Origin of the sequence: Paenibacillus ginsengarvi (assembly GCF_003626695.1) — a bacterium.
GTDB lineage: Bacteria > Bacillota > Bacilli > Paenibacillales > NBRC-103111 > Paenibacillus_AB > Paenibacillus_AB ginsengarvi.
Window position 1 is genome coordinate 173,015 of sequence record NZ_RBAH01000012.1, and the last position, 56,904, is coordinate 229,918.

At 55.6% G+C, this 56,904-nt stretch carries 58 protein-coding genes (2 of these 58 only partly in view); 26 read left to right on the top strand and 32 right to left on the bottom strand.

The features are described from left to right. A protein-coding gene (locus D7M11_RS17820; protein WP_120748587.1) for an ABC-F family ATP-binding cassette domain-containing protein crosses the window boundary here: on the top strand, positions 1-1,436 show its 3' portion. It extends 553 nt beyond the left edge of the window; only the last 1,436 of its 1,989 coding nucleotides appear in the window; its start codon lies off the left edge, out of view; the stop codon is at positions 1,434-1,436. On the opposite strand, the gene D7M11_RS17825 is transcribed toward D7M11_RS17820, so the two are convergent. After that, positions 1,406-3,709, bottom strand: coding sequence for a hypothetical protein (locus D7M11_RS17825; RefSeq protein ID WP_120748588.1), 2,304 nt, complete (start codon positions 3,707-3,709; stop codon positions 1,406-1,408). The genes D7M11_RS17820 and D7M11_RS17825 overlap by 31 nt on opposite strands. A gap of 597 nt (positions 3,710-4,306) precedes the next feature. On the opposite strand from D7M11_RS17825, the gene D7M11_RS17830 reads away from it, so the two are divergent. Beyond that, positions 4,307-4,795 (top strand): GNAT family N-acetyltransferase, encoded by a 489-nt coding sequence (locus D7M11_RS17830; RefSeq protein ID WP_240041178.1) that lies wholly within the window; start codon positions 4,307-4,309, stop codon positions 4,793-4,795. A 143-nt stretch (positions 4,796-4,938) separates the two neighbouring features. On the opposite strand, the gene tsaD is transcribed toward D7M11_RS17830, so the two are convergent. From tsaD to thiL, 5 genes are read right to left on the bottom strand one after another with little or no spacing between them, the layout of a single operon-like run. Then, positions 4,939-6,015, bottom strand: coding sequence for a tRNA (adenosine(37)-N6)-threonylcarbamoyltransferase complex transferase subunit TsaD (tsaD, locus tag D7M11_RS17835; protein ID WP_120748590.1), 1,077 nt, complete (start codon positions 6,013-6,015; stop codon positions 4,939-4,941). Further along, on the bottom strand, positions 6,012-6,470 hold the full coding sequence (gene rimI / locus D7M11_RS17840) for a ribosomal protein S18-alanine N-acetyltransferase (RefSeq protein ID WP_120748661.1): 459 nt from the start codon (positions 6,468-6,470) through the stop codon (positions 6,012-6,014). Before rimI ends, tsaD begins: the two co-directional genes overlap by 4 nt. 34 nt (positions 6,471-6,504) lie before the next feature. Continuing rightward, positions 6,505-7,305, bottom strand: a complete 801-nt coding sequence (gene tsaB / locus D7M11_RS17845; protein WP_120748591.1) for a tRNA (adenosine(37)-N6)-threonylcarbamoyltransferase complex dimerization subunit type 1 TsaB — start codon at positions 7,303-7,305, stop codon at positions 6,505-6,507. Beyond that, complete coding sequence (gene tsaE / locus D7M11_RS17850; protein WP_120748592.1) at positions 7,302-7,850, bottom strand: tRNA (adenosine(37)-N6)-threonylcarbamoyltransferase complex ATPase subunit type 1 TsaE; 549 nt, start codon at positions 7,848-7,850, stop codon at positions 7,302-7,304. Before tsaE ends, tsaB begins: the two co-directional genes overlap by 4 nt. Continuing rightward, complete coding sequence (gene thiL / locus D7M11_RS17855) at positions 7,847-8,905, bottom strand: thiamine-phosphate kinase (RefSeq protein WP_120748662.1); 1,059 nt, start codon at positions 8,903-8,905, stop codon at positions 7,847-7,849. Before thiL ends, tsaE begins: the two co-directional genes overlap by 4 nt. Before the next feature lie 293 nt (positions 8,906-9,198). On the opposite strand from thiL, the gene D7M11_RS17860 reads away from it, so the two are divergent. Then, a complete protein-coding gene (locus D7M11_RS17860; RefSeq protein WP_120748593.1) occupies positions 9,199-9,702 on the top strand; it encodes a hypothetical protein in 504 nt (167 codons plus the stop codon). A 312-nt stretch (positions 9,703-10,014) separates the two neighbouring features. Next, complete coding sequence (locus D7M11_RS17865) at positions 10,015-10,728, top strand: AIM24 family protein (RefSeq protein WP_120748594.1); 714 nt, start codon at positions 10,015-10,017, stop codon at positions 10,726-10,728. 63 nt (positions 10,729-10,791) lie between these two features. Here D7M11_RS17865 and D7M11_RS17870 read toward each other — a convergent pair whose 3' ends face one another. Both D7M11_RS17870 and D7M11_RS36765 read right to left on the bottom strand, forming a co-directional pair. Then, positions 10,792-10,989, bottom strand: a complete 198-nt coding sequence (locus D7M11_RS17870; RefSeq protein WP_120748595.1) for an H-type small acid-soluble spore protein — start codon at positions 10,987-10,989, stop codon at positions 10,792-10,794. 22 nt (positions 10,990-11,011) lie between these two features. Continuing rightward, complete coding sequence (locus tag D7M11_RS36765; protein ID WP_168928313.1) at positions 11,012-11,179, bottom strand: hypothetical protein; 168 nt, start codon at positions 11,177-11,179, stop codon at positions 11,012-11,014. 213 nt (positions 11,180-11,392) lie between these two features. Here D7M11_RS36765 and ku point away from each other — a divergent pair, with 213 nt between their 5' ends. From ku to ligD, 3 genes are read left to right on the top strand one after another with little or no spacing between them, the layout of a single operon-like run. After that, positions 11,393-12,244, top strand: coding sequence for a non-homologous end joining protein Ku (ku, locus tag D7M11_RS17875; RefSeq protein ID WP_120748596.1), 852 nt, complete (start codon positions 11,393-11,395; stop codon positions 12,242-12,244). Between the two features lie 51 nt (positions 12,245-12,295). Then, the gene (locus tag D7M11_RS17880; RefSeq protein ID WP_120748597.1) at positions 12,296-13,255 is read left to right on the top strand and encodes an ATP-dependent DNA ligase; all 960 of its coding nucleotides are present in this window, start codon (positions 12,296-12,298) and stop codon (positions 13,253-13,255) included. A gap of 14 nt (positions 13,256-13,269) precedes the next feature. Continuing rightward, positions 13,270-14,157: a non-homologous end-joining DNA ligase gene (gene ligD, locus D7M11_RS17885; protein ID WP_120748598.1), complete on the top strand. Its 888-nt coding sequence runs from the start codon at positions 13,270-13,272 to the stop codon at positions 14,155-14,157. A gap of 109 nt (positions 14,158-14,266) precedes the next feature. Here the strand turns inward: ligD and D7M11_RS17890 are convergent, their stop codons facing one another. From D7M11_RS17890 to D7M11_RS17900, 3 genes are all read right to left on the bottom strand, one after another. Next, on the bottom strand, positions 14,267-15,277 hold the full coding sequence (locus D7M11_RS17890; protein WP_120748599.1) for a globin-coupled sensor protein: 1,011 nt from the start codon (positions 15,275-15,277) through the stop codon (positions 14,267-14,269). A gap of 140 nt (positions 15,278-15,417) precedes the next feature. Continuing rightward, entirely contained in the window at positions 15,418-16,845 is a 1,428-nt protein-coding gene (cls, locus tag D7M11_RS17895) for a cardiolipin synthase (protein ID WP_120748600.1), read from the bottom strand. 90 nt (positions 16,846-16,935) lie between these two features. After that, positions 16,936-17,853 carry a CPBP family intramembrane glutamic endopeptidase gene (locus tag D7M11_RS17900; RefSeq protein WP_158606686.1) on the bottom strand — a complete coding sequence of 306 codons (918 nt, stop codon included), beginning with the start codon at positions 17,851-17,853 and terminating at the stop codon, positions 16,936-16,938. Between the two features lie 117 nt (positions 17,854-17,970). On the opposite strand from D7M11_RS17900, the gene D7M11_RS17905 reads away from it, so the two are divergent. From D7M11_RS17905 to D7M11_RS17930, 6 genes are all read left to right on the top strand, one after another. Next, on the top strand, positions 17,971-18,750 hold the full coding sequence (locus D7M11_RS17905; RefSeq protein ID WP_120748602.1) for a GNAT family N-acetyltransferase: 780 nt from the start codon (positions 17,971-17,973) through the stop codon (positions 18,748-18,750). 67 nt (positions 18,751-18,817) lie between these two features. After that, on the top strand, positions 18,818-19,780 hold the full coding sequence (locus D7M11_RS17910) for an AAA family ATPase (RefSeq protein WP_120748603.1): 963 nt from the start codon (positions 18,818-18,820) through the stop codon (positions 19,778-19,780). A 6-nt stretch (positions 19,781-19,786) separates the two neighbouring features. After that, a complete protein-coding gene (locus D7M11_RS17915; protein ID WP_120748604.1) occupies positions 19,787-20,974 on the top strand; it encodes a DUF58 domain-containing protein in 1,188 nt (395 codons plus the stop codon). 7 nt (positions 20,975-20,981) lie between these two features. Beyond that, on the top strand, positions 20,982-22,289 hold the full coding sequence (locus D7M11_RS17920; protein ID WP_120748605.1) for a DUF4129 domain-containing protein: 1,308 nt from the start codon (positions 20,982-20,984) through the stop codon (positions 22,287-22,289). A 52-nt stretch (positions 22,290-22,341) separates the two neighbouring features. Then, the gene (gene sigJ / locus D7M11_RS17925; protein WP_120748606.1) at positions 22,342-23,220 is read left to right on the top strand and encodes an RNA polymerase sigma factor SigJ; all 879 of its coding nucleotides are present in this window, start codon (positions 22,342-22,344) and stop codon (positions 23,218-23,220) included. A 97-nt stretch (positions 23,221-23,317) separates the two neighbouring features. Further along, positions 23,318-23,764: a carboxymuconolactone decarboxylase family protein gene (locus tag D7M11_RS17930; protein WP_120748607.1), complete on the top strand. Its 447-nt coding sequence runs from the start codon at positions 23,318-23,320 to the stop codon at positions 23,762-23,764. A gap of 93 nt (positions 23,765-23,857) precedes the next feature. Here D7M11_RS17930 and D7M11_RS17935 read toward each other — a convergent pair whose 3' ends face one another. The 5 genes from D7M11_RS17935 to D7M11_RS17955 all read right to left on the bottom strand — a co-directional run bounded on the left by D7M11_RS17935 (position 23,858) and on the right by D7M11_RS17955 (position 27,630). Beyond that, positions 23,858-24,253, bottom strand: a complete 396-nt coding sequence (locus D7M11_RS17935; protein WP_120748608.1) for a DUF2500 domain-containing protein — start codon at positions 24,251-24,253, stop codon at positions 23,858-23,860. A gap of 124 nt (positions 24,254-24,377) precedes the next feature. Continuing rightward, positions 24,378-24,635, bottom strand: a complete 258-nt coding sequence (locus D7M11_RS17940; RefSeq protein WP_147433454.1) for a hypothetical protein — start codon at positions 24,633-24,635, stop codon at positions 24,378-24,380. 99 nt (positions 24,636-24,734) lie between these two features. Continuing rightward, a complete protein-coding gene (locus tag D7M11_RS17945; RefSeq protein ID WP_120748610.1) occupies positions 24,735-25,937 on the bottom strand; it encodes a class I SAM-dependent methyltransferase in 1,203 nt (400 codons plus the stop codon). 98 nt (positions 25,938-26,035) lie between these two features. Further along, positions 26,036-27,085, bottom strand: a complete 1,050-nt coding sequence (locus D7M11_RS17950; RefSeq protein WP_120748611.1) for a DUF4871 domain-containing protein — start codon at positions 27,083-27,085, stop codon at positions 26,036-26,038. Next, the gene (locus tag D7M11_RS17955) at positions 27,082-27,630 is read right to left on the bottom strand and encodes an RNA polymerase sigma factor (RefSeq protein WP_338042500.1); all 549 of its coding nucleotides are present in this window, start codon (positions 27,628-27,630) and stop codon (positions 27,082-27,084) included. Before D7M11_RS17955 ends, D7M11_RS17950 begins: the two co-directional genes overlap by 4 nt. Before the next feature lie 224 nt (positions 27,631-27,854). On the opposite strand from D7M11_RS17955, the gene D7M11_RS17960 reads away from it, so the two are divergent. Then, entirely contained in the window at positions 27,855-28,781 is a 927-nt protein-coding gene (locus tag D7M11_RS17960) for a S66 peptidase family protein (RefSeq protein WP_120748612.1), read from the top strand. A gap of 103 nt (positions 28,782-28,884) precedes the next feature. Further along, positions 28,885-29,727, top strand: coding sequence for a M23 family metallopeptidase (locus D7M11_RS17965; protein ID WP_158606687.1), 843 nt, complete (start codon positions 28,885-28,887; stop codon positions 29,725-29,727). 121 nt (positions 29,728-29,848) lie between these two features. Here the strand turns inward: D7M11_RS17965 and D7M11_RS17970 are convergent, their stop codons facing one another. Continuing rightward, a complete protein-coding gene (locus D7M11_RS17970; RefSeq protein WP_120748614.1) occupies positions 29,849-30,352 on the bottom strand; it encodes a ferritin in 504 nt (167 codons plus the stop codon). A 207-nt stretch (positions 30,353-30,559) separates the two neighbouring features. On the opposite strand from D7M11_RS17970, the gene D7M11_RS17975 reads away from it, so the two are divergent. The 3 genes from D7M11_RS17975 to D7M11_RS17985 are packed head-to-tail and all read left to right on the top strand — an operon-like array spanning position 30,560 to position 33,224. After that, on the top strand, positions 30,560-31,636 hold the full coding sequence (locus tag D7M11_RS17975; protein ID WP_240041173.1) for an ABC transporter substrate-binding protein: 1,077 nt from the start codon (positions 30,560-30,562) through the stop codon (positions 31,634-31,636). 23 nt (positions 31,637-31,659) lie between these two features. Beyond that, entirely contained in the window at positions 31,660-32,478 is an 819-nt protein-coding gene (locus tag D7M11_RS17980) for an ABC transporter permease (RefSeq protein ID WP_120748615.1), read from the top strand. Further along, on the top strand, positions 32,478-33,224 hold the full coding sequence (locus tag D7M11_RS17985; protein WP_120748616.1) for an ABC transporter ATP-binding protein: 747 nt from the start codon (positions 32,478-32,480) through the stop codon (positions 33,222-33,224). Before D7M11_RS17980 ends, D7M11_RS17985 begins: the two co-directional genes overlap by 1 nt. Positions 33,225-33,319: 95 nt before the next feature. Here the strand turns inward: D7M11_RS17985 and D7M11_RS17990 are convergent, their stop codons facing one another. Beyond that, complete coding sequence (locus D7M11_RS17990) at positions 33,320-34,183, bottom strand: AraC family transcriptional regulator (RefSeq protein ID WP_158606688.1); 864 nt, start codon at positions 34,181-34,183, stop codon at positions 33,320-33,322. Positions 34,184-34,381: 198 nt separating this feature from the next. Between D7M11_RS17990 and D7M11_RS17995 the strand changes: the two genes are divergently transcribed. Further along, the gene (locus tag D7M11_RS17995) at positions 34,382-35,704 is read left to right on the top strand and encodes an ABC transporter substrate-binding protein (RefSeq protein WP_158606689.1); all 1,323 of its coding nucleotides are present in this window, start codon (positions 34,382-34,384) and stop codon (positions 35,702-35,704) included. A gap of 86 nt (positions 35,705-35,790) precedes the next feature. Here the strand turns inward: D7M11_RS17995 and D7M11_RS18000 are convergent, their stop codons facing one another. Next, positions 35,791-36,717, bottom strand: a complete 927-nt coding sequence (locus D7M11_RS18000; protein WP_158606690.1) for an AraC family transcriptional regulator — start codon at positions 36,715-36,717, stop codon at positions 35,791-35,793. A 178-nt stretch (positions 36,718-36,895) separates the two neighbouring features. Here D7M11_RS18000 and D7M11_RS18005 point away from each other — a divergent pair, with 178 nt between their 5' ends. From D7M11_RS18005 to D7M11_RS18015, 3 genes are all read left to right on the top strand, one after another. Further along, positions 36,896-38,212 carry an ABC transporter substrate-binding protein gene (locus tag D7M11_RS18005; RefSeq protein WP_120748620.1) on the top strand — a complete coding sequence of 439 codons (1,317 nt, stop codon included), beginning with the start codon at positions 36,896-36,898 and terminating at the stop codon, positions 38,210-38,212. Between the two features lie 235 nt (positions 38,213-38,447). After that, entirely contained in the window at positions 38,448-39,176 is a 729-nt protein-coding gene (locus tag D7M11_RS18010; protein ID WP_120748621.1) for an EcsC family protein, read from the top strand. 160 nt (positions 39,177-39,336) lie between these two features. Continuing rightward, positions 39,337-39,927: a thymidine kinase gene (locus D7M11_RS18015; RefSeq protein WP_120748622.1), complete on the top strand. Its 591-nt coding sequence runs from the start codon at positions 39,337-39,339 to the stop codon at positions 39,925-39,927. Between the two features lie 63 nt (positions 39,928-39,990). On the opposite strand, the gene D7M11_RS18020 is transcribed toward D7M11_RS18015, so the two are convergent. Beyond that, positions 39,991-41,502, bottom strand: coding sequence for a sulfatase family protein (locus D7M11_RS18020; protein WP_120748623.1), 1,512 nt, complete (start codon positions 41,500-41,502; stop codon positions 39,991-39,993). A gap of 32 nt (positions 41,503-41,534) precedes the next feature. Further along, on the bottom strand, positions 41,535-42,833 hold the full coding sequence (locus tag D7M11_RS18025) for an ABC transporter substrate-binding protein (protein ID WP_120748624.1): 1,299 nt from the start codon (positions 42,831-42,833) through the stop codon (positions 41,535-41,537). Between the two features lie 178 nt (positions 42,834-43,011). On the opposite strand from D7M11_RS18025, the gene D7M11_RS36165 reads away from it, so the two are divergent. The 3 genes from D7M11_RS36165 to D7M11_RS18040 all read left to right on the top strand — a co-directional run bounded on the left by D7M11_RS36165 (position 43,012) and on the right by D7M11_RS18040 (position 45,839). Beyond that, a complete protein-coding gene (locus D7M11_RS36165) occupies positions 43,012-43,362 on the top strand; it encodes an AraC family ligand binding domain-containing protein (RefSeq protein WP_147433455.1) in 351 nt (116 codons plus the stop codon). Further along, entirely contained in the window at positions 43,302-43,847 is a 546-nt protein-coding gene (locus tag D7M11_RS18035) for a helix-turn-helix transcriptional regulator (RefSeq protein ID WP_120748625.1), read from the top strand. The genes D7M11_RS36165 and D7M11_RS18035 overlap by 61 nt, the downstream gene beginning before the upstream one ends. Before the next feature lie 339 nt (positions 43,848-44,186). Continuing rightward, on the top strand, positions 44,187-45,839 hold the full coding sequence (locus D7M11_RS18040) for a stalk domain-containing protein (protein ID WP_120748626.1): 1,653 nt from the start codon (positions 44,187-44,189) through the stop codon (positions 45,837-45,839). A gap of 95 nt (positions 45,840-45,934) precedes the next feature. Here D7M11_RS18040 and D7M11_RS18045 read toward each other — a convergent pair whose 3' ends face one another. The 7 genes from D7M11_RS18045 to D7M11_RS18075 all read right to left on the bottom strand — a co-directional run bounded on the left by D7M11_RS18045 (position 45,935) and on the right by D7M11_RS18075 (position 52,338). After that, positions 45,935-46,504: a GNAT family N-acetyltransferase gene (locus tag D7M11_RS18045; protein WP_120748627.1), complete on the bottom strand. Its 570-nt coding sequence runs from the start codon at positions 46,502-46,504 to the stop codon at positions 45,935-45,937. Between the two features lies 1 nt (position 46,505). Further along, positions 46,506-46,940, bottom strand: coding sequence for a GNAT family N-acetyltransferase (locus tag D7M11_RS18050; RefSeq protein WP_120748628.1), 435 nt, complete (start codon positions 46,938-46,940; stop codon positions 46,506-46,508). A gap of 276 nt (positions 46,941-47,216) precedes the next feature. Then, positions 47,217-48,506 (bottom strand): ABC transporter substrate-binding protein, encoded by a 1,290-nt coding sequence (locus D7M11_RS18055; RefSeq protein WP_158606691.1) that lies wholly within the window; start codon positions 48,504-48,506, stop codon positions 47,217-47,219. An 899-nt stretch (positions 48,507-49,405) separates the two neighbouring features. Beyond that, on the bottom strand, positions 49,406-50,281 hold the full coding sequence (locus D7M11_RS18060) for a phosphotransferase (protein WP_158606692.1): 876 nt from the start codon (positions 50,279-50,281) through the stop codon (positions 49,406-49,408). Between the two features lie 40 nt (positions 50,282-50,321). Further along, positions 50,322-50,768, bottom strand: a complete 447-nt coding sequence (locus D7M11_RS18065) for a GNAT family N-acetyltransferase (protein WP_120748631.1) — start codon at positions 50,766-50,768, stop codon at positions 50,322-50,324. Positions 50,769-50,823: 55 nt separating this feature from the next. Further along, on the bottom strand, positions 50,824-51,381 hold the full coding sequence (locus tag D7M11_RS18070) for a GNAT family N-acetyltransferase (protein ID WP_240041179.1): 558 nt from the start codon (positions 51,379-51,381) through the stop codon (positions 50,824-50,826). A gap of 36 nt (positions 51,382-51,417) precedes the next feature. Next, complete coding sequence (locus D7M11_RS18075) at positions 51,418-52,338, bottom strand: GNAT family N-acetyltransferase (protein WP_120748633.1); 921 nt, start codon at positions 52,336-52,338, stop codon at positions 51,418-51,420. A 70-nt stretch (positions 52,339-52,408) separates the two neighbouring features. On the opposite strand from D7M11_RS18075, the gene D7M11_RS18080 reads away from it, so the two are divergent. Next, the gene (locus D7M11_RS18080; protein ID WP_120748634.1) at positions 52,409-52,591 is read left to right on the top strand and encodes a type 2 periplasmic-binding domain-containing protein; all 183 of its coding nucleotides are present in this window, start codon (positions 52,409-52,411) and stop codon (positions 52,589-52,591) included. Between the two features lie 5 nt (positions 52,592-52,596). Here the strand turns inward: D7M11_RS18080 and D7M11_RS18085 are convergent, their stop codons facing one another. The 4 genes from D7M11_RS18085 to D7M11_RS18100 all read right to left on the bottom strand — a co-directional run. Beyond that, entirely contained in the window at positions 52,597-53,379 is a 783-nt protein-coding gene (locus D7M11_RS18085) for a M55 family metallopeptidase (RefSeq protein WP_240041174.1), read from the bottom strand. A gap of 94 nt (positions 53,380-53,473) precedes the next feature. Then, entirely contained in the window at positions 53,474-54,805 is a 1,332-nt protein-coding gene (locus D7M11_RS18090) for an ABC transporter substrate-binding protein (protein WP_120748635.1), read from the bottom strand. A 185-nt stretch (positions 54,806-54,990) separates the two neighbouring features. Then, entirely contained in the window at positions 54,991-55,890 is a 900-nt protein-coding gene (locus D7M11_RS18095; protein ID WP_120748636.1) for an acetylxylan esterase, read from the bottom strand. A 25-nt stretch (positions 55,891-55,915) separates the two neighbouring features. Beyond that, positions 55,916-56,904, bottom strand: partial view of an ABC transporter substrate-binding protein gene (locus D7M11_RS18100; RefSeq protein ID WP_120748637.1) — the 3' portion only. 334 nt of this gene lie beyond the right edge of the window; the window shows 989 of its 1,323 coding nt (coding positions 335-1,323); the start codon falls outside the window, past its right edge; its stop codon occupies positions 55,916-55,918.

Here is a 56,904-nt window from a genome sequence, read left to right on the forward strand (position 1 = left end):
AGCTTCTTATGCTGGACGAGCCGACCAACTATTTGGATATTCAGACACTAACGTGGCTGGAGGACTATCTTCGCGGCTATGCCGGTGCCGTGCTGGTCGTTTCCCATGACCGTTTCTTCCTCGACGCGATGACGACGGTTATCTACGAAATCGAGCGGACGCGCTGCAAGCGGTATACCGGCAACTACACGAGATATATGGAGCTGAAGACAGCCGAATACGAAATCGAGCTGAAGCATTACGAGAAGCAGCAGGAGGAAATCGCCCGCATGGAAGATTTCGTCCGCCGCAACATCGTGCGCGCCACGACGACGAAACGCGCCCAGAGCCGGCGCAAGGCGCTGGAGAAGATGGATCGGCTCGATAAACCGGCCGGGGAGCTGAAAAAGGCGTCGTTCCGGTTCGAAACGGAACGCCAATCGGGCAAGGAGGTGCTGCGCGCCTACGACCTCGCCGCCTCGTATGACGGAACCCGGCTGCTCTTCAAGCACGCTTCCTTCGAACTGCGGCGCGGCGATATGGCCGCCCTGATCGGCCCGAACGGAATCGGCAAGTCGACGCTGCTGAAAATATTGACCGGTCAAAAAAAGCCGATGGCCGGCACATACGACTGGGGAACGAACGTAACGATCGGCTATTACGATCAGGAGCAGCAGGGGCTGAACCCGGACCATACGGTGCTCGAAGAGCTGTGGAACGAGTACCCGCATATGGAGGAAGTTCGCATCCGCACCGTTCTGGGCAGCTTCCTGTTCAGCGGCGAGGATGTGCTGAAGAAAGTGTATTCGCTAAGCGGCGGAGAAAAAGCGCGCGTCTCGCTCGCCAAGCTGATGCTGAAGCAGGCGAATATGCTCATCCTCGACGAGCCGACGAACCATCTCGATCTGTTCAGCAAGGAAGTGCTGGAGGCGGCTTTGCTCGATTATGAAGGCACGCTGCTGTTCATTTCGCATGACCGTTATTTTTTGAACAAAATGGCCGATCGGATGCTGGAGATGCACGCCGGCGGCATCGACGATTATTTGGGCAACTACGACGACTATGTCGAGAAAAAACGCGATCTCGCCGCCTTCGAAGCCGAGAAGCTGCTTGAGGCTGCCTCGGGTAAAGCAGCCGCGCCGAAGGCCGGAGCAGCGGCGGCAGGCGCTTCGCGGGACAGCGGCGGCGACCAGGACGCCTCCGCTGCGGCGAAGCCGAAAGATTACGAGGCGGAGAAGCAGCAGAAGCGGGAAGAGCGCGGACGCCAGCGGAAAATCGAGCAGCTCGAGGCTCAGATCGGCGTGCTTGAGGATGCCATCGCCGCGCTCGAGGGCGAGCTGCTGAAGCCGGAAGTGTTCAACGATTATGTCGCCGTCCAGCAAGTGAACGGCGATCTGGAAACGAAGAAAACAGAGCTGGAGCGGCTTTATGCCGAGTGGGGAGACTTGTCCTCCTGAAGCCGCATGAGCAGCATCGGCACCGCGGCGTATACGATCATCGTGGCCGCCGCCACGATGCCCGAGTCGTTGAAGGCCAGCGCGGCCACCGAGCCGACGGCGATCGCGATAAAACCGTTCATATAGAACGGGTGCTCGCTTTCCCAGCGGCGGAATGCGCCCCTCGGACGTACGACGGCCACGGCCATGACGATAAGGCCTGCGGCCAGCACCTTCGTCCACACCGATACGCCGATCAAGTGGACGTTCATTTGCAGCTTGCGGACGATCATCGCCGCGATCAGATCGGTCCGTCCGTCGCCGAGCGCCGCCATCGCCCGCCCGATATGGCTTTGCTGCGACGCCTCCGCCGGAATGGCGGCGTTAAGCAGCCATAACGAGGCGAAGCCCGCAGCGACGAGCGCGGCGCAGACAAGCACAAGCGGCAGCAGGCCGAGGCGGCGAGCTGCGCCGCCCGCGAAGCTGCGCAGCCAGGCGAGGCCGAAGGCGACCGCCGCGGTGACGGCGCCGCCTGCGTTCGTGCCGAGCTGCGGGGCGGCGAGGTACAGCAGGGGCACGGCGAGCGCGAGTGCGGCGAGGCCGGCGGCGCGGACGCGAGTGCGGCGGCGGTGCGCGTGCTCGGCCGTGCGCGAGGCCGGCGAAGCAGGCGCGGCGGGCGCAGCCGTGCGCGAGGCCGGCGAAGCAGGCGCGGCGGGCGCAGCCGTGCGGCGACGGCGTTCGAGCATGGCGGCGAATACGAGCGTGACGGCGCCGACGAGCACGCCCATGTACTCGTTGCCCATCCCGTAATAGCGGGCGCCGACCATCGGATCGTAGCCCAGCACCGAGCGCTTCATCCCTTCCGCGCCGAACAGCCCGTCAAGCAGCAGCGCCGCGGCTGTAATTCCGCTCACCGCGACTGCGGCTTGGAGTGCGCCGCTTCTCGCGAGACAGAAAGCTGCGATCAGCGCCGATCCCCCTATGAACAGAGCCGCTTGCCCGTATGCGGGGAGCGGCTTTATGACGTTCAGCCAGCCGGTCATGAGCAGCACGAGCGGAGCGGCCATAATGGCGAGCAGCAGCCATTCCACCCAGCGCACCGCTTTACGCGGCTTCCACCAAATGACGAGTAAAGCCCCGAGCATAACAATAGCTTCCACGGAGACGAACGGAAGCAGCAGCCGGGGCCGCAGCCGATATATATCCTTGATCGTATCCAGTTGTTTGCTCAGGGCGGTCCATGCGCCCGGCCGGGCTATCACTTCCATCGGCTGTCCCACCATATCTTGGGGCGCTTCGATGCCCAGCGATGCGAGTACCGACGGAGCGAAATCCGAAGCCGTCACGATGCCGCTCCGGCGCGTGCTTGGCGAAGTGAGCAGCCCGCCCGCCACTCCCGGCCCGGTGTAGATAACGGGTGCGAGCAGTTCCCTGCTTCTGGATGCTTCTGAGCCTACAAACGGCGAGAGGAGCCAGATGGAATCCCCGTTTCGTTGCGCGGCGAGAAGATCCCCAAGCAAGGAGTCGAGACGGCTGAGCGCCGACAGCTTTTGCCGTTTCGCCTGCGCCCCCTCATATAAGGGCTGCTCACTCTGAAACCGCAGCAGATCGCCCCATTCCAGCACGACGACGGCCGTCCCCTGAACCGACTGCCACGCCTGCAATAGTGCCGCCGCATTCGTCTTCACCCGGGATGGGGCTGCGTCATCCGGGGCTAGAACGCTCTCGTCGATGCGCCCGCAAGGCACGCGTCCCTTCTCGTCCATCAGCAGCAGTGGAGCATATCGCTTCTTGTCCGGCGGCGTATCGCTGTTCCCGATCACACACGCCGGTATGCCGGTCTTCCGCAGCATCTCTCCGAACAGGCCGGGACGCGGCCGCTGTGAGCGGATATCGTTGCGCCGCAGGATCGCCTCTATTTCCGGTAAAACAATCGCCGCTTCCCCCGGCTCCCGCCCCGTCAATCTCCGATACCGCTTCCCCCCTTCCCGAGCATCGTCTTCCCCGCCACGATTAACAGGCCATGCCCCGTACTCCGGGCTGCTGGAGGCAGGCGCCCCCGCTCCCAGCGTCACATATAGATCCTCCAGCCCTTTCTCGGGAATTCGCACATTCATCGCGCCGATAGCCCCCTCCCGAATGAGCAGGCTTATAGTAGGAAGCTGGCTCAGCACGTCCTCGCTCCAGTCAAGGAACGACCATCCGGGAATCGTGACAATCGTTACTTTATGATCCGCCTTATCGGGAACCGGACTGACAGGGACGGCTGCGGAAGCGCCATTGCCCGGCCGCATAGCAGGTCGCGACTCGGCTATGGAAGGAGGCGGATACCCAAACACCATGGCAGCTGCACATAAAACCATAATGACGACCATATTCGCATATCGAACACATGTTCCGAACCGTAAAAAAGCTGAGCTCATCATCAGCACCCCCGCAAGGATTGGGCGTTTCTGGTACGATTGCCAATGTTAGAATGCCCGGTTTTGCAATTTGCGAACCGTTTTTTCCCTTTCTGTCATGTTTCAGCAATCGCTAGACAGTTTCCGTCACAATTTGCCGCACGCATACAATTTCCATCCACATCTTCATATTTTATTAACAAAGTTATCCCCAAGCCAAAAAGCGAAAACAGCCGTTTCTTATGCGGATACACGGTGTCATCCACAAGGTTGTCCACATTATCCACATTTTCGGTTCCATAACTTATCCCGTCCTCAACAATGTTCGACACGTTGTCCCATCTGTGTTTCCATAACTTGTACACATTGTACACAAGGGGTGTGCATAACTTTGTCCACATGTGCAAAAGAGCTGATTTTATTGATTTTCTTCCAATTTTATTGGCAGCCCTCTTTTTCGTGAAAGGAACTGGTACACTGGAAGATGTGATGCAGCTATCAAGCTGGGACAAACAGGGGGAACTAATGATGGGTATGGAGGCGTGCATACGACAAGCACTCCCAAGCGATGTAGTGGCAGTATCGGAGCTATCCGGCCTTTGGGAAGCCGAGCAGATTACTTACGGGCTGGCAGCCAGCGACGAGGGTATGCTCGCAGATAGGCTCGGCGACTATTTTTACGTGTCCGAACTAGATGGTATCCTGATCGGTTATATATTTGGAGTTGTTCATGTAAGCGAAGGGCTCGCGGTCATCGACCAGGGAGAGCGTTATTTGGAGATTGAGGAGGTTTACGTTCATCCGGATCATCGCGGCGGCCGGATCGGGCATCGGCTCGTGGATGAGCTGCTCCGGTCTTCGGAGCATAACGGCGTGACCCGGTCCGTCGTTTATTCCGCCACGAAGCAATGGCAGAAGATGGTCGGCTTTTATGAAAAGTTCGGATTTCAAATGTGGTTTATTCAAATGTATCGATAACCGGACAATCTGCAATGGGCCAGGACCGGACAAGATTCGACGAGGATAACCTGTCTAATGTCTAAGCCGCAACTAAAAAGCAGCCGCAAAGCCGGACACTTCCATTCGCCCGGCATGACGACTGCTTCCGTACTTTTAAGATACTATACCGTTCCGTCGACCGGCTGCTTGACCGACCATTCCTCCAGCGAAAGTACAGGCTCGGCCTTGAGGTCCAGCTCCGACAGCTCGCCCGCTTCCCACTTGAGAAAAGCGGCGGCAGCGATCATCGCCGCATTGTCGGTGCAGAGCGATAGCGGCGGTACGAGCAGCGCCAGCTTCTCCTGCTCGCAGCGCGCGGCCAGCGCTTCGCGCAGCCCTTTGTTGGCGGCTACGCCTCCCGCGAGCAGCAGTTGCTTCGCCCCGTACGCTTTCGAGGCACGGATCGCCTTTTCCACAAGCACATCCACAACCGAATCTTGAAAGCCCTTGGACAAGCTGGCCGGATGAAGCACGTCGCCGCGCATTTTCGCCTGGTTGATCGCGGCCAGCACCGCCGACTTCAGACCGCTGAAGCTGAAGTCGTACGATTCCGGCTCCAGCCACGCCCGCGGCATGGGCACCGCCTCGTCCGCTTCGAGGGCAAGCCGGTCCACATGCGGCCCGCCGGGATACGGCAGCCCCATCGCCCGGGCGACTTTGTCGTACGCTTCGCCCGCCGCGTCGTCCCGGGTTTGCCCGATAATGCGGAATACACCGGGTGCCGGGACATGCACGAGTTCCGTATGCCCGCCCGATACGACTAACGCGACAAGCGGATAGTCAAGACGGTGAACGAGCCGGTTCGCATAAATATGTCCGGCGATATGATGAACGCCGATCAGCGGAATTTGCAGCGCGCAGGCTAGCGTCTTCGCCGCCACTACGCCGACGAGCAGCGCGCCGACGAGACCCGGCCCTTGCGTTACGGCGATGGCCGACAAGTCGCTGAGCCGAATTCCCGCTGCCCGCACCGCTTCCTCCAGCATAAGCGTGACGCTCTCCACATGTTTGCGCGAAGCGATCTCCGGGACGACGCCGCCGTATCGTTTATGCGTATCGATCTGGCTCGACACGACGTTCGCGAGTATCTCCGTTCCGTCCCGGACGACGGCGACCGACGTTTCGTCGCAGCTCGTTTCCACGGCTAGAATGAGCTCTTTTCCAGTAGTCGTTGATTCGTTTCGTTCCGTCTGCGTCATTCGTTTTCCAGCGTCCCTTCTTCGGACATGCGGCGCAAATGCGCCCACATAATGATCGCATCTTCTCCGTTGTCCGTGTAGTACCCTTTGCGCAGGCCGGCCGGAATAAAGCCCATCTTCGCATACAGCCGCTGCGCGATCACATTGGATGTGCGTACCTCCAGCGTAATTCGTTCGGCGCCCAAAAACACCGCCGCCGATTGAAGCTGAATCATCAGCCGCTCGCCGAGCTTTCTCCCCCGGTATGCCGCGCGTATGGCGATGTTGGTAATATGCGCCTCATCCAAAATAAGCCACATGCCGCCGTACCCGATAATGAGGCCGTCCAGTTCCATGATGAGATAATGGGCGAACTGGTTGTTCGTCAGCTCGTTATGAAACGCTGCTTCCGTCCACGGCGTCGTGAACGCCTCCTTTTCGATGTCGCAGATGACCGCTATGTCGTCCACGCGCATCGAACGGAACTGGAGCCCGCCTTCCCCTGCTTCTTCAGTCAGCTCCAAGAGGATCGCCTCCCCGCTTTTCCTTCTGCAGCAGCTTCACTTCCGCTTCCGCCAGCTGCGTATAATTCGGTACAAGCGCATGCATATCGTCCGCTTCGCCGCGACGGATGCGGCGCCAGGCCAGCTCCGCAATCCAGGCCGCTCCGACCTCGCTCTCCCGAATAGCCGAAGAGTGGCCGCTCCAGCCTTGAATCGTTTCGCGGAAACCGGCCGTTTCGCCGCCAAATACGATCTTCTCCGGTACGCTGCCTGTCGCACGGCGATCGTCCAAGAGGGCATCCAGCTCCCCGAGCCAGTCTTCCACAACGCGTATGCCGTCCTGAACGATAGCGGTCCAGCCTGCAGGGCCCGACTCGTAAACCGCGCAATATGCCTGCTTCCGCCGAGCGTCCAACAGAGGAATATACCAGGTTATACCCGCTTTCGAGTCTCCCTCCACTGTGTGCGCGTCTCCAAGCGCCAGCGCTTCCAGTCCAGACACCCCGATGACGGGAATGCCGAGCGACCACGCGAATGTTTTTGCCACCGTGACGCCGATACGCACTCCGGTATAAGAGCCTGGTCCGGTCCCAACCGCCACGGCATCCAGCGCCGAAGGGGATAAGCCTGCCTCCTTCAGCATGCTGTTTATTTCCGGTAGCAGTTTGATCGAGTGATTTCGTTCCGTTTCCGAGCGTCTCTCGGCGAAGATTCGTTCTCCGTCCGCAAGCGCCACGGTCAGAACGCTCGTTGAGGTGTCAATGGCCAGTAAGGTTTTGATCGCTGTTTTCTGATGAAGTGTCGTCATAGTATCGTCCCGTTCTCCTTCAAGCGTTTGCACCAATGTTCGTACAGCTCACCGTGCGGCATCAGTTCGATTGTCCGCTCCGTATCGCCGGTGCGATTCAGGCGGATCGCCAAATAATCGGCGGGAAGCAGACCCGGGATGAGCTCCGCCCATTCGACCAGCGTAACGCCTTCGCCGAAAAAATAGTCGTCCAGACCGAGCTCTCCGGCCTCCAACTCGGAAATGCGATAAACGTCCATATGATAAAAAGGAAGACGGTCTCCCTCGTACTCCTTAATAATCGTAAACGTAGGGCTGTTCACGATACCGGGAACCCCCAGCGCACGCGCAACCGCCTGAGAAAACCGGGTTTTACCCGCTCCCAGGTCGCCATCCAGCGTTACAACGGTTCCGGGCTCCATAAGTCCGGCGAGTTGCTCGGCCAGCCGGGCTGTATCCCGTTCATCGTTCGATAGGAACGTGTATATGCTCGTATCCGTATTCGTTTCCCCCTTCTCTCCCGTAAGCGGCCGGCAAGATGCAGGCGTTCGGGTAAGTGGCGTCATGCAAAATGATTATAGCCGCGTTTGCCGACCGGCGCCGGAACTCCGCCTTCGGAGCGAATAAGCGTCACGCCGATTGCCGGATCCGTGCCGTCTTCTCCGGCGGCCGCGACTTCGCCGACGAACCAGAGCCGAAGTCCCGCCTGCTCGAACATACGCTCCAGCTCCGCCCGATAATCCGGCCGTACCGTCCCGACAAGCTCGTAGTCTTCACCGCCGTACAGCGCAAATTCCAGCGGATCGGCCTGTACGGCGGCGGCGTATTCGCGCAGCTCGTCCATCAGCGGAATCCGCTCTCCGTGCAAAATGAGCGTTACGCCGGACGCCTCCGCAATTTCCCACGCTTCGCTCGCCAAACCGTCGCTGATATCGTTCAGCGCTCCGCACTGGCGCGGCTCCACTGCGGCCAGCAGCTGCCCCGCCTGAATGCGCGGCTCGGGCAGCCGGTGCGCTCTCGCAAGCGGCCGTAGCCGCTCCGGAAGCAGCTCCAGCGGACCGGCCGCTTCCCTGCGCTCCAGCATCGCGCGCAGACCCGCCGCAGACCCGCCGAGCGGCCCGGTCACGAACACGGCGTCGCCCGGCTGCGCCGCGCTGCGAAGCAGCGCCCGCCCTTGCTTCACTTCGCCGATCACAGTCACGGTCACGACCAGCCCGGACGGAGACGACGTCGTGTCACCTCCGACGATAGCTGTAGCGTACTTCTCCGCACAAGCGTAGAGGCCGTCGTACAGTCCCTGCAGCTTATCCGCGGGAAGCGAGCGCGGAGCGGCAAGCGCGACGAGCGCCCATCTCGGGCGGGCTCCCATAGCGGCCAGATCGCTCAGATTCGAAGCCATCGCCTTGTACCCGATATCCGCGAACGTCATCGTCTCCGGCTTGAAATGCACCCCGTCCACCATCGTATCGCACGAGACGACCAGCTCTGTCCCGCTGCCCGGCCGCAGTACCGCCGCATCGTCCCCGATACCGACCGTTACGCCGCTATCGTCCGGCGAGCGCTTACCGCCGCCATGTCCGCGCGGCCCGTTCAGCATCCGGATCAGCGCAAATTCGTCCATATCAGGCACAAGCGGCCCCTCCCGTTTCAACTTGTACCTATTATATCGGTACGGGGAAACGGCCGCAACAGCTTGAGAGGATGAAAGCGCGGATGCGCGGCCCGTTCCCTCTATCCAGTGTATTCTGCATGTTGACATCTGACGACAAAGCCTGCGTCCGTTCGCGCTTTATTTCCGACCTAAGGAACTTCCGCCGAGCGGAGAAACGAATCGACAATTTTTTCGTATACATTGTAATAGATGGGCTCGTATAATAGGACGTTAACAGCCGTTCATCCGAGGTGATCGCTCTTATGCTGCACAACCGTAATTCCGCTTGCCGCAGACGCTCGCCGCTTCGGTGTTCCGCCTGCCGGCCGCTGCTCTTGTCGATTATTGTCGCAGCTTTGGCCGCAGGGCTCTTTCCGTCAGGAGCTGAGGCGGCGTCGATTGCGGATAAAATAAAAGGCTGGTTCGAGCTGCCGTCCCAGGTGGACGAGCTGAAAAGCCAATATGAAGGAACGAAGCAGCAGCTCGAGGATGCGGCGAGACAAATCGACGAGGCCGCCCGCCAGTCCCAGGAATCGCTCGAGCAGTACCGCCAGGCCGAGCAGCGGCTGCGTGAAGATAACGAGCGGCTTGCGAAGCAGAACGAACAGCTTGGCGAAGCGATCAAAGCGCTCCAGGCAGCGGAGCAGCAGCGGGAAAGCCGCTCCCGCCGCACATGGACGGTCGTCTGGACGGCCATCGGCCTGGTTGCACTATACTTTTTGTCCTCGCGGTTATTCCGGGTATTGATTCGAAGCAGACGGTTATAAGAAAAACGTCTATCGACGTACTTCAAGGATGAGCGACCGCGGTTTAGCGGAAGTTTCTCTTGGTAAAGAAAGTCGTATTTCGTTACGCTTTAAAGCTTTACCAAACTTTAAACTTTCTTTAATGATAAGAAAAGCTTCTAATTGAAGCCTTTCGATGATGCACATTCGTGTTTTAGCGGTAGCTTTTCTTGCAACATCAGAATTCTTGAGCTTCGCTCAAAACTTATAAATTCTGATGTTATAAGCCAAATTGCCCTCCGAGAAAGCTCCTCCGAGGGCCGAACGAATATAGGATTCTGAAGGAGAACGTTCATGGAGATCCGTACTGACAGCCTGAACGGGGCCGGGAGAGCGCCTCACCAGTCTTTCGCCGACCTGGCGCTGGAGCCCGGGGAAGCGCTGCATGTGCTGCACCCGCAGCAGATCGTCGCCTTTCGGGGCGAATCGCCGCAGCGCGAGGACAAGCTGATGAATCTGAAGGGCATGTACCGCAAAAAAAAGCTGATCCGCTCCAGGCTGACCGGTCCCGCTTCAATGCTGCTGGCCCTACCCGCCGGGTATACGCTGCAAACGCTGACGCTCCGCGAAAGCGAGGACCTGCTCTTCGAATTTCGCCACCTGCTCTTCTATACGGAAGGGGTCGAGATGAAAAGCGTGATGCTCAGCTTTAAAAATATGATTGCAACGAAGGATGTCATGCGGCTCAAATTTTCCGGGGAAGGCTCGATTGGCATCATGTGTGCCGGACCGCTGCGCGAATGGAAGCTCGACCCCGAGGTCGCTTCCTATATCGATACCCGTTCGCTGATCGCCTATCCGCACAATGCGAAGATCGACCTCAGCGTATACGGCAACCATCTCGCCAGCCAGCATATGCACTATCAGTGGAAAATGACGGGCAGCGGCAGCGCGCTGCTTCAGGCGGGCCGTCCCGACGCGCAGCTCGAGCAGTTTGTCGGCCAGGACAGTTTAATGAAACGGCTGCTGCGGGAAATCGTTCCGTTTGGCGGCGTATGGTTCAAATAAAACCGGGAAAGTCCCGATCGTCGCCAGTGGCGAATATCGGGACTTTCGTGTTCTGCGGACTCCTTACTGCTCGAAGGAAGCCCCATGCTCCTGCAGCTCGGTAATCGGCACTTTTTTGGAGACGCGTTTGTCATTCTCCGGGTGAACGGTAGCCACTCCGCTGTACTTATCCACGCTGTCAATCCAGACGGATTCGCCCTGCCAAGTTACTTCAATTTTGTCGTTAGATAAAATAATATGTTGAGCGCGATCGTAATCCATGCGCCGCCAGCTCCTTTCTGTCCTACAAGTTCTCCTCTTCCTCTACAAACGTGCCGACCGAAGTTTCCTCGATCAGGCCGTTATGCATCGTCACATTGCCCCCGCCAAGGCCCTCGTTAATCATCCGGTCGACGTCCATGTCGTATTGGTCGCGCCCTTCATGGATGGAATCCTCCTGCCGCTCTGTCATGCTGTCCCTCCTTTTTTGCTCCGACATGGCGTTTTTAGATTGTCCATATCGGTTTCGGGGCATACGACAAGCTCTTAGGTCATACGCTAGTAAGCGGGAATACGTGTAGAACGCGCGGTTTTGGTGAACACTGTGAGTTAAAGAAGGTGCAAGCAGAAGCTTTTGAACCGGGGCGCGTTCGCTGGACGCGTCACCGCCAAGGAGGAATCGGTTATGCATACGGTCTGGAAAGGCGCGATCAGCTTCGGTCTGGTCCACGTGCCGGTTAAAATGTTTTCGGCTACTGAAGATAAAGACATCTCCATGAAATACATTCATACCCAGTGCGGCACGCCGCTATCTTATGTCCGGACATGCCACCACTGCGATCAGGCTGTGGAATGGGAGCATATTTCGCGCGGCTACGAATACGAGCCGGGCCGGTTCGTGCTGTTTGAGAAGGATGAGCTGGACAGCTTGTCGGAAGCGAGCAAAGAAATCAAAATATTGGATTTCGTCGATCTGCACGAGATCGATCCGATCTATTTTCAAAAAACGTACTACCTGTCCCCCGGCGATACCGGCTCGAACGCTTACAGCCTGCTGCTCGAGGCCATGCGCCAGTCGGGCAAAATCGGCATCGCCAAAGTATCGATCCGTTCGAAAAGCTCGTTGGCGGCTATTCGCATCATCGGCGACTGCATCGCCATGGAAACGATCTTTTATCCGGACGAAATACGTCCGATCGCACAGGTGCCGAACTTGCCGGAAAATCCGGCCGTTAGCGATAAAGAGCTGACCATGGCGAAAATGCTGATCGAGCAGTTGTCCACGCCGTTCGAGCCGGAAAAGTATAAGGACGATTACCGCGAGAAGCTGCTCGAGGCGATACAAAGCAAAATCGCCGGCGAAGAAGTCAGGGTAGCGCCGGAAGCGCCGAAGACGAATGTGGTCGACCTCATGGCCGCCCTTCAGGCGAGCCTGGAAGCCGTCAAACCGGCCAGCGTACCGACGCAGGCATCCGAATCCACGGCCAAGCCGAAGGCAAAGAGCCGGAAAAAGACGAAGGAAGAAACCGTGTCTTAACGTACGGAGCTTCCGTCTTCGGAAGTCATAACGCAAGCCCGGGAGGACGCTATGGACTTGAAGCCGATCATACCGTTCGAGCCGATCCGTGCCGAACGAGTGCCTGCCGGGCCAGAGTGGGTCTCCCAGATCAAATGGGACGGCGTTCGTATGCTCGTTTATTTCGACGGGCGCGAGACACGCTTGTGGAACCGGAGAAGCAACGACAAGACGTTGCAGTATCCCGAGTTTGCCGATGCCCGCGCTTACTGCCGGGCCGATTCGGTCATCCTGGACGGCGAGATGATCGCGCTGGATCAAGGCAAGCCTTCGTTTCACCAGATCATGAAGCGCGACCGGCTGCGCATCGCCGGCCATATCGAACGGGCCGTGCAGCTTGTACCGGTTACTTACATGATATTCGATGTCGTCTATTGCAACGGAACTTGGGTGCACAACCTTCCCCTTGAGCAGCGGCAGCAGCTTCTGGAGCAAATCGTCGTTCCCGGCGATCGCGTTCAGCTCGTGCGAAACGTCCCGGACGGCGAGGCGCTCCTGCAAGTGATGCAAGCCCATGATATGGAGGGTATCGTCTGCAAAGATATAACAAGCGCTTACGCTTTGGACGGCAAAGACTCCCGATGGCAGAAAATCAAGCTGTTCCGCGATCTGTACGCGGTCGTTGGCGGAGTTACTTACCGCGATAAGATCGTCAACGCGGTGCTGCTGGGCTTGTACAACGAGAATGGCGAGCTTGTCTACATCGGCCATGCAGGGACCGGCAAAGTGACGGGCGCTCAATGGGAGCAGTTGACCCGGCGTACGGAGACGATGCGGCTGGCGGCCAAACCTTTTGCCAATGAGCCGGAGAGAAGCAAGGATGCCTTTTGGATTCGCCCGGAGATCGTCATCAAGGTGCAGTATCTGGAATGGACACCATACGGCATGCTCCGCCATCCGAGCATCCAATCGTTCGTGGAAACGGAAACGCCCATTGAGCTATGTACGATTAGCCAATTGCGGGATAACTGAAGGAGGCGACGGACTTGGCCACGGCGACCAAAGGCACGATCACAGTAGAAGGCCACGACATTACGATCACTAATCCGGAGAAGCTGCTGTGGCCCGAAAAAGGAATTACGAAGCTGCTTTATCTGGAGAAGCTGATCGCCCTCGCCCCTTATTTGCTGCGCTACTGCCGGGACCGGCATTTGACGACGATCCGTTTCCCGAACGGCATTCACGGCAAGTCCTTTTATCAAAAAAACTGCCCGGAGCCGATTCCCGATTTCGTTCGGCTCGCTCCGCTGGACGGCATTCAGTACGTCCATCTCGATTCGCTGCCGACGCTGCTGTGGCTCGGTAATTTGGCCTGTCTGGAATTCCATGCGTCCTTTCACCGGATCGGCTCCGAACTGCCCGCCGAATGGCTGATCGATATCGATCCTTCGCTCGATTACGAGCCGCGCATCATGCAGGCGGTGCATCTGATCGGCGAAGCGCTCGACAAAATGGGCATCCACGCCGTGCCCAAAACGTCGGGCGCTACGGGCGTGCAGCTGTACGTGCCCATCGCAAAACCGTATACGTTCGAGCAGCTCCGCACGATCGGCCACTTTCTCGGCCGCTATTTGACCGAGCAGCACCCGAAGCTGTTTACGATCGAACGGCTCAAAAAAAATCGCGGCGATCGTATTTACGTCGATTATTTGCAGCACTGGTACGGCAAAACGCTATCCAGCCCGTACACGCCGCGGGCGCGCGAAGCCGCCTCCGTGTCGGCGCCGCTCGAATGGAGCGAGGTCGAGGCCGGCGCCGATCCGCGCGACTTCCATCTGCTCAATATCGAAGAGCGGCTGCGTACGAAAGGCGATCTGATCGCGAAGTCGCCTCTGCAATCGCTCGACCGCGTGCTTTCTTTTATCGGACAGTAAGTAGGTCTTTGAATGACAAAAAAGGCTGCCCCCTTGCTTCCTTCAACCGGATTCGGTTTAAGCAGGGAACAGCCTTTTTCGCGTTTTACGGATATTTGAGCGGCTTTCGTCAATCCGCCGTTTTCTTCAAATTCTCCAGATCCGAAGTGACCCGCTCGATCATGCCGACGAACGAGCTGAGCTCCTGCGAACTGCTGGCCTGCGTTCTCGCGTGGGCCGACGTCTGCTCCGACTCCTTCTGGACGCGCTCCAGCATTTTGCCGATTGCCTTCAGCTTGCTCTCGATCTGTACGAGCGCTTCCTTCGAGCGGGATGCCAGCTTGCGCACCTCGTTCGCGACTACTTCGAAGCCCCGCCCGTTCTCACCCGCACGCGCCGCCTCAATCGCCGCATTAAGGCCGAGCAGATGGGTCTGATCCGATATTTCCTTCATCAGCTCGCCCATGTTCTGAATGTGCCCGATCTCGGACGTAAGCTCCTTCACGAGCTCATTCGCGTTGTCTTGGGACTCGGCCGTCCGATGCGCCGTCTCGGCGACAGCCTGGCTGCTCTCCCCGAGCTCCACCATCATCGCCGCAAGCTCCTGAACCGCTGAAGTGACGACTGTGAGCACGTCCCGCTGCTTATCGACCAGACGCTCTACCTTCCGCTTCTCGTCGCGTTCATACGCTTCCAAGACAAGCTGGGAGTCTAGGTTGAACATTTTGCTCAGCGCGAAGACGACCTGATGCCATTCGCCCGGCATCACTTCCTGGAAGTAAGTCGTAGCCAAATTCAAATAGAGCATATAGGTGCCCAAGTACCAGTCCGTTGTCAGGCCGACCCGGGAATGAATTTCACCGATAATAATCCGTCTCGAGATATACTCCTCGTCCACCACACCCGAAGCAATCGACAAAAAGTACCAAACCTGCGTTTGCTTCAGCCTCTCGAGCGTGCTGTGCTTCTGAATAATATCCATCAGCTCGGGCTGTTCCATGATCCGCTTGTACAGCTCGTCCACAAGCCGGTTTACAATTTGTTCGAATTGCGGCTTTTTCGATTCCAACAGCTTCAAATCGGTATCGGTAAGCCCGATGTAGTCAATTTGCTTTTTCCTTGCTGTATTTAGTGCAATCATCACAATACCCCCTGATCGTGGCCTGCTGCCTACCTGTCATGATTCGACATTTTGGAGGCGTTTCCTTCCGCGCTCAGAGGGAATGCGACAATATTTGCGCTATTTCCCATTTCCTTGCCTTCGGACGCTTCTTCCTTTTCTCAAAATAACGGAGCAAGCATGCGTCCTACCGATTCTTTCATACGCTGCCATCTGGAGCGATTCTCGAACTCATTTTGCCGGATTTCCTTGCTGTTCTGCAGATCGGCCTTAAAGTCATGCTCCAGTCGTATAATCGTACTTTTGTCGTATAAAACAGCCATTACCTCGAAATTGCTGAAAAAGCTGCGCATGTCCATATTCGCCGTTCCTACGGTGGCGAGCATACGGTCGATAATAAGCGTTTTGGCGTGGACGAATCCTTTCTGGTACTGGTAAAAACGCACCCCGGCCTGCATCAGCTCCTGTACGTAAGACAAGGACGCCCAGTGTACGATTCTCGCATCCGGTACGCCTGGAAGTATAATTCGCACGTCAACGCCGCTTACGGCCGCCGTCTTGAGCGCCATCGCTATGCTTGGGTCGGGAATGAAATACGGAGTTGTAATATAAATCCGGTTGCGCGCCACGGCCATCGCCCCGAAAAACACTTCCAACACCGTATCCCACGGCGCATCCGGCCCGCTTGCAATAAGCTGTACCGTATCGTTGCCGCTGCAGGTATGCTCAGGAAAATATTTCGGGTCGGCCAGCGACTTACCGCTGGCGAACGCCCAGTCGGTCGCAAACGTATGCTGCATATAGTAGACGCAGTCGCCTTCGATCCGCACATGAGTATCCCGCCAATAACCGAGCTTCGGGTCGGCGCCCAAATATTCGTCCCCGATGTTGATGCCTCCGAGGAAGCCGATTTTGCCGTCGACGACGACGATTTTGCGATGGTTGCGGTAGTTGATCCGTTTGTCGAAAAAGGCGATCCGGGGCGTCAGGAAGCCGTGCACCTCGACCCCGGCCCGCTCCAGCTCGCTTATGTACGTTCCGCTCAGCTTGTAGCTGCCGACGCCGTCGAACAACAGCCGGACGGACACCCCTTCCGCCGCCTTGCGTATCATCATCCGTTTGAATTTCTCGCCTATGCGGTCGTGGCGGACGATATAAAATTGAATATGGATAAACGAACGGGCCTGCTCCATCGCTTTAAACATCGCGGCATACGTGTCTTCCGCGTTATTGTATATATCGACGCAGTTGCCCGGTGAAATAATCGAGCCGGGGATGTTGCTAAGAAGGCCGAGCAGGCGGTGCTCGCGGTAAATATCACAGCGGCGTATCGCATCGCCGGGATCGGCCTTTTTCGCTTTCATCCGCAAGGCGCGCCGAATTTCGTCAACGACCCGCCGGTCCTTCCGCTTCATTTTTTTGCGATGCGTATATTCCTTGGCCAGAAAGTAATACACGATGAAGCCAATAATCGGAAAAATAAACAGGATGGACAGCCAGGCAACCGCCTTCGCCGGATTGCGAAAATCCAAAATCAGTATGGTCGCGATTTGGAATATGAACAGCCCGAGCGCAATACTTAACCACATTACGGATGACACCTCCCCGGACGAAAACTTTCACCGGCGCCGGACTAGCCTGAACAGCGCATGTTCTAGCATGTACCCGCAAGCGTTCCGTTATTCGCCCTGCGGACTGCAAGGCTCCTGTTCCTGCAGGCGTCTCTTCCGTTTGCTCCATATGTACCAGATGGCCGCTAGCATAACGGCGGTTGCGATCAGGCTGCCTTCGGCGCCGAACGAGCCTCCCGACCACAATGGCGAGCCCTCCGCTGTAATTTGCAGCGGAGATACAACCTTCGTGCCGGATACTTCAAAGCCGAACACATTGCCCTGCACATAGTTCCATGTAAAGTGCAAGCCGATCGGAAGCCACAGCGTTCCGGACACTTCCCGGCAAACGGCAAGCAGCACCCCGGCGATAAAAATGTTGAGCAGCGGAACCGGCTGCTCCAGCGCTCCCGGATTGAAGGCGTGCAGCAGCGAGAAAAAAAGCGAGGAGCAGATGATGGCCGCGCCCGTCCCGAAGCGGTAACCGATCAGGCCCTGCACATAGCCGCGACTGAACAGTTCTTCATTCAGCGCCACCAGGGCGAAAAGCAGCAAATAAGCGGCCATGTCGGCCCAGACGGCGGCGTCCGTACGGATCGAATCAATTCGGATCACGCCGGCTGCAAGCATAAGCACGAAGATAGCCGCCATCAAGACGACCCCAATCCCCATCCCCCGCGCCAAATCGGCAAAAGCCGCCCGGTTCATCCGCCAGCCGATCGTCCAGCCTTTCCTGCGCTCGAACAGCCCATACATAATCGGAACCGCGGCCAAAAACCCGGCAGCTTGCGCAATCATGGAGCCGTACGTAAACGTCGGATCGCTGAGCAGCATATCCAGCGTAAAGTCAGTCCCGGCGCCCCCTCCCGACATGATGGCAATCACGATCACGACCGGTATCATCGCCACCAGTGTCAGTATAAAGGCGAATAGAAACGCCAGTATAATTTTGCCGACCGCTATTAGGATTGCTTTGGTTTGATCCACTGCCTCGCCTCCTTTCCTATCTTTTTCCATTGTACATATAAAACGGCAGCGGCAACAATTGAATATTAAATCTATGTATTGTATATTTATTCATATTTGCATATAAAGGAGATTCCTATGTACAAATCGATTGAAGAACTAACATTAAACAGCTGGCCTGCGGAACAAACGCTGCTGCTTCAAGGCTGGCTTGTCCGCTATGCAAGCGGCTTTACGAAACGCTCCAATTCCGTCAGCCCCCTATACGACTACGCCGGCAGAGATACGGAAGCGCTCGTTCGGACTTGTGAGACGTATTATAACGAGCGGGGACTCGATTCGGTTTTCAAATTAACCCCTTATACGAGTCCCGGCAATCTCGATACGATTCTGGAAGAGCGCGGCTACGCCTATGCGGACAAGTCCGGTGTCAGGGGGATCGATCTGGAGCGGGCGGCGCTCCCCCGGCTCACCGCGACGCTTTCGGAGGAATGGAGCGACGACTGGCTTGCCGGGATGGCCGCGTGTAACCGGCTGAGCCCCGGACAGATCGAGACTTGCAGGCGGATTATGAGAAGCCAGACTTTACGGCACGCCTACTTTACGCTGCATGATGGCGGCATCCCGGTAGCTTATGGGTTAGGTGTCATTCAGCATGGCTACATAGGCCTCTATGACATCGTAACCGGCGAGAACTGCCGAAGAAAGGGCTATGGGGAACAGCTCGTACTGAATATACTGCACTGGGGCAAACAAAACGGAGCTACGCACTCGTATTTGCAAGTGGTAGAGAGTAATTCGGCCGCCGTACGACTTTACGACAAAATTGGATACCAGCCTCTTTATTCATACTGGTACCGGGTGAAAAAGTATGATCCGGGGCAGGATGTATCTTTCGTATTTTCACCGGACTCCTAACCGGTGTGGTATGCTAAGAACATAGCTGATCTCGTTTTTTCACTCCCCGTACAAGGAGCGTGTCCGCATGTTATTATCCGATATCCGCCGGCTGGCCGAACAAGTGAAGCAAAATATCGGCAAAGTGATCGTCGGCAAAGAAGAAGTGATCGATCACCTGCTCGTCGCCTTGATCGCATCCGGGCATGTGCTGCTGGAGGACGTCCCGGGCACCGGCAAAACGCTGCTCGCAAAGGCAATGGCCAGATCGCTTTGCGTCCAGTGCAAGCGCATCCAGTTCACGCCGGATCTGCTTCCCTCCGATCTTAGCGGCATTAATTATTACAATCAGAAGGAGGGCGCCTTCCAGTTCCGGCCGGGCCCCGTCTTCACGAACATTTTGCTCGCCGACGAAATTAACCGCGCGACGCCCCGCACGCAGTCGAGCTTGTTGGAATGTATGGAGGAACGGCAGGTAAGCATCGACGGCGAAACCCGCGCGCTGAATCGGCCGTTCATGGTCATCGCCACGCAAAACCCGGTCGAAAATCAAGGAACGTTTCCTTTGCCCGAAGCGCAGCTCGACCGGTTTCTGCTCAAGGTGAGGATGGGCTATCCGTCGCGGGAGCAAGGCGTCGATATATTGAAAAGGTTCAAGCAGGCTAGTCCGCTGGACGAACTGGAAAGCGTTGCGGCGGAAAACGAGCTTATCGCGGCTCAGATGGCTTATTCCCAGGTGGACGTTCACGACGATCTGCTCGGTTATATCGTCCAGCTTGTCGAGAAAACCCGCAGCCATCCGGACGTCGCTCTCGGGGTAAGCCCGCGTGGCAGCCAGGCGCTGCTGAAGGCGGTGCAGGTGTACGCCATCCTGCAAGGACGGGATTACGTCCTGCCCGACGATATCAAAGCGATGGCGAAGCCGGTGCTTGCCCATCGGCTGCTGCTGAAGCACGCGACCCGGTTGAAGGACAACGCCTCGGAAGCGGTCATCGATTATTTGCTGCGGGAGCAGCCGGTTCCGACGGAAACGGTCGCGCAGAACGGTTAAGCCGCCATGAGCGTACATTGGCTGCTAATCGTAACGGCGCTGATCCTATACTTGCAGGGCAAGCTGTATCAGTGGCAAGGGCTGCGCGGTGTCAACTACCGACGCGAATTTGACGTGTCCGCCTGCTTCCAGGGCGAGGAGGTTCAGCTAGTCGAGGTCATATCCAACCGCAAGCTGCTGCCGCTGCCATGGCTGAGACTCGAGTCGCTCATGCAGTCGGGTCTCCATTTTCACAGCCAGTCGAATCTGGATATCTCCAAGGGCGAACTGCTGCAAAACCATCGCAGCTTGTTCAGCCTGATGCCGTATACGCAAATTACGCGCAGGCACCGGGTGCTCTGTCTGAAGCGGGGCTGCTACGACCTGAAATCGGCGACGATGACGTGCGGCGACCCGCTCGGCCTCTACACTACTTTCCGGTTTTTGCAATTCGACCGGCAGACGAGGCTGCTCGTATACCCGGAGCGCATCCCGCTCAGTGATATCCCGCTGCCTTCCCACAGCTGGCAAGGAGATGTGACGGTACGGCGCTGGATCCTGGACGATCCGTTCCGCATCGCAGGCGTACGGCAGTACCAGTACGGGGACACAATGAACATGATCAATTGGAGCGCCACCGCGAGAGCCGGATCGCTTCAGGTGCACCGGCGGGATTTTACGGCCGATCACCGGATCATGATTATGCTCAACTTCGAGATTACGGAAACGATGTGGGGCGCGGTGACGATTCCCGAGCGGATCGAGAAAGGCATCGCCTATGCCGCGGCCATCGCAAGCTCGTGCCTCTCTCAGGGGATCGATACCGGTTTTGCCTGCAACGGCGTTTTGATCGACGACCCGGAGAAGCGGTCGGTGCGCATCCCCCCTTCCGGCGGAGACGCCCATCTGCTTGATCTGTACGAATCGATGGCAATGCTGCAAATCGAGCGTAGCGAAGACTTCTCCGATTTTTTGGAATACGATCTGCTCGAAGGGACGAAAAGCACCGACTTTATCGTCATTACGTCGTATGTGAGCGAGAAAATGGAGCGGCAGTTTGACCTTCTGCGCCATAGCGGCAATGCAGTTCAAATCGTCTCGCTCACGGACGCGCCGCTTCCGTCCTATGGCGAAGGAGACGGCTTCGCTTCGCCGGAAAGCTTCGCCATAGGCCGCGACGGCGATAACGGATCCGCGGAAACGAAAGGAGCGTAGGGCTGCCATGATTCACGTCAAACGTTTCACACTCGCATGGCTCCAAGGCGCGGTCGAAATATTCGTGTATTTCCCGGTATTCGTCGCGCTATACGTCCTTTTCCCGCATATTTATCCGAATTTGGCCGCCAGTCTGGCCGGCTTGTCCGTTTTTTACCTGCTCGGCTATGCGTTTCATTATGTGTTTCCGTCCGTTTGGCGGTGGGTCGGCTTGCTTGCCGCCGTCGCCTTACCCGGAGCCCTTACGTGGCTCCTATCCCAGCACGCTTTTAATGTGAACATCTTCCTTCCCGCTCTGCTCGCCTGGTTTCGCGGCCGCCATAACCGGCTCTCGGGCTGGGACAACTCGTTTCCGGCCGGACTGCTCTGGATCGGACTGCTGCTCTACTTTTTTGCGTCCTTCCTCTATCCACGGATGGCGCAAACCTGGCAGTATGCCCCATGGGTTACAGGCTTCGGCATCGTCACGCTCGCGCTGACGCTGTATCGGACGAACGCCCTGACGCTAAGGTCGGAGCAGACGGGCATGAACGGCGGCGAGCGAACGCAAGTAAGCCGGGAAACGAAATGGCGCAACCGCTCTCTCGTTCTGACGCTGTTTGCCATTATCGTCTTTATCGCCGCCTTTCGCACGATCGCCTCCGCGTTCAAGCAGGCGGGCGAATTTCTGTTCTACGGCGCAATTAATCTGTTCTTGAAGTTTCTGAATTTGCTAGGAGACGGGCAATCGAACCCGCCGCCGAAGCGGCAGTTGGAAGACGATTTGTTAGACCAGGGCGGAGAACCGTCGACCTTCGCGCTGATTATGGAGCAGGTGCTGTACGCAATAGGCATCCTGTTGACGCTCGCCCTGCTCATATGGCTGCTGGTTTTCCTGAGCAAGCACATCAGGCGGTGGATCGCTCAGTTACTCGGCTGGTACGGGGAAAGACTGGACGACCGGAGCGGCGCGGGTTATGTCGACGAAAAGGAGTCGCTGCTGGATGGCCGGGAATGGACGCGGCAGCGCACCAAACAGTGGAAGGAGCGAATCGCCGGCCTGTTCCGCAAGGAGCCGGGCTGGGACGAGCTCGCGGACAATCGCGAACGGGTTCGCCGCGCCTATCTGCTCGTACTGCTCGGGAGAATCGCCGCCGGCTACAAGCATAGCGAGGCGCGAACGCCGCGCGAAACCGGCCGGGAGCTGAACCGCCGAGCCCCTCTGGGGCAGGAGGAGACAGCCGTGCTTTCGCTGTACGAGGAAGCCCGCTACAGCGGCAAACCGATCACCGACGAGGATGCCGCAAAGGTGAAACGTTTGTTCGATCGCAAATAATCGGATACAATACGGTACAGCGAGATTTACACGGAAACGGGAGGACGCAGGCATGGAGCTTGAATCGGCTTACGAAACGTACAAACGGCTGATGTTCTCCATCGCGTATCGAATGCTCGGTTCGGTAGCGGAAGCGGAGGACGTCGTGCAGGACGTATTCGTCACGCTTCATGGACCCGAGCCGGAGGAGATACGCGATATGAAGGCGTTTCTGTGCCGGGCCGTAACGAACCGGTGCTTGAACGTGCTCCAATCGGCCAGACATCGAAAAGAGGTGTATCCGGGGCCCTGGCTTCCCGAACCGCTTTATGACGCCGGCGGCACAGAGCCGTCACGGCGTCTGGAGCTTGCGGAAGAGATCAAGTACGCCTACCTCGTTTTGCTGGAGCGGCTGTCTCCGGTAGAAAGGGCCGTTTACGTACTGAGAGAGGCCTACGCCTTCGAATATGAGGAAATCGCGCGAATGATCGGCAAGTCGCCGGACCATTGCCGTAAAATACTTAGCCGTGCACGCAGCAAATTAAACAAGACGGACGCGGACGGCTCCGGAAAACCTGCCGACTATGACGACAAGCAGCAAACCGCCGCCCTGCGGTTTATCGATGCGCTGCGCCGCGGCAGCATAACGGACGCCGTAAGCCTGCTCTCCGAACAAGTCGTCCTCGTGACGGACGGCGGGGGCAAAGTTCCTTCCGCCTTGCGGCCGCTTGCCGGCATCGGGCGGGTCGGCGCTTTTCTCGGCGGGATCGCCTCCAAAGGCGTGTTCGATCTCGGTGTTCTTGCCGCCTCCGTCAACGGCGAAACGGGCATGCTGCTGCGTCGCGACGGGCTGCCAGACGCCGTTTGGACGTTCGCGGTGGATTCTCATACGGGACAAATCGTCGGCATTTACGCAGTCAATAACCCGGATAAATTGCACGGCAACGAATAACGGAAAATTTCCGCGTCCGTTGTCACAAAATAGTCCTGTACGTTGTCTTATGGGTGAAACACCATTTCAATCCCGGACGGGACAGGAGGAAACGACGATGGAAACCCGTTTTTTGATGAATAAGGCAGCCCCAGGCGGTTACGAAGCGATGCTCGGGCTCGAGAAATTCGTAGAGGGCTCAAGCATCCCGAAATCCTTGCGCGAACTTATTAAAATACGCGCCTCGCAAATCAATTCGTGCGCCTTCTGCATTGACATGCATACGAAGGAAGCCCGCAAGCTGGGAGAGACGGAACAGCGCATTTACGCGCTGAACGCCTGGAGGGAGACCCCGTTCTTCACCGCGGAAGAACGGGCTGTGCTCGCCTTGACCGAAGCGGTTACGCTTGTAGCGGATACGCACGTTCCCGATGACGTGTATGAGGATGTACGCCGCTTCTATGACGAGCGGCAAACGGCGGAAATCGTCATGCAGATCGTTACGATCAACGCCTGGAATCGGATCGGCGTCACGACGAGGCTCATGCCCGCCGAAAGCAAATAAATACGGCGGTAAAGCGCAAAGAGACTTCTTCCCGGCTTATCCGGAAGAAGTCTCTTTGTACTTGGAAAGTGATGGGTCGGGCGGCCGCTCCGGCTATATGGCGCGCTCGAAGGCTACGATCCACTCGCCTTGAACGGCGGCGTATCCTTGATCGCCTTCGACAACGAGACCGAACAAGTTTTTCGTGTCGAGGTACTCTTTGCGCTCGCCGCCATCAAACTCCAGCGTAATGTAGTAGTACGTCCTTGACGAATGAACTGGCTGCATGACGCCATTCGCATTGTGATGATGGGTCGTATGATTGCGAACCTCCATCCGCTTGGCCACGACCCGGGCGAAGACGGACTCGCGCGGAGCGCTCGCATTGTTATAGTACCGTTTGACGTTCCGGATCAGGCCGAAAATGACGATCGCGAACACGAGCAAGAAAATAATAGGAACGGCTGAAAATATGCCGCCGCCATAGCCGAACGGTCCGATATCAAACATGCGACAGCTCCTCTCCGGTATGGGTTGTATTATACTACGTTAAGACGGCGGCTAAGTTCCCACCGGCAAACAACCCGGACCGTATGGGCCCGGGTTCACTGTAAGGAACGCGCATGGATGTGCGCTATCCGTTCGCCTTTGGGGAACGCCGGCTAAGCACCAGCCCGAGCAGCCCCGCCGCAACCGAAAAAATACCGCAATACCAATTGGCTTCCTGCACCGATACGGTTTTCCACCAGACAACTACATGTACAAGCTGCCCCATCGGCGTAAATACGAGCCATAGAAACAAACATGCCGCGATCAGCAGCGGCTGGACAAGACGAGCCGCTATTTTCGCCTTCTTTCGGTTTTCCGTGCCGTTTGTTGATTTCATCTCCACTTCTTGTTCCCCCCGCGTTTTTTTATCTGTACGCGATAATACTTCCATCCGAATCGGCTTATTGTGGCCGTTAGCTCCTCATGGAGCTTTATGGTTTAACTAGCGCAACCGATCGAGCTTGTCCGCCAGCGCCCGCTGCAGGAACGGCGATATCCCGAGTATCTCCGCGAACCGCTCATAGGCCGCTGCCTCGGCGTCCGCCCTTCCGTCCCCGCTTTGCGCTTTTGCCTTTTCGGCGCCTCCCTGTTCCTTGACGGCCCGAATAAGCAAATTTTTCGGCGTATGCTCCATATCGATAAATTCCAATACTTGCGTCTTGTAGCCGAGTTGCTCCAGCAGCTGCGCCCTGGCCGCATCCGTCACGAGCGAAGCGAACCGCTCCTTTAAAATGCCATGCTTCAGCAAAGGCGCCAGCGCCTCGTTGCGAATTTGCCCGAACAGCTCATGCTGGCAGCACGGGACGGACAGGATGACCGACGCGCCCCAGCGCACGGCCTTCTCCAGCGCCGCATCCGTTGCCGTATCGCAGGCGTGCAGCGTCACGACCATGTCGACCTCGTCCGTCTCGTCGTACCGGTTGATGTCGCCTACGAGAAAGCGCAGCCGTTCATAGCGGAGCCTTTCGGCCAGATCGTTGCAATGGCGGATAACGTCTTCCTTGAGATCGAGGCCGACCACTTGCAAGTCAAGTCCGCGAATCTCGTTCAAGTAATGGTACAACGCGAACGTTAAATACGACTTGCCGCAGCCGAAATCGACGATGCGAATGGTCCGGTTTTGCGGTAAATGCGGGACGACATCGTCGATCATCTCAAGGAAACGATTAATCTGCTTAAACTTATCGTATTTGGCCGCCAGCACCTTGCCTTGCGCGTTCATAACGCCGAGCTCGACCAAAAACGGCACGGGCTCCCCTTCCTCGAGCAAGTACCGCTTCTTGCGATTGTGAGCGAGGTCCACGTTCGTTTTCGTTGCTTTCTTCTTCAGGACGGTCACTTCGCCCTTCTTGTTCAGCAACACATGATAGTCCGCTTCGCTCGTTTGCAGCAGCGCCTGCTTGTAGTGCGTCAGCAGCAGCTCCTCCGTCCGGGCGGCTGCCTGTCTAGGCTCCACGTTTTCATGCAGCACTTTCGTTCCGGTGTAGTGGGCGAATTGGTAATGAAGCCCGGTTTTCAGATTAACCGGCTTGATTTTGACTTTGTCGGCTGTTGCGCCGCTGCCTTTACGAAGCTGGCTGAGCACCGCCTGCGTCCATATGCCCGTTTCTACGGTTCTTTTCAATACTTCCGTCAACGATTCCATTAGGTCCCCCAAAAGTGAAGCTTATGCTCGTTTTGTTATGGGAACCATTATACTTCATTACAGTTGACGAATAAAAGGAAAGAGCTGACGCATAGCCGCTACTTCGCCTCCACAACGATACTGCCATACAGTCGGCCGCCGATAAACGCCATCAGCCGCCATTTCCCCCGCTTCGGCAGCATCATCATCGAAGGGAACGCCGCATCCGCCCCGTTCAAGGCGGAGCCGAGCCGCTCGACGTCGAACACATCCGTGAGCTGCTGCGTACCTTGCCGGACCGCCTTGATCTCGAGCCGGCCGCCCAGCTCCTCCGGATTGCCCCAAAAATGCCACATATACTTATTCGCCTTCCCTGCCGTAAAACCGATCACGTCAATAAAGCCGAGCCGCTGGGCAATACCCCTCATCTCGTAGGCGCCGCTTCTGAATGTCGGACTAACCTCCCACGGACCGTCGGCTACATCGAATACGACATCGGCATACCGCTCCCCGTCCAAATAAACGATGAAATCCCACTCCCCCGGGAGCGGCAGCGCAAAACGGGTGGCAATCCGAGTGATTTCCGTATCCGCCGAACCGGGCCCGGTAGTGGTCCGATAAGCTTGCCCGACCTCCGACACTTTCGTTTCCGCTAGCTCCTCCAGCTTAGTTCCGGTTTCGCGATGCACCCCCTCGATTCGAATTAGGCTGTCCTTCAGCCGTTCGATTGGCGTATACAAATTCCACCAGCAGCCGGCGGACGCTCCCGCGGCGTAATCGCCTCCGGGAAAAGCCTCTACTAATTTGACGTTATTTTCAGCATAAAGGTTACGTGTAATCCTTTCATTCCCAATTTCTTTATCGGCCGGCCAGATGCCCTTGCCCGGCGAGGACGGCTCCGCCGGAAGCCACGCCACCGCTGCCGCCAGCAGAAGGCCCGCAGCAGACAGCGCTCCCGCCGCATAAACGGCTCTGTTCCGTCCGCGCCCCTTTTCTCCGTATAGCCTTTCGATCACGCGCCGCCGCGAGTTTTCACCGAATGCGCCTTCCGGATAAGGCGAGTCCCGCAATTGTCCGTACCAAAAAGGTTTCGTCTCCCCGGACCGGACCGCCCGCCGTCCTTTGGCGTACCGATTGTCTGCCCCGCTGCTTCGCTTCCCTTCCGTCATTCGCCCTCTACCTCCTTTAGGCTTTTCTCGACTTTCGCCCGTGCCCGGTGCAGCCGGGATTTCACCGTTCCTTCGGAAATGCCGAGCACCTCGGCCATTTCCCGGTAAGACAGCTCGTAGTGGGCGTCCAGCACAATCACCTCACGATATTTGGCAGGCATCGCCAACACGGCCGCCCAAACGTCCCGCTCTGCTTCACGGTCCATGACAATATGCTCGGCGGAACGAGCGGCTGTGTCCGTTTTCGGTGCAAACAGGCCGAACAGTGTCACTTTGCGCACAAAGGCCGAGCGCATATAATTAAATGCGGTCCGGCGCGTAATGCGCAGCAGCCATGTTTTCACCGAGCATTCCCCGCGAAACGAAGCCAGATGGCGATACGCCTTCCAGAACACGTCCTGGGCAATGTCGTCGGCCGCATCCCGGCGGCCGGTCAAATAACAAGCGTACCTCCACACATCGTCCCCGAACGTGCGCATCAGATCGTTCAGCAGCGCTTCCGGATCGCCGGACGCTGCGAGATGGCGCATATAATGATCGCTCAAAAGCGTCGCTCGCCCCCTTCCCCACACTCCGCTTATTCGCCTAAATACCGGTACGCCGTTTCTGCCGGCCTTACGCGAGCCAAGCGAAACTGTCTCTCTCCAAATAGACACCGTACACTAATCAAATGTTCCATTTCCGCTGATCCATACCGCTCTTTCTTCTAAAGACGTCCGGCTCCTCATACAAATAGTACAATGAAACGAACCGGATTGGGGGATCTCTCATGGCAACAAGGCCGCCTATATTGCTGCAGGGCGACACGGTCGGGATCGTGACGTTAGGCAGCCCGCTCGATAAACAGACGATCGATACCGGCGTGGAATCGCTGACCAATATGGGCTTCAAGGTCGTGCTGGGCCGTTACGTATATGCATCGACCGGCTTCCTCGCCGGAGATGACCGGCAGCGGGCGGGCGACCTGATGAGCATGTTCCGCAATACTAACGTCCGGCTTATTTTACCGACTCGCGGCGGGGTCGGCGTTGCCGGCATTTTGCCTTACCTTGATTTCGGCGTCATCCGCCGCAACCCGAAAATCGTATCCGGCTACAGCGACATTACCGTACTGCTGAACGCCTTGTACCAATTCGCCGGCCTCATCACGCTGCAAAGCCTGATGCTGCTTAATTTCAACAACGCCACCCCCGCTTACAATTACGATCAGTTTTTTACGGCGACATCGACGCTGACCTCGCCCCGGATCGTGCAGAACCCGCCCGGCATGCCCCTGGTCAGCCTCGTCCCCGGCAATGTAACCGGCGCTCTCGTCGGCGGCAATCTGACCTCGTTCACGGACGTTATCGGCACCCCTTACGATATTCCTACCAAAGGACGGATTCTGGTGCTGGAAGAGACGCACGAGCCGATCAATAAAGTGTACCGGATGCTGAACCGGATGAAGCTGGCCGGCAAGTTCGACGACTGCCTTGGCATCGTCATGGGAGAATGCACGAATTGTCCGTCCGCCTACGGAGAGACGTACCGCGAATTGATCCGCAGCGTGCTTGTTCCGCTCGGCAAACCTCTACTGACGGGTCTCGCCACCGCTCACGGACTGTACAAAGCGGCGGTACCGATCGGCGCGAGAGTGAATTTGAATGCCGACAACAGCACGCTAACCGTGCTGGAGCCCACCGTTTCCCCTCCTTAAAGCACCGCCCGACCGGCGGCTGCCAATACTTACTAGTATAAAAACAAGGCTGCAATCCTTTAAGATGGAAAAGTATCCATCTTCCAAAGGAGTGAGCCCTACATTGAAAAAAGCAATAAGTCTGTTGTCCGGCGCTCTGCTGGGATTAGCGTTTCTCGGTACGTCCGCGCACGCAGAATCCTATACGGTCAAGAATGGCGACACGTTGTGGAAAATCGCCGCAGCCAGCGGGGTCAGCTTCAGCGAACTGCAAAGCCTCAACCCTTCGGCAGGCGACATGATCTACCCGGGACAAACGATACGCTTGCCTGACACGGTGAAAGCGTATACGGTTAAGCCGAACGATACATTCTGGAAGGTCGCCCTGAAATTCGGCGTCACGACCCGTTCCCTAATCGATGCGAATCCGCAAATTGCAAATCCCGATATTTTGAATACAGGCGACCTCCTGCGGATTCCCGCCAAGAACTTATCCGCGTCTTCCGCCGTCACCTCAAACGCCAACGGGCAATTTCCGTTAAAGGCGAATACTTATCAGCCGTTCACGGACAATTATGCCGAGGCACGGACATGGTCGCAGAGCGGCGAAGAAATTCGCTCGCATGAAGGCGTCGATATTTTGGCGGCCAAAGGAACCCCCGTATACGCGGCCAAAGCCGGCAAAGTAATCCGGTACGGCTGGAACGAGCTCGGAGGATGGCGTCTGACCGTGCAGGTCGACGATTCGACCGCCTTTTACTATGCCCATCTGTCCGGCTATGCGGACGGAATTGCGCTGGGAAGCACGATCAAGCAGGGTCAGCTGATCGGGTATGTCGGCAATACAGGGTACGGTCCAGAAGGAACGGAAGGTCAATTCGACCCCCATCTTCATTTCGGCATTTACCAGACAAGCCCGTGGAAAGCCGTAGACCCTTACCATTACTTGAAATCGATCGAAAACTAATAACGGACGCAAAAATGGCGCAGCCGGTGACTTCCACCGATGCGCCATTTTTTCATCGTTTTTTTGCCTCGAACATCCGCCTCAGGCCGTCCTGCATAAGCAGCCGCAAGCTCAAAAGCGGTTACGCCTCCGGCGTAAACGCGCGCTTCGCCAGCTCTGCGTCCAGCATGTAGAATGCGTTGCTGTCATTGTCGATCCGGCGCAGCTTCTGGATGATGCTGTCGAAGGTCGATTCTTCTTCCACCTGCTCGTCGATAAACCATTTCAGGAAATTGATTGTCGCATGCTCCCGCTCGTTCCAGGCCATATCGGACAAGTCGTAAATCCGCTTCGTTACCGTTTGCTCATGCTCGTACGCCTGCTCGAAGGCGTCCAGAAGCGAGCCGTATTCGTTGGACGGATCTTTCATCCCGCTAACAACGGCGCGTTTGCCGAGTGTATTGATGAAATGGAATATTTTCATGGCATGGAACTTCTCTTCCTCAGCCTGCACGATGAAAAAGTTGGCAAACCCGTCGAAGCTTTCCGCCGAACAATAGGCAGCCATCGCCAAGTAAACCTGGGACGAATAAAACTCGTAATTCATTTGATCGTTCAGCTTGTCCAGCAATGCTCCGCTAAGCATGAAACAACATCTCCTTTTCGTCGTGGAATTTTCTGCTCCTTCATTATAGCTGTAAAATTTAGCAAAACACAATGTCGCCCCGGCCAGCGTCCGAACGGCCCTTCTCCCTTTTTTCCCAAAAATATTCTTGACGTAGCGGTCCGATGTTTTTATAATAAAACCTATTAAATCAGTAGGAATTATTGAGATTAAGGGGATGAACGGACCATGTTTCCAGGAGTGACGAAAAAGGCGAAATCCGTGCGGATTTTGGCGATAACGGCCGTAGCTGCGATGATGATGGTAACCGCTGCGTGCGGCGGAAGCGCGAAGCAAGGAGCCGGCGGGGCTGCTCCGAGTCAGGTTGCCGAAACGAAGAAAGAAGCGAAGCCGCTCACGGTCGGTTACTTGAACGTTATGGACGACGCGCAGGCCATGCTCGCCTACGACGCCAAAATGTACGAAAAACACGGCTTGACCGTCAAAATGCAAGCGTTCGAAAGCGGCACCGACCTGATCAAAGCGATGGTCGGCGGACAAGTAGACGCCGGCGTGCTCGGCTTTACGAATGCCGTAACGTGGGCATCCAAAGGCGCGGGGCTGAAAGTAGTCGGCGGCGCGCAGCTTGGCTTCCACAGCATTCTCGTTCGTAACGACAGCGGCATCAAGTCGGTCGAAGATCTGAAAGGCAAAAAGCTCGCTTCCCAGAAGCAGGGCAGCACGGCCGACATCGTCCTGAACGGCGTAACGCTCGCTCAGGCGAAGCTAACGAATAAAGATTTGCAGATGGTATACGCGGAACCGGCTCAGGCGATCCAGTCGCTCGCCGGCGGCGCAGTTGATGCAGCCTTCGTTTTCGAGCCGTATTCGAGAATGGCCCAGCTTACTTCTCCGGTGTCGCAAATCTATGAAATCGGCAAAGTATGGCCGTTCCCGTGCATGGTCGTCATCACGACCGACGATGTGCTGAAAAAAGACCGCGATGCGGTGAACCGGATGCTCGACGCGCAGAAAGAAGCGATCGACCTGCTGCAAAAAGATCCGCAAAAATCGGCCGAGTACATTACAGCCCGCTTCATCCAAGGCGATTCGTTCAAAACGCAAAGCGGCGAAGTGAAAGCGACCAGCGTCATTAAAGACTCGATCGCCTCGCAAACGTTCAACTGGGAAATTACCCCGGAGCAGGTAAAACGGATGCAGGAAATCGCCGATATTATGATCGACCAGAAGGCTCTCGACAAGCCGGTCAAAGTGGAAGACATTCTGGACCTGAGCTGGCAGAAGCAGCAGCAGGCCAAAAAATAAGCTGAAGTAAGGGGAAGAGCCCGGTGAATTCGACAACCGATAAACCGAACCGCTCCGCGAAGCGGCACGGCGACGGCCTGCGCAAAACGCTGCCGTTTCTCGCCGCCGTAGGCAGCCTGCTGCTGGTATGGCAAGTCTACTCGTGGTATTTGCATAAACCGTTCCTTCTCCCGGGAGTGGCAGCCGTATTCGAGCGGCTGTTCAAAAGCTTTTCGGATGCCGACTTCATGGACGGCGTCAAGCAAAGCTTGATCCGGCTTGCCTTCGGTTATCCGATCGCCTGCGCGCTCGGGGCCGTGCTCGGTTTGCTAGCCGGTATTTCGCGCAGCTTCGCCATTTATTTGCGCAGCCTGATCTCGATTCTTCAAGCGATTCCGCCGATTACGTGGGTACCCTTCTTCGTGATCCTGCTCGGCTTCGGAAACGCAACGATTATTACCGTCATTACGATTGCCAGCTTCTTCCCGATGGCGCTGTCGATGCTTAACTCGACGGAAGGCGTAAGCAAGACGCATCTGGAGCTGGCCCGCGTATTCGGCGCTTCAAAGCTCCAGCAGCTTACGAAAGTATTCGCGCCCGAATCGTTCCCGGCGTTCATTACCGGCGCCCAGGTTGCCTTCGGCAACGCCTGGCGGTCGCTCATCGCCGCGGAAATGGTCGGAGGCGCGTTATCCGGCCTCGGCTACTATTCCAGATGGCGCGGCGAAGTTGCCGACATGGAAGGCGTCCTGCTCAGCATCGTGATGATCGGCACGATCGCCGTTTTTCTCGACTACGTCGTGCTGGAGCAGCTTAAGCGCAGATTGCTGAGGTACCGGTATGTGATGGGAGGCGACCGTTAATGCAGGAAATCCGTATCGAACGGGTAACGAAGCGATTCGGCGCGCTCGAGGTGCTGTCCGACGTCGATTTTACGATCGGGAAGGGCGAGTTCGCAGCCATCGTCGGCCCATCCGGCTGCGGTAAAAGCACCGTGCTGCGTATGATTGCAGGCCTTGATAAGCCGACAGAGGGCAAAGTGCTGGCAAACGGCAAACCGACCGGAAAGCCTTCGCCGGAGCGCGTCCTCATTTTCCAGGAACATGCCCTCTACCCGTGGCGTACCGTTGAGGATAATGTCGGCTTCGGTCTGGAGCTGGCCAAAGTTCCGGCCCGCGAGCGCCGCGAAAGAATCGACGAGGTGCTGGAAAAGGTAGGCCTCAGCGGCTTCCAGCATTATTATCCGTCGCAGCTGTCCGGGGGGATGAAGCAGCGGGCCTCGATCGCCCGGGCGCTGATTATGAATCCCGAAGTGCTGCTGCTGGACGAGCCGTACGGCGCACTGGACGCGATCACGCGCCTGACGATGCAGAACGAGCTGATCAAGCTGTGGCGCGGCACGGGCAAGACCGTGCTGCTGATCACCCACGATATCGACGAAGCGGTTTACCTCGCCGATACGATTTATGTGATGAGCCCGCGCCCCGGGCGCATAATCAGCCGGGTGCACGCGGACATGCCGCGCCCCCGCAACCGGAATAGCACGGAGTTCATCAAGCTTCGCGAGCAGATTATGGATCATCTCGATATCGGCACGTACAGCATCTAATCGTCCCCGCAAGTGAAGATGGCCTAGCGGGACACCGAAAGCATATACACAAAGCCCACGCTCCGCAAACGGACGCGTGGGCTTTTTTCTTTTTTTCAAATGTTGCGGTACTGTTTGGGCGTAACGCCCATGCGCTTTTTGAAAATGTTGCAAAAATAGTTGAAGTTCGGCCACCCGGACTTTTCGCCGATTTCCTGCACGGAGCGGGTCGTCGTCTTCAGCAATATACAAGCCTGCTTCAGCCTGCGATCGATAATAAATTCGGTGATCGTTTTGCCGGTCGCTTTGCGGAACAGGCCGGATGCATGATTCGGGGACAGATGAACCGCCTGGGCCAGCGACTCGAGCTGAAACTCCTTGTCGTAATTTTCGTTAATCCAATCCATCATCCGAACGACTACCGGAACTTCGGCCCGCTTCGGCTGGCGGTCAGGCTCCCCCTTCTGCCAAAGCGGATACAAAAAATGCAGCAGGGCGATGAGAAACAGCGCGTTGCCCTCCATCGGGCTGCACATCGGACTTCGCTGCAGCCTCTCCTTGTGCTCCGCCAAAAACCGCTCGAGGGGCTCCCGCTCGGACATATACTGCACCTGCAAGCCTGCAGGATCTCCGCATATATAATCGTGAAACTGGGCAATCGAAGGAAACGCTTTCAAATATTCGGCGAAGTAGGCGACATCATACTTGATCAAGGTGCGGACATACGGCTGCGTCGGACTGATTTGCAGCTTCAAATAGTGGGGCTGAAACGGCTTCATGAAAATGAGCGTTCCCGGCTTCACCTCATGAATAGTCTGTTCGACGACCAGGCTTCCGACTCCGGCATGCACATAAATGATCTCAATCCCCGGGTGAAAATGAAACAGCTGCTTGAAGCCGCGGGAATGATCGTAACAAATCTCGATTGTAATCGGGCTGCGATCCAAATCCAGGTAAGGGCAATGTTCGAATACCAACATAGTTCCTCCTGTGGAGCACATTAATAGTTTACTGACATTTTATCATAACCGGGTGCAACTTTCCTACACCGGTTTTGTGATACTCTCGGGGTGTGCGGAATCGAAAGCAGGTCAAATAGAGAGCGCTTTCGACTGCGTCCAAAAAGAAACTCCAATTATTTGGGAGGTACTGCCATGAGGAAACTAAGGGGATCATCCATGAAACTTCCAGCCGCCATGACGGCTGCCGCGCTGCTGGCATCGCTCGTCGCAGCGTGCTCATCGGGGAGCGGCACGACAAGCGGTAAAGAGACGGAGAGCGGCGTCAAAGCGCCGGAGAAAAAAGAGCCGATCGAACTTACGTTTTACTCGGAATCCGGCGACCACGATACGGAAGCGTTCATGAAGCTGTTCGGTAATAAAATCAAAGAAAAATTCCCTTATATTACGCCTAAGTTTATTCCGCGCGTCGCCGGCACCTCGATCGAGAATTTGATTACGGCCGGGCAAACGCTCGATATTTTGTACCTTTCCAGCGGACAGACGAACTTTTTGACCGATTCCAGATTGGAGTTCGACATTTCCGAGCATATCAAGAAAAATAAATACGATCTGAACCGGCTCGAGCCGACGACGATCGACATTCAGAAGCTGCTCGCAAACGGCGGCATTTATGGATTGCCTGTTTTCAACAATACGATGACCATGTTCTACAACAAAGATTTGTTCGATAAATTCGGCGTCGCCTATCCGAAGGACGGACTGTCCTGGGATCAGGTGTACGATCTCGTCAAGCCGCTGTCGCGTACGGACGGCGGGGTGCAGTATCAGGGCTTTACGCTCTCGATGTCTCACAGCATGCTCGTCAACCAGTTCTCGATCCCTTATACCGACAACCAGAACAAAGTGAATTTCACCTCGGACCAGTTCAAGAAGCTGTTCGATATGTGGACGAGATTTTACCATCTGCCGGGCAATGAAGTGGACAGCAAAACCGTAAGCTATTCGGTGCAGGTGAACAAGTTCGATCAGGAAAAGTCGATCGCGGTATACCTCGGTCTCGCGGCCCTCGGACCGGCCAGATTTAAGGAAAACCTGAACTGGGACGTCGCCTCTTTCCCGGAATGGAAAGAAAAGCCGGGGATCGGGCCACAGCCGTACCCGTCCTACTTCTATATAACGAACATGAGCAAGAAAAAGGATGACGCGTTCGAGGTCATCGCGTACCTCACTTCAGATGAGTTCCAGAGCCATCTGGCGAAAAACGGGATGTTCCCGACGCTTAAAAACCGCGACGTGATGAAAGATTTCGGCAAAGACGTGCCATACCTCTCCAAGAAAAATATAAACGCCTTCCTGCCGAAAACATTCGCTCCGCCGGCCAAGCCGTCTCCCCACACCGCCATCGGCGCGAAGCATTTGACAACCGCCTTCAACGCCGTACTGCTGAAGCAGAAAGATATCAACACGGCGCTGCGCGAAGCGGAGGAAGCCGCGAACAAGGAAATTCAGACGAAGCTTTCCGGCACGACGGCCAAATAAGAGAATCACCAGCCAGGCCCGCCCAGGGTGTCACTTTTGACGCGCCGGGCGGGCTTTTTTGTACGAAAGCGATTGCAAAATGATGACTAATCGTCGCGAGTGAATCGAAAAAACGGTTTCCCCGTTACGAATCTTACATCAATCGTCCGCGAATAGTCCGATGGCGTCATGCCTGTCATATTTTTGAACTGCCGGGAAAAGCTATGCACGTTGTTATAGCCCAGACATTCGGCGATTTCGGTAAAATTGTACTGCTCGTCGGCAATCATCCGCTTTGCGTGTTCAATTTTCATCAGTCGCCAATATTCCATAATCCCGTACCCCGTTTGCGCCTTGAACTTTGTCTTCAGCTGGGTTCGTCCGATTGCAAACTGGTTGCAAAGTTCGTCTATCGATAAATCTTCCGCCGCAATATGCCGAGTCATATATTCAATGAGCTTTAGCACTTCGCTCGTTTGCTGGTTGTCCTTCATGACGGATGCCGGCTTCGCATGGTCGCTTCGCCTTTCGCCATTGCGAATTAATTCCAGCAAAAAGATTTCCAAATAGTTAATAATAAGCTGCTCCGTGCCGAATTTGGCCCCTTCCCACCGGTTCGGAAATCTCATTCGCGCGGAATCGACAGGAGGATCGAACGCCTCCGTTCCGATTTTGACCAGGTTTGTCAGAAGCTGGAGCTCCTGCTGCTCAAGCCTGAATTGATGATGAGGAAAAAAGCTCATGCACGCCGCATCACATTCAAACGACAAATTGACCAATACCGGACTGTCTTCGGGATTTGTTTTCCCGACATGAAATAAATTGGGCTTGTAAAAAATAATGTCTCCTTGATTCAAGTCGTACCGGCCGATATCCGTAAATACTTCAACCTGCCCTTGGTCGATGTATGCAAATTCCCAAAAATCGTGACTCTCGCCGACGCTGAAATATTGTTTGGGCAGTTGACGGTATGAAAACGAGATGATCGTTTCGATGGACAGCTCTCTATGCAGCCGATACCTCGGAAACCTCATGTTCGATATGCCTCCTCCATATGAACCCGAGTCTACTAACGCCCACCTGCTCGCTACTCGCTCATTATAACGCGATCGTCCAGTTTGGTAAAAGAACCGACCAAGCAGATAAATCATTTTGCCAGAAGGAATTTTATAATAACGTTGAAGTCATACATGAAAAAAGGGGACTGTGACCATGAACGTTCAGAAAGGAACAAGCTCGCTGCTTATTGCGGCGCTGACGTTGACGACGGCAGCATGTGGAACGGGGAATACGGGCGCGAAGGATGACGGCAAGTTGCCAGCATCCAAAAGTGCGGAACAAAAGCCGGTTGAATTGACATGGTATCATGTGCCGGCCGACGGCCCGGTCGGAGACGCATTTCAGCAGCAGTACGGACAACTGATCGCGAAAAAATACCCGAACCTCTCGTTCAAAGTGCTCGTCAACAAAGAGGAGAATACGTTAGCCAATGTGGTCGTCTCCAAAACGAATCTTGACGTCATGCTCGCCTCCTTCGCTTCGCTGCCGGCGGTGAAGGATAACGGACTGCTCGGCGACCTGTCCGATCTGGTCAAGAAACATAACTTTGATCTGAACCGGATCGAAACAGCATCGCTCGATATGATGCGCAGCCTGGATACCGGGAAACTGGTTGCATTGCCGCTTTATGAGCTCCGGTTCGTTTTGTACTACAACAAAGACTTGTTCGACAAGTTCGGCGTGCCCTATCCGAAAAACGGATTGACCTGGGAGGAAATGATCGACGTATCCAAACGAATGACCCGTTCCGAAGGCGGAGTTACGTATCGCGGCTACGTGGGACCGCCATCGAATTTTATTAATGCCAATCAATACGGATATGATTTTATCGACGCGAAGACGAACCGGGCTATCATCAATACCGACAACTGGAAAAAAATCGCGGATAAATTCATTCCGATCTATACAGCGCCAGGCTACAACGCAGTCAAAGAGGCATACGGGTACGATCTGTTCCTGAAGGAAAAAACAGCGGCGATGACTAGCGCTTACAACTCGTACGCCGCAACGGTAAACGCCAATGTGCCGAACTGGGACGCCGCCAGCTTTCCGGAAATGGGCGACTTAAAAGGAGTAGCGTCACAGCCCTATCCTGTCGTCTTGACCGTGCCAACAACGAGCCAGCACCGCGACGAAGCGTTTCAAGCGATTGCCCAGTTGCTAACGGACGAAGTGCAGCAAGAACGCGCATCGAAGCTGGCATTCCTCGCTCCGCTGAAAAATCCGGACGTGAAGTCCGCATTCGCCCGCGACGTAGCCGATTGGAAGGGCAAAAACATTAGCGCGGTCACGGCGCAAAAAGGGCCTAAAACGATTGCGTACAACCAGTATAATACTTCAGCGGCAGCGGCGATCGGCAATGCGATGATGGCGGTTATTGACGGGTCGAAAGATATCAACACCGCTCTGCGCGAAGAGGAAGAAAAGCTAAACAAACAGATTACGGCAGATGAAGCGGCCAAAAAGTAAACTTCACACGGACCCGTTCAAGAAACGGTTCCCTATGTGGACGAGCTTATAAGCTTATCGGCACTACGGCCAAGTAATATCCGCTTGCCCAAGCCCGCCCAGGGGCGTCCCTTCGACGCACCGGACGGGCTTTTTGCGCCGCTTATTCTCCTTCCATTTCCATGCGACCAAAAGCGCTCACCTGCGTATGCATATACAAGAGAGACGGTCAGATGAAAAGCGAGGCGGCCAGCGAATGAATTCATATGAGGAGACGGTACGCGCACAGCTTGCACAGTGGGAGAGCCAGTTGTTCAAGCCGCCCGGATTCCTGGAGCGTACAGGCAAAACGGTGCAAACCAAAATCAACGAAAAAATACCCGCCAAGGTGCATCAGACGATAACATCCGCGGTCAAAGGCATTTTTCATACCGTCTTGTTCACGCTCGATTTCGTGCCAAAGGGGCTTCCGCAAACGGGACTTACACTGAAGCAGCGCGACGATAAGGCGGCTGCGCTCGTAAATACGTACAAAAAAATCGCCGCTGCGGAAGGAGCCGGCACGGGTGCCGGAGGGTTCGCCCTCGGGCTTGTCGACTTCCCCGCCCTGATCGCGATCAAGATGAAATGCCTGTTCGAGCTGGCCCATCTGTACGGCTATTCCACGCATGATTACCGCGAGCGGCTGTTTCTGCTTTACGTCTTCCAGCTCGCTTTCTCGGGCGGAGATCATAAAGTCCGCGTATACCGGATCGTACGCGATTACGACGCCTTTGCCGGACAATACCCCGCCGGAGAGCAGGCGCTGCAGTCGGTCGATTGGGAAAAGCTGCAGCAGGAATACCGGGATACGATCGACTTCCGCAAAATGCTTCAGCTCCTCCCCGGCATCGGCGCCATCGTTGGCGCATGGGCGAACTACGATCTGCTTGAGGAGTTAGGCGAGGCAGCCATCCGTTCGTTCCAGCTGCGGCTGCTGAAATAGGCCCACCCGCCTGTTTCGCTGCCTGCTGTAGACTAGGCGGTCTTTCCTGCATTTGCAAATTGCGGGCTTATTTCCCCTACCCAGCGCCGCCGAATTCCGGTATGCTGATATAGACTTCCATGCAGAGACGACTATAGAACAGAGAGGATCGCGGACTCAAGTGGCGAAGCTTTATTTCCGGTACGGAGCGATGAATAGCGGCAAATCGATCGAAGTGCTCCGAACCGCTCACAATTATGAGGAACAAGGCAAGCAGGTGCTGCTGTTCACGCCCGCCGTCGACGACCGGTACGGCACGGGAGCGATCACATCCCGCATCGGCATCCGCAAGGAAGCCATCGTCATCACGGCCAAGCTTGATATGTTCAAGCTTGCGGAGCGGGAGATGCCCAACTGCATCCTCGTCGACGAAGCCCAATTTCTGAACGAGCAGCAGGTAAGATCGCTATGCGACATCGTCGACGAGCTCGATATTCCGGTGATCGCTTACGGCCTCCGGGCCGATTTTCTGGGCAAATTGTTCGAGGGCAGCTATCATCTGCTCGCCCTGGCCGATAAGATCGAAGAAGTGAAGACGGTGTGCTGGCATTGCCAGAGCAAAGCGACGATGAATATGCGCTGCAAGGACGGGGAACCCGTCTTCGAGGGCGAACAGATTATGATCGGCGGCAACGAAAGCTACTTGCCGGTATGCCGCAAATGCTACGGGCTGGCCCGTAAAAAGGCGGCTGCCCGCATCGCCGGCCGGTAACGGCAAACAGGGAGAGGCTTCGTATAAAGCCTCTCCCCTTTTATTTCCGCAGGGATTATACGGTTATGCGCCCCAAATACGCGGCATCGGCATCGATTCTTTGCCGAGCTCGGCCCACATAAACTTCAGCAGCAGCTCCGACTTCAGCGCGGCGCACTGCGGCTCGTCCCACAGGTTGCGAATTTCCCCCGGGTCCTCCTCCAGATCGAACAGCTCCCCGTACGTTTGGTTGTAATACACCGTTAACTTGTACCGAGGATCGACGTACGTTTTCTGGTGAATCGTCGTCGGCTCGTGGCGGAATTCGCATACGGCATGATCGCGGGCAGCTGGCTTCGTCCCTTGCCAAACGGCGCTTTGATCCACCCCGGTCATCGCCGGAGGTACCGGAATGCCGGCCAGCGACAAAAATGTCGGGGCGAGGTCGACAAGCGACTGAATCGCCGGATTTACGCGCCCTTCCGGCACATGGCCGGGATAACGGACGAGAAACGGCAGCTTGATCAAATCTTCATAGTGGAAGCCGCCTTTATGCTGCAAGCCGTGCTGGCCGAAAAAGTGGCCATGGTCGGTCGTGAAGACGACGACCGTATGTTCCGCCAGTCCCAGCTCTTCCAACTTGTCGAGAATGGCGCCAATATATTTGTCCATACAGCTAATCATGCCGTAATAGGTCGCCACCTGCCGTTTACGCTCGCTCTCCGACACGTTCACATGCGAATGGTAGCCGTGTATGCCTTTGCCCGTTTCGTTCCAGGCGGAGAAATCCGGCTGCTCCTCCTGCGTCAGGCGAAAATGCGGCGGATTGCGGTCATGCTCGCCCGGGGTAACGCGCGGAATCGTAAGCTGCTCCGGATCGTACATCGAATCCCACGGCTCCGGCACGAGATACGGCGGATGCGGGTCGAAGAAGCTCGACCACAGGAAGAACGGCTCGTCGTTCTCCTTATAGGCCGACAGCAAAGCATTCGTCCGTTCGGCAATCCACGCATTGTTATGGAACTGCTCCGGAATCGGCCATGTATGCTTGATGCCGCGGTCCATTGTGCCGGTAGGAGACGCGTAATAGTCTCGCCAATTGGTGCAGCCTTTCTCCTCCATCCAGATGGCGTAATGCTGCCCGGCATGCGCTTCGTTCGTATGATTGCGCGCCAGCTCCACATGGTCGAAGCCGTAAAACGGCCCGTGAAAGTTCCGCCAAAAATCGAGATCGTGCAAAATCGGATAAGATTCCAGCGACGAATACGCCTCCGTCTCGCGCAGAGGCTGAAAATGGGCTTTGCCTACCAGCGCCGTACGGTACCCGCCCTTGGTGAAGTCTTCCCCCACCGTATGACGCTCCTCCAGCAGCTTCGTGCCAAGCGTCCATGCTCCGTGCTGGCTCGGATACTGGCCGGTAATGATCGTGGCCCGCGTCGGCGTACATGTCGGATTCGGGCAGTACGCCCGCGTAAACGCAGTTCCTTCCTTTGCGAGCCGGTCGAGATTCGGGGTACGAATCTCGCTGTTGAACGCTCCGATCGTATTCCAGTGCTGCTGATCGCTCGTAATGAGCAGTATATTCGGTTTCTTCACGGTTATCGCCTCCTGTCGTCGTCAAATCTATGTTATTTTTGGGACAGCATCGCATTCACTTGTTCTTCCGCCTCCCGCAAAACGGTATTGGCATCTTTCCCGGCCACAAATTCGTTGAAGCCCTGGAGCAATATCGTCCTGGCTTCGGCAAAATACGGGGAAAATTCCTTACCGGGAGCCGGCTTGCTTTTGAAAATGCTGTCGATACGCTTTCCTTTCAAGCTCGGCAGCTCTTCTCCAAACCTCTTCTTCAGACCGGTATCCGACAAAGAGGACAATCTACCCCTTTGCATCAGCATGTTCTGCACCGGTAGCGATGTGATGACGTCCGCGACTTGTAGGGCTTGATCTTTGTGCTTGCTTGTTTTCGTAATCGCGACAATATGCGTATCGACCATTCCATAAACGTTTGGCTTGTCGGGATAGCTCGGATACTGGGCGACATCCCAGTTCGTAAATCCATCCTTGCTTGCCTTCTCCAGCTGATCGAACAAGTTGATCGAAGCGAGCATCGCGACGTTCTGGTCTTTCATGAAAGCGGTCGTATAGGCAGGCGTAGCGGACCAGTTCCCGGGAATGCCGATAATCCGCCCCATGACGTCGAAGGCCGATTTCCAGCTGTCGTTGTTTATGTCCGCCCGGTTCGTCTTCGGATTGATGAGATTGATCGAAAAGGGAAACGCCAGCCGCATAATCGTCTCCGGATGAAGCCCGCGGTATTGTACGCCGCCTTCCTCCCTCGTCAGCCTTTTGGCAAGGTCGATCGCTTCGTCCCACGTCATTCCGTCCTTCGGATAAGATGTCCCGAACTTATCGAAAATGTCTTTGTTGTAATACAAGGCGTTAAGTTGCACCGCATAAGGCAGACCATAGAGCTCGGATTTGGACGAAATCGCTCTTACCGCATCGAGCACTATACCGTCGAAGCGGGTCAGGTCAAGCCCGTGCTTTTTGATAAGCGGATCGATCGCTTCAAGCAGATCGTATTTGGCATAGCCGCCCAATTCGCCGTTCCAGACAAGCATCATATCGGGGACGCTGCCGGACGCGATCCAATCCTCCACCGTCGACCCATTCCCGTACTTCACCAGCTCCAGCGTAATATGCGGATATTTCGCCTTAACCGGCTCGGTGAACAGCAGCCGGAAATCGTCTTCCGTCACGCTCGCCGACGGCGTCGTTGCAATGCGGATCGTTACGGGCTCCGTGCTTGGCTTGTACGTTTCACTAGATTGTTCTTGTTCGCCGCTCCCCTTTCCTGCCGAACACCCCGAAAAAAGGAAACAAACGGCTATTCCTGCCATGATGAATGACTTACCGTTATGCCTCATCCGAACATCCTCCTTATGAGTAGCTGCCTGATCGCAAGTCTGTTCGTCGTTGTCTTCTTTCCATCATAAAGAGCAAGCCGAGGCGGGTAAATGTCGATCTGTTTTGTTGTCATTTGTCAATTTGTTAGACATCGAGTATAGTAACGAAAATGGTTGCGAAACAAAGGAGGACTCCGGATTGCAGGAATATGCCCACGAATACGCCGTCAACCGGCTTTACTCTCCTTCGGACCTTGGAGACGCGGGAGGACTTCGGCTCATCCGTTCGGGTACGAATTTGGCCAAGCCGAATTATCAAGTGGGGCCTAAGCGGATGGACTATTACAGTGTGCATTTTGTTGTGGATGGGGGGGTGCGCTTCGCGTTCGACGGGGAGACGGCGCTGCTGGCCAAAGGGGATCTGTTCTGCATGTTTCCGGGCGACTCCGATACGAATACCGGCTCCTCCCCGCCGAAAGGACGCTGCGAATGTACTGGCTCGCCTTTGACGGGGTGCAGGCGCCGCTTCTGCTGGAGCGGCTCGGCTTGACGGCTGCGGAGCCTTGCCGGTTCGGGCTTGTCGACAGCCAGTTGGAGCGGCTGCTCAAGCATCTGGTTGACGAGGCGGGCACGGGCCCCGCCGCAGAGCTGGCGCTGCTTGGCCAGACGTACAGCCTGTTTGCGGAGCTGTACGCGGCCCACAGAGAGGAGCCGCCCGCCGAGTCCGGCTGGCTGGATGACTGTATTCGGTACATGGAGCTGCATTATACCGAAGCGATCAACGTGAACCAAATCGCGCAAGATTTCGGCTTGAACCGTTCATACGTGACCACCGCGCTGACGAAACGAATCGGACAGTCTCCGGGGCAATACATCCAATCGCTGCGGCTGCAAAAAGGGGCCCGGCTGCTGCGCGAAACCGATCTGAGCGTCACCGAGATCGCCCTGACGGTCGGCTATCCCGATCTGTACAGCTTCAGTCGCGCCTTCGCGAATGCCCACGGGCTCTCCCCGAGCAAGTTCCGCTCATTATAGGTAACCGACCCCAGGGCTGCGCAAAAAAGCCATCCGCAAACGTCTGCGAACGGCTTCCTATGACGGCTATGCAAACATCCGCGGCGGCCCGTTGCAAGGAAGGCGCGCGATCGTTACGCTGGACAATCGCACGGTAATGACAGCACCCGTGACCATTACGAATGACATGAACCATTAACGGTAGCAACGATTCATTCCGTTACAGTTCAGCCGGGCATCCTGGGCGTTGTGCAGCCTTGAATGCCTTTTCTTTTCACTATCCAACGCCTGCCGTTTCCGCTATGATGAGAGATAGAATGCCCCTTATTCGCTATTTTGTGGAAAGAAGGTTTGCCGAACTTGAAATCGCCAGCCACTCTCGCCAAGCTGCTCCTGCTGTTATCGCTGACCTTGCTGCTTTCGGTCGCCGGGCTATCTCTTTCGCCTGCGAAATCGATGGCCGCTTCCTACAAATCTCTCGGAACGCCAAAAGAAACGGTTGGCACCACGAAGCCCCCGATCCGCTTCTACTATACATCCGATATGACGACTCCCCCGGATTCCTATTCGATGTATATCGACGAGACGAAGGTCGCAGCCGTCTACGATAAAGAAGAGGAGGCGTTCCTGTACACGCCGACAGCCGATTTGACGCCCGGCACGCATACGGTCCGCATGAGCATTGTTTACAGCGGATACGAGCCGATCGACCAATCGTGGACGTTTACCGTTGCCAGCGATGCAATCAAGCAATTCGCCGCCGCAAACGCCGCGCAGATCGTCGGACTAGCCGCCGTTAACGATTACCGGACCCTGTTCGGGCTGCCGAAGGTAGTCTTCAATGACAAACTGAATGCTAGCGCCTCCTCCCACGCCGCCTATCTGGATCTGAACAAGATCAAACAGGGCAAGGACGACTCGGAAAGCATGCACGCCGAAAATCCGGACAAGCCCGGTTTTACCGGCAAAGGACCGTTCGATCGCGCCGTCTACTTCGGGTATACGTCCGGTGTGGGCGAAGACGTCGCCTACTCGAAAGACTCGATCGCGGGTTCGGTCGACTCGCTGTTCGACGCCCCTTATCACCGCAGTCCGTTTCTGGACCCGTACTTAAAAGAAATCGGGATCAGCCAGGTCGGCTTTTATACGGTGATCGAGTTCGGTATGGATCGCCAAGAGGAGCCGAAGCTCGTCGTTTCACCGGCGCCAGGAGATCGCTATGCGCCGACCGTTTTCGGCGGCAATGAGGAGCCGGACCCGATCCGCATCCACAGCGGCAGCGAATACCCGGTTGGCTATCCGATCATGGCCGAATATTACGGCCTCGGTATGGAGCAGGTCAAGGTGCTCGGGGCCGACCTGATGAACAACGGCACGAAGAAATCCGTCGACTTCTGGATCAATTCGCCTGAAAACGACTCGTCGCTGGACGCCGCCGTTCTTCTCATCCCGCGCAAGCCGCTCGAGCCGGATACGAGCTACCATGTTATGCTGACGCTCCAGTTGACGAAGGGCGGCCAGCGGGTAACGGAGGTCAAGGAGTGGGACTTTACGACGGAGCCAGCGGCGGAGATCGGCAAGAAGAAGCTGCACAACAATACCGATTCCTACAAAAGGCTGTCCGACTCGGCTGCCCCGGTTCAGCGAACCGTCGTTTTCGGACTTGATGCCAGCAGCTATACGCTTGATGGCCTTAACTACCCGATGAAGCAAAAGCCGGTTATCGAGGACGGCTCCTCCTATTTGTACGTCCGCGATCTGGCGGCTGCACTCGGCGCGAGCGTGGAGTGGGATTCTGGCAACCAGGCGGCGGTATATACGAAAGGAACTCGGAAAGTAACGCTGTACACGACTAAGAACGAAGTCGAACTAAACGGCGAGACGCGGACCACCGACACCCCGGCCAAGCTGATCGGCGACTATACGATGGTGCCAGTCCGGCTGCTGTCCGAAGTGCTCGGAGCGAAGATCACGTATACCGAGGCGACTCGGACCGTAACGATTGCGTATTAGCGATCGCCCGGCAAAAGTTCTTTTGCCGGCGGTTGAACCTCAAGCAGGCCCGAAGCCGGCAATTGTGCGGCTCAGGACCTGCTTTTTGGCATTTTTCAATTCGCAGCGCGAAACCGATCTTGGGTAATCACGTGCAGCAGTTCCCCGTTGCAGTCCGCATATTCCCCTGTTAACCCTTCAAGCACCCGGTCGATCGTAAACCCAAGCTTTTCGAGAACTCTCCGCGACGCCTTGTTTCGCGAATCGGCCTTGGCATATAGCCGTTCCAGCCCGATCACATCGAAGGCGTAAGCGGCCAGAGCGGCCGCCGCCTCGGCTGCATAGCCATTTCCCCAATGCTCGCGGCCGATCAAGTAATACAGCTCCTTCTCGGGCGCCATCCAATCCAGCACGCCGACGCCGCACCAGCCGAGGAACACTCCCGACGCTTTGCTGCGTATGGCGAACGAATATTTGAACGGCTCGTGAAACGGTGTCCGGTAACTGCTCAGCAGCCATTGAAACAGCTGTCGGTAGGCTTCAAGCGGCAATACATCCATATGCATATAGGTGAATAGCTCCGGGTGCTGCATCAGCTCGAACGATTCCGTCAGATCGCTTTCGATGTACGGACGAATGATGAGGCGCTCGGTTTGCAGCAGCATGGCGGATAACGGCGTTTGCATCCTAAAGCTCCTCCGGGTGCAAGTCTTTTTTCATATAGTAATGCGTATATCCGCCGGCATTCGGGATCGTTCCGTATACCTCAAAACCAATTTTCGTGTAAAACTCCGGCGCTTGAAAGCTTAGCGTATCCAGCTTCATAAAGTCGCATCCTCCTGCTCTAGCTATACGCTCGGCTTCGCGTACCAGCTTCGCACCGTACCCCGACTTGCGATACGGCTCCTCGATGAACAAATATTGCACCTCGAGCCAGTTCCAGCATATTTCGCCTACAAGTCCGCCGCAGGTCCGGCCTTCGGCATCTTTGACAAATACGGCTACCTCCCGGTAGTTGCCTCTCAACCGCTCGGGAAAATGCCTACGGTTATAAGCAATCATGCCGTCTCTCACAAAAGCTTTGTCAGCCTCGTTCGGCTCGATCGATATATAAAGCGTCATCTTCGCTCCTCCCTACTGCAATCAACATATCATATCGATCCCGCCGCAGGTCCGGGTGAAAATGGTTATAGCCAAACTGGGCGCAAGCGGAACAAAAAAAGGGACCCGCGGCAACGGGCCGCAGGTCCAATGATCTATATTATGAAAAGGGGGTCGACTCTTAGTATAGGCTTTGTTCATTAAAGCCACATGAAAATAATATTTCAATCTTGTTACATTTCATTCGGCAACCCTCAATCCGCAGAAATAGCGCTTTCCCTCTGCCGCACTTACGTCTTATTTACCCGCTTCGGCGGCGACGGCTTTGTTGATTTCCTCGTCGGCCTGCGCGAGCGCGGTGTTGACATCGACCGCCCCCTTCACGTACTCGTCGAATTTCACCCGTACGATTCCTTCCGCCTTGCTGCGGTATTGCGAAGCGATCGGGTATTTGACCGGCTTGCTTTTGAAAATGCTCTGTACGCTTTTTCCCTTGAACACCGGCTTGTTAATACCGAACGCTTGCTTAATGTCCGCCTTGAGCAGCGGCGTAACCCGACCGGACTTGGAGCTCTCGAGCTGCACCTCGTCCGATACGGCCGCCTCGACTACCTGCATCGCCCGCTCCTTATGCTTGCTCGCTTTCGTAATCATAATCACGTTGACGCTGGCGTTGCCGTAGGTGTTAGGCTTCTCCGTGTAGCTCGGATACTGTACGACATCCCAGTCCAGCCCGTCCTGGGCGGCAATCTCCAGCTCGCTCGCAATGCTCAGATCGGCGTACATCGCGACCGTTTTGTCTTTCAGGAAGTTATCCTTCGCCTTGCCTGTCGTCATATTGCCCGGAATCGTGTAGAACGCTTTCATAAGTTCGAATACCCGCTTCCACTCATCGGTGCGCATCGTCGCTTTATCCGTCTTGTAGTCGATCGCCGCGATGCCGAGCGGCTGTGAAGCCCATACCATATTGCCGATATCGAAGCCGCGGTATTGTGTTCCGCCTTCATTACGGGTCATCTTTTTAGCGACTTCCAGCGTCTGTTCCCACGTCATGCCGTCCTTCGGATAGGCCACACCGAATTTGTCGAACAAGCTTTTGTTATAATAAAGCGCATGATAGGCCAGGCTGATCGGCAGACCGAACAGTTCGTTTTGGGTGGAGGCGATTTTCACGTCCTCGATATAGCCCGAGTCAAACCGGCCCAGGTCGACTTTGCGCGAGGAGATCAGCGAGGTCATGTCGTACAGCAGGTCCTTGTCCCGGTACGATGCAATTTTCCCGTTGTAGGAAACGATCAAATCCGGCGTTTCGCCCGCCAAAATCAGCTCATCGAGCGTAGAGCCTTTTTCGCTTCTGTATATTTTCAAGTCGATGCTCGGATGTTTTCTCTTTACCTCGGCCGCCACCTGCTCGATAAATTCCTGCTCGATGCCGGAATCGTTTAACAGGACGAGGCTGACCGGCTCCTCACTAACCCCAGATGAACCGTCTGCTTCCTTGACGCCTCCGGACGTCTTGCCGCAGCCCGATGCGACGACAGAGGTGAGAAGCGCTAAAACCACCCATTTTTTATGGAATATGTTCATGTTGATCCCCTCACTTATGGAAAATGTAGAGTTGTAGAATGGAATATTTATACGTATAGATAATAGTTGTAAAAAATCGATTTGCAGGTGAATCCGCATCAATCTTGCACAAAATATGCAAACCACATTCCCATCGCACAATCCGTCCTGCTATGAAACTCCTTGCCCTGTTAAACGGTAACCTTGTAGAGCGGATCGCCCCGAAGCCTGCTTTTTACGCAGACGCACCATGCAGCACGCGCTAAACGATCACTTTTGTCATAATGTCCTGCCTACTTGCCGCCCCAGTCTCTGGTACGGACCTTCTGTTTGTAACTTCCCCCGTCGTTGTAGCTGTTCGTTTCCATCCATACCCAAGCTGTGACAGCGCTTTCCCAAATAGCGCCTTTCTTGAGACGGGCCTCCTAGAACAGTCCACCTCCCGATTCATATTTACACGTATAGATAAGGCGAATAAAAAAATCCTAACGCGTATCCCTATTGTATGCCTTCGGCATCCAGCGGTCAATACCTTATTAAAAACTAAGAGCGCTGATAATTATCGTTATATCTGGATAGGTGGGTGCGCTGTAAGCCAAATACGACCACCTGCCACTACCAGTCGCGCAGTACGGGTGTGGCTGATCCTGACGGCTGAACGGTAACGGAAACGAAACTTCCGCTATATCTGTATCCCTCCACAATTTCCCCTTATAGCGGAACCGAAAGTTCCGCTATACCCTCGAGAAGAGCCGGAAACGGCTCCTTTTTCCGGCTTTAACGGAACATTCGCTTCCGTTATCGGACCGTCTCCGGCCCTTCCCTGCGCAATAACGGAACAAGTAGTTCCGCTATGCTAGGCAGCGGCTCGCCGCTCTTCCCTATTCTTCGTCACTCCTCCTGTTCTTCCTTCGGCGAGCCTATATCGGTTCCTCATTTCTAAGCTTACGCCAATACGCCCAAGCCCGAATATAGTCCGGCAAATCTAGAGAATGGTGCTTCAAGCACGTCCCGATCCGACAGTACAAAAGCACAAGAACTTCCTCTATCCTAGTCCGGCGATCCGTCTGATGCAATGCCGAACTGTCGAGCGAGCTCGCCCCCTCGAGCAGCGTCTCCATAGTAAGATCGTCAGGAGACGAACAGAAGGCGAAAAGAAAGTCATAGTGCGGCGGACCGATCATCGGGATCGGATCGATAACGCCTTGTAACCGCGACGACTCGAATACGAAATTATGAACGCCACAATCGCCGTGCAGCAAATACGCTTCCGGATCACGCGAGCGGTATATAGCCGCCGGAAGCCGCATGACCATCTCATGATCTTCCGCAGGAAGCAAATCCCCGATTGTCTGGCGCGCCTGGGCGACGGACAGCTGCAATAGCTCTGTCCAAGAACCGCGCGGTTCGTCCAGCCATCCCCAACCTTTTATGGAGGAGACCCGTTCATAACGATTTAGGAGCATCTCGGACAACGTTTTCAGCCAATCGGCTTTCCGGCCCCTCTCGTCATGGACCGTCCCGGAGAGATACGCATAGACGAAATAGTCGCAGGCAGGATCGGTAAAATGAAGCGCGGGGATTAGCGGACCTTCATAAGTCCGGAGAAAATCGCTGACCATCCGCACATACTCGGGAGCGTCCATTTTCAAAATGTATACCGGATGATCGCCGCGATTCACGATATACACGCATCCTTCGGTTGTCCCCGACATTTGCCGCCCCAGCTCGCAATCGGGAGGAACGATTCTTTCGTCTTTTAGCCGATTAAGTATAACTTCTGGCTGAGTCCTCACTTCCATCCCCCGTTTCCAGCGATGCTGAATTTGCTTCTGCTTACGACAACGACAAACACCGGACGATTTCGCCGTCTATGAGCTCTTCGCTAATCTTGTTGAAGCCTAACGATTCGTATAATCTGCCGGCCACCTCGTTATTCGGCCTATGCCCGATCATCACCCGCTTCGCCTTCATTAGCCGCAGCTGCTCGATCAGCATCTTTATCGCCGCCCGGCCATAGCCTTGCCCTTGATGCTTCTCGTTTATCATCAGCGCCATAATCCAGTGATTGCCCTCCTCATCGGCCTCGCTGCAAAACACGGCAAATCCGACCGGTTCTTCCCCCGAATAAACCGCACGGAGCTCGAAGTGTGGTTCAAATTTCGATTCGGCAATCCAGTAGACGACAGGTACCGGAAATACAGCCTGCTGCTCGGCTTTCACCTTCAGCTTCGTGCAAGCATACCAGTTATGGTCGGATACGTTCCGTAGGCTAATATTCAAATGCTTCTCTCCCCCAGTGCAAAATAGGCGGCCGCTTCATGCCGGCTGCACGCCCTTAATCGGGTGAACGCGATTCGGCGGACAGTTGTTTGATCAAGCTGATCCGAACAACATCGTCCCAGATCGGACCTCGCCGCACCTGCCGGTAGCCGAGCTTCTCGTTCAGCTCGACCACGTGAAGATTCCGCTCCTCCGTATGCGTATAGATCAAGTTCACGCCGCAGCGCTCCGCTTCCTCGTCCAGTTTTCGCTTTAACTGAGTCGCCAAGCCCGTCCGGCGATAATCCGGGTGCACCCACAGATTGAATACTTCCAAAAAACGTCCGTCCTCTTGAAACCAAGAGCGGTCAAGCTCGCTATAGATCGTTTTCCACGGATATTCGCGGTCCCGGTTTGCGATCGCATACAGGATCATGGCGATCGGCTTCTCCTGAGCCGTGTCCTCGATCACATATCCGCCTCTCTCTTCATCCACGAGGAAGCTCATAATTTTATTTTCGTGCTCCCGCTTCTCCGCCTCGCTCATCTCCATAACAGCGGACTCCGTATAGCCGTCGTTCTTCAAATCGATACGGACCAGGAATTCGTGATCATCCCGGTTAACTTTACGCATGCTTAACACGGATCTTCCCCCTCTCTTCCGATCAACTTATGGCAAAAATTCGGCCTCGTAATGAATCCTTTTGTAATCCAGACGGAAACCGATCTTGCCATACAGCGCTTTGGCCGCATCGTTGCGGCTGTCTACCGTCAGCCGAACTTCCTCGGCTCCCTCCTGCTTCAAGCGCCGCAAGATTTCGGTTAACAAGGCCTCCCCTATTCCGCGCCTTTGCCACTCGGGCTTCACCGCAATGGTCGGAATCCGGCCGCGGCTCCCCTTTACCGAAGAGCAGACGAATCCGACAGGCTCCCCGGCCTCATTCACCGCCAGCACATACAGCTTCGGGCTAAAATCGCTCCCTTGAAATTCGTAAACTACGCTTTCCGGCTTTTTGCTGCTGCCGAACGCTTTGTTGTAAATATCCGCCCAGAGGGCGGCATCCGACACCGTCGGGGCGCGAAATTGCAGTCCCGGCATCGGTCGGGAAGAAGCTCCCTCGTCCGTACCGCGCAAACAAAGGACTTCCAGAATGTGTTGCTCCTTCATGCCAAACCGAATCCCCAAGCCGGTTTCGCCGGGAATGCTCGTAATCGCCCTGTGGATGAAACGAATCGGTTTGCCCTCCCGTCGGGCAATACTACCCAGTCTCGCAAAGATGAACCGGAACATGGCCGTACCGATTCCCCTCCTGCGAAAGTCCTTATCCACAGTCCCATAGCAATAAACCTTACTATGCGAGACCACCGCAACAAAACAGAGCGACAAATAACCCGCGGTCTTCCCGCCGATTCGCACGACAAACGTATTGTCGCGGATGCGTTCTCCCGGCTCGTCCAAATCCCGTTCAAATTCCGCCACCGTTATCCCGTTCAACAAGTGAAACGGGTCGCGGTTCACCATTGCCACAATCGCCTCCGAATCGGAGGACGTATGCGGTTGAAACACAAGCTCGCTATCCGACCCTTCCATCCGTTCATTCCCCCGCCCGCTTTTGGCTGAAGCCCTTACCTTCAGACTACCACATCGGTTGCGAGAAAAAATGTTAAAAAACGGCTTTACTCAACTGTTCCAAAACTTCATTCGGAATAAACTGGAGAGAGGAAACCTATACGAGATCCAAATCGAGGAGGGGGTGCCGCGGCGGAGCATCAGCGCCCCTTACTTGAAGGACGTTCTGCTCACGCCGGCGGCGTGGAAGTTTCTGGAGTTGCTTATCCGGTAATACCGTTAAAACGGCAGTTTGAAAATATCGTCGGTTTCTACGCGATACGTATAATCGTCGACATAAACGCGGGCTCCCTGCTCCTTTACGCCTTCTTTCCAGAAGGGCCGGTAATATCTGGCCTCGAACGTGTACGGGGCTGTAATTCTCGTAAACGGAGCAATTTCGTCCATACGGCGGACGGCCCTTTCTGCCCCTTCGCGAATGATCCGGCACGACTCGTCCGCATCGATATGAACGGCAGACTCGAAGCCTTTGCCAAACTTCGTAACCGCAGTCTCGATTTCCGGCACGAACATTTGGGCTTCCAGCGCCGCCTTATCATCTCCGGACAAAAAGATCGTCGGCACCCCCTGCACGCCGGCAAGCAGCGCCCGCGCGCCGAACTCGCCGATAAATACGCCGTTTAACCGATAATACAGGATGTCGCGCGAGGAATACGTATGGCATAAAGGAGCGTCGATCGTCCCAGCCATCGCATGCTGGCCGACAAACAGCATGGCCGCGTAGCCCGCCAACTGGCCGCAATGCGGCCTGTAGTCCCGCTGATAGTCACATCCGACGAGATCCTCCGGAAAGATACCGCCGCTTCCGTGCCCGTCCCATACGTCGATGACCGCATCCGGGTAAACGGCGCGGATGCCTTCGGCGCAAGCATTCACCTCGCGGGCAAGCTGCTTCATCGACGGGCCCTTGCCCTCCGGTCCCGAATCGTTCGTTCGTGTCTGCGTGAACGAATCCGTTCCCGATACGCCTTCCAAGTCGGTCAAAATGTAAAATTTGATCATGTCTGGTTTCTCTCCATCTCTATTTATTTTGTAAGGAGCTCCCGTAAAGCAATCGGACTATGCTGCGAAGCATTCCTTCGCTTTATGGGGGGGGTTATCTGCTCTTAATCTCTGCAACCTTCTGCTGCACTTCCTCGTCAACCTTGCGCATCATGGTGTTCATATCCATATTGCCAAGCGACAAATCGGTTAAATATTTGCGATAAATAGCCGCCAGGTCCGGGTCATAAATCGTCCGTTTGGACAGCGGAGCCAGCTTTACTTTAAAGACGGACTGAACATTGCGATCTTTATAGTACGTATTTTGCGCAAACTGCTTGATCCGATCGTCGTTGACGATAACCGGATAGTTGCCGTCGCGCGCCGTAAGCGTCTGGTATTCGTCGGAGTACAAATATTTAATAACTTCCATCGCCGCGTCTTTGTTTTTGCTCATATTCGTAACTCCGAACAGGAGCAGGTTCGCTTGCGCGCCGCCGCCCGGCGTTTCCTTGAAGCTTGGGTACGTCGTAAGGTCCCAGTTCAGATCTTTCATATCGTACGAAAGCGGAATATGAACGAGGCCGACCTCCATCGCCGCATCTCTCGTTTTATAGAAGTTCGCTTCCCCTGGTAGCGCTTTCAATGTTGCTGTCTTTTCCTTATAACCAGTCGCCGTCATCGGCCGAACCGCAATCGCTTCGTAAATCGTCCTCCACTTCGCCTCGTCGGTTACAACCGACGACTTGCCCGTCTGCATATCGTAATACGGCAGAGAAAGCGCATTAAGCGAAAAATGCTGAGCCGGCGCAACGACCAGACCGGCATACGACGTGCCTTGATCGACCCGGGTCAGCTTGTTGTTCAGATCGTACACATCGTCCCACGTCAGGCCGTCCTTCGGATAAGCAACCCCGAATTTATCGAAAATATCTTTGTTGTAAAACGTCGCCAGCGTCTCGACCCCAATCGGCAATCCGTACAACTTGCCTCCCCATACAGGGCTCAGCCCTTGCACCCAGTTCATGCCGACCTTGTTCGGATCGACATTGTGCTTTTTCATCAATTCAGTCATGTCGTACACCATGCCGCTCTTCAAAGGCCCGCTCGTAAAGTCATTGACGGCTGCGTAGACGATATCGACCATCGTATTTGTAGCGACCAGATCGGTGAATTTGACGGCCGAGTTCGGAATGAACTTGATGGTGTAATTCGGGAACTTTTTGCGAATCGCATTGCCGAATCGGCTATCGAACGCTTCCTGCGAATGCCCGGCGTTCGTCACGATCGACAGCTCTACCGGTTCGTTAGTAACCGCCGGAGCTTTCACCGGCTCGCCGGACTTCTCATTGCCATCCGAACTTGTGCCGCCGCCTCCGCTGCAGCCGACCAATCCTGCAACAAGCGCCGACGAAATCATAAGCAGCGCCACTTTTCTTTTTGCCAAAATGAACCCCTCCCATATCGTAAACTATAACTGCCGTTTCACCCGGGTGATGGATTAATCATAAATGGCTTTGGCAAACATTGTCAACAAAAATTGTAATTCAACTTGCAAGCGGATTGTCGTATGACACGGATCAGCAGCTCCTTGCACTGCTGATCCGTGTCATTTGCAAACCCAGTTACTCTTTACAACGATTTTTGTAAAAAATCATATCCTCGTTCCAGGGCATCCATCGGCGGATGATGTCCGGTTGCGTGATTGATGAATAGATACTGCGACGCATCTGAATAGCCGGCCCGTTTGAGGACATCCAAGGCATCTTCATTGTCGTACAGTCCTGCGATCAGCACAAAGGACTTGAGTCCGCTGATGCGAAGCAGCTCGGCATGATCCATGTTAGCGGCTTTCAGCTTATCTAATTTTGCTCCCCAATACCAAGGTTCCGACCAGTTCGTTCGGTCCCATTCAATCCCGAAGTCCGTTCCTAATATTGCTTTGATGCGAGGGTCTAAACAGCCTGTGTACAGAGCCATTTTGCCTCCCAGCGAATGCCCGACAATGCCGATACGTTTGTGATCGACGCGATGATCGGAGCACAGGAGGTCCACCAGAAGCTGAGTATCGGCAATTAGTTTCCCTATGCCGGTCCATTCGGGGTGGTCGCGAAGCAAATACTCGGCAGACAACCGCCAACGCGAGAAATCGTTGCGTTCCAATTCCAGCTTTCGGTAGGTCAAGTGAAACGCTTCCGCTGTGACTGCAACATACCCTCGGCGCACAAGATGCAGGGCCAGCGCAATGCCAGGCTCGTTGTTTGGCTCCAGTGTGTCTTGATTATATCCGGCAACCCGTTCGGGGTAGTAAAACGGAACGACTACCCCCGGCAATTTGCCGTTAATCGTTTTTGGCAGCATCAGTAATGTCCGTTGTACCGTACCCGGGCCGTTTGCTTGCTCATACAACTCGCCAACAAATTCGCTCGTCTCGAACGTGCGAATAAGCTGTAGATGAGGCGGATACTCATAGTTTTGCGGCTTTCCGATCAAGTCCAGCCATTTTTGTGCGGAATCATTGAAATCGTTCATGCTTGTTCTCCTATTTTTGTTCCGTTTATCTGCTCTTGATCTCTGCAACCTTCATCTGCACTTCTTCGTCGATCTTGCGCATCATCGTGTTCATATCCATATTGCCGAGCGCCAGATCGGCTGAATATTTGCGGTAAATGGCCAGCAAATCCGGATCATAGATCGTTTTTGGGGCGACGGGCGCGAGCTTCGTTTTAAATATCGATTGAACGTTGCGGTCCTTGTAGTACGTATTTTGCGCAAACTGCTTGATCCGATCGTCATTGACGATAACCGGGTAGTTGCCGTCGCGCGCCGTAATGGTCTGGTATTCGTCGGAATACAAATATTTAATAACTTCCATCGCCGCGTCTTTATTTTTGCTCATGTTCGTAATTCCAAAAAACAGCAGGTTCGCTTGCGCGCCTACTCCCGGCGCTTCTTTCAAGCTCGGATACGCGGCAATGTCCCAGTTCAAAGTCTTCATGTCATAAGAAAGCGGGATATGAACGAGGCCGACCTCCATCGCCGCATCTCTCGTTTTATAGAAATTCGCTTCACCCGGCAGCGCTTTCAAAGTCGCTACTTTTTCTTTATAACCTGCCGCCGATAGCGGCCGAACCGCCATCATTTCGTAAATCGTCTTCCACTTCGCTTCGTCAGTCATAACCGACGATTTGCCCGTCTGCATATCGTAGTACGGCAGCGACAGCGTGTTAAGCGAGACGTGCTGCGGCGCCATGACCAGACCGACATACGACGTGCCTTGATCGACCCGGGTTAGCTTGTTGTTCATATCGTAGATTTCGTCCCAAGTCGGAGTGTCCTTCGGGTAGGCGACCCCGAATTTATCGAAAATATCTTTGTTGTAAAACGTCGCCAGCGTCTCGACCCCGATCGGCAATCCGTACAGCTTGCCGCCCCATACCGGGCTCTGCCCCTGCATCCAGTTCATGCCAACCTTGTTCGGATCGACACCGTGCTTTTTCATCAGTTCGGTCATGTCGTACACCATGCCGCTCTTCAAAGGCCCGT

Excerpts from the sequence above, each read along its gene's own strand:
- D7M11_RS17825 (WP_120748588.1), bottom strand. The coding sequence starts at position 3,709 with ATGCGGCCGGGCAATGGCGCTTCCGCAGCCGTCCCTGTCAGTCCGGTT.
- D7M11_RS17830 (WP_240041178.1), top strand. The coding sequence starts at position 4,307 with ATGCAGCTATCAAGCTGGGACAAACAGGGGGAACTAATGATGGGTATG.
- tsaD (WP_120748590.1), bottom strand. The coding sequence starts at position 6,015 with ATGACGCAGACGGAACGAAACGAATCAACGACTACTGGAAAAGAGCTC.
- rimI (WP_120748661.1), bottom strand. The coding sequence starts at position 6,470 with ATGCGCGTGGACGACATAGCGGTCATCTGCGACATCGAAAAGGAGGCG.
- tsaB (WP_120748591.1), bottom strand. The coding sequence starts at position 7,305 with ATGACGACACTTCATCAGAAAACAGCGATCAAAACCTTACTGGCCATT.
- tsaE (WP_120748592.1), bottom strand. The coding sequence starts at position 7,850 with ATGACGCCACTTACCCGAACGCCTGCATCTTGCCGGCCGCTTACGGGA.
- thiL (WP_120748662.1), bottom strand. The coding sequence starts at position 8,905 with ATGGACGAATTTGCGCTGATCCGGATGCTGAACGGGCCGCGCGGACAT.
- D7M11_RS17860 (WP_120748593.1), top strand. The coding sequence starts at position 9,199 with ATGCTGCACAACCGTAATTCCGCTTGCCGCAGACGCTCGCCGCTTCGG.
- D7M11_RS17865 (WP_120748594.1), top strand. The coding sequence starts at position 10,015 with ATGGAGATCCGTACTGACAGCCTGAACGGGGCCGGGAGAGCGCCTCAC.
- D7M11_RS17870 (WP_120748595.1), bottom strand. The coding sequence starts at position 10,989 with ATGGATTACGATCGCGCTCAACATATTATTTTATCTAACGACAAAATT.
- D7M11_RS36765 (WP_168928313.1), bottom strand. The coding sequence starts at position 11,179 with ATGACAGAGCGGCAGGAGGATTCCATCCATGAAGGGCGCGACCAATAC.
- ku (WP_120748596.1), top strand. The coding sequence starts at position 11,393 with ATGCATACGGTCTGGAAAGGCGCGATCAGCTTCGGTCTGGTCCACGTG.
- D7M11_RS17880 (WP_120748597.1), top strand. The coding sequence starts at position 12,296 with ATGGACTTGAAGCCGATCATACCGTTCGAGCCGATCCGTGCCGAACGA.
- D7M11_RS17890 (WP_120748599.1), bottom strand. The coding sequence starts at position 15,277 with ATGATTGCACTAAATACAGCAAGGAAAAAGCAAATTGACTACATCGGG.
- cls (WP_120748600.1), bottom strand. The coding sequence starts at position 16,845 with ATGTGGTTAAGTATTGCGCTCGGGCTGTTCATATTCCAAATCGCGACC.
- D7M11_RS17905 (WP_120748602.1), top strand. The coding sequence starts at position 17,971 with ATGTACAAATCGATTGAAGAACTAACATTAAACAGCTGGCCTGCGGAA.
- D7M11_RS17910 (WP_120748603.1), top strand. The coding sequence starts at position 18,818 with ATGTTATTATCCGATATCCGCCGGCTGGCCGAACAAGTGAAGCAAAAT.
- D7M11_RS17915 (WP_120748604.1), top strand. The coding sequence starts at position 19,787 with ATGAGCGTACATTGGCTGCTAATCGTAACGGCGCTGATCCTATACTTG.
- D7M11_RS17920 (WP_120748605.1), top strand. The coding sequence starts at position 20,982 with ATGATTCACGTCAAACGTTTCACACTCGCATGGCTCCAAGGCGCGGTC.
- sigJ (WP_120748606.1), top strand. The coding sequence starts at position 22,342 with ATGGAGCTTGAATCGGCTTACGAAACGTACAAACGGCTGATGTTCTCC.
- D7M11_RS17930 (WP_120748607.1), top strand. The coding sequence starts at position 23,318 with ATGGAAACCCGTTTTTTGATGAATAAGGCAGCCCCAGGCGGTTACGAA.
- D7M11_RS17935 (WP_120748608.1), bottom strand. The coding sequence starts at position 24,253 with ATGTTTGATATCGGACCGTTCGGCTATGGCGGCGGCATATTTTCAGCC.
- D7M11_RS17945 (WP_120748610.1), bottom strand. The coding sequence starts at position 25,937 with ATGGAATCGTTGACGGAAGTATTGAAAAGAACCGTAGAAACGGGCATA.
- D7M11_RS17950 (WP_120748611.1), bottom strand. The coding sequence starts at position 27,085 with ATGACGGAAGGGAAGCGAAGCAGCGGGGCAGACAATCGGTACGCCAAA.
- D7M11_RS17960 (WP_120748612.1), top strand. The coding sequence starts at position 27,855 with ATGGCAACAAGGCCGCCTATATTGCTGCAGGGCGACACGGTCGGGATC.
- D7M11_RS17970 (WP_120748614.1), bottom strand. The coding sequence starts at position 30,352 with ATGCTTAGCGGAGCATTGCTGGACAAGCTGAACGATCAAATGAATTAC.
- D7M11_RS17975 (WP_240041173.1), top strand. The coding sequence starts at position 30,560 with ATGTTTCCAGGAGTGACGAAAAAGGCGAAATCCGTGCGGATTTTGGCG.
- D7M11_RS17985 (WP_120748616.1), top strand. The coding sequence starts at position 32,478 with ATGCAGGAAATCCGTATCGAACGGGTAACGAAGCGATTCGGCGCGCTC.
- D7M11_RS17990 (WP_158606688.1), bottom strand. The coding sequence starts at position 34,183 with ATGTTGGTATTCGAACATTGCCCTTACCTGGATTTGGATCGCAGCCCG.
- D7M11_RS17995 (WP_158606689.1), top strand. The coding sequence starts at position 34,382 with ATGAAACTTCCAGCCGCCATGACGGCTGCCGCGCTGCTGGCATCGCTC.
- D7M11_RS18000 (WP_158606690.1), bottom strand. The coding sequence starts at position 36,717 with ATGAGGTTTCCGAGGTATCGGCTGCATAGAGAGCTGTCCATCGAAACG.
- D7M11_RS18005 (WP_120748620.1), top strand. The coding sequence starts at position 36,896 with ATGAACGTTCAGAAAGGAACAAGCTCGCTGCTTATTGCGGCGCTGACG.
- D7M11_RS18010 (WP_120748621.1), top strand. The coding sequence starts at position 38,448 with ATGAATTCATATGAGGAGACGGTACGCGCACAGCTTGCACAGTGGGAG.
- D7M11_RS18025 (WP_120748624.1), bottom strand. The coding sequence starts at position 42,833 with ATGAGGCATAACGGTAAGTCATTCATCATGGCAGGAATAGCCGTTTGT.
- D7M11_RS18035 (WP_120748625.1), top strand. The coding sequence starts at position 43,302 with ATGTACTGGCTCGCCTTTGACGGGGTGCAGGCGCCGCTTCTGCTGGAG.
- D7M11_RS18045 (WP_120748627.1), bottom strand. The coding sequence starts at position 46,504 with ATGCAAACGCCGTTATCCGCCATGCTGCTGCAAACCGAGCGCCTCATC.
- D7M11_RS18050 (WP_120748628.1), bottom strand. The coding sequence starts at position 46,940 with ATGACGCTTTATATATCGATCGAGCCGAACGAGGCTGACAAAGCTTTT.
- D7M11_RS18055 (WP_158606691.1), bottom strand. The coding sequence starts at position 48,506 with ATGAACATATTCCATAAAAAATGGGTGGTTTTAGCGCTTCTCACCTCT.
- D7M11_RS18070 (WP_240041179.1), bottom strand. The coding sequence starts at position 51,381 with ATGCGTAAAGTTAACCGGGATGATCACGAATTCCTGGTCCGTATCGAT.
- D7M11_RS18075 (WP_120748633.1), bottom strand. The coding sequence starts at position 52,338 with ATGGAAGGGTCGGATAGCGAGCTTGTGTTTCAACCGCATACGTCCTCC.
- D7M11_RS18080 (WP_120748634.1), top strand. The coding sequence starts at position 52,409 with ATGTTAAAAAACGGCTTTACTCAACTGTTCCAAAACTTCATTCGGAAT.
- D7M11_RS18085 (WP_240041174.1), bottom strand. The coding sequence starts at position 53,379 with ATGATCAAATTTTACATTTTGACCGACTTGGAAGGCGTATCGGGAACG.
- D7M11_RS18095 (WP_120748636.1), bottom strand. The coding sequence starts at position 55,890 with ATGAACGATTTCAATGATTCCGCACAAAAATGGCTGGACTTGATCGGA.